This window comes from Pseudomonas sp. MWU15-20650, assembly GCF_023242475.1.
Taxonomy (GTDB): Bacteria; Pseudomonadota; Gammaproteobacteria; order Pseudomonadales; family Pseudomonadaceae; genus Aquipseudomonas.
Map to the genome: position 1 here is coordinate 170,733 of NZ_JALJFG010000003.1, position 57,671 is coordinate 228,403.

The 57,671-nt window shown below is 59.8% G+C and carries 49 protein-coding genes, 1 tRNA gene and 1 pseudogene (2 of these 51 cut by a window edge); 28 read left to right on the forward strand and 23 right to left on the reverse strand.

What is annotated here, in order from left to right:
- Nucleotides 1–618, reverse strand: the 5' portion of a protein-coding gene (locus tag M5B43_RS04245) for a tryptophan--tRNA ligase (RefSeq protein WP_248748925.1). Its footprint begins 738 nt before the window's first position; only the first 618 of its 1,356 coding nucleotides appear in the window; its start codon is at nucleotides 616–618; its stop codon lies beyond the left edge, outside the window.
- Nucleotides 619–642: 24 nt separating this feature from the next.
- Nucleotides 643–1,272, reverse strand: a complete 630-nt coding sequence (locus M5B43_RS04250) for an alpha/beta fold hydrolase (RefSeq protein ID WP_248749076.1) — start codon at nucleotides 1,270–1,272, stop codon at nucleotides 643–645.
- Between the two features lie 147 nt (nucleotides 1,273–1,419).
- On the opposite strand from M5B43_RS04250, the gene M5B43_RS04255 reads away from it, so the two are divergent.
- A complete protein-coding gene (locus tag M5B43_RS04255; protein WP_017138275.1) occupies nucleotides 1,420–1,857 on the forward strand; it encodes a DUF1043 family protein in 438 nt (145 codons plus the stop codon).
- Nucleotides 1,858–2,595: 738 nt separating this feature from the next.
- Here the strand turns inward: M5B43_RS04255 and M5B43_RS04260 are convergent.
- The 3 genes from M5B43_RS04260 to M5B43_RS04270 form a co-directional block, all read right to left on the reverse strand.
- The gene (locus tag M5B43_RS04260; protein ID WP_248748926.1) at nucleotides 2,596–4,320 is read right to left on the reverse strand and encodes an ABC transporter ATP-binding protein/permease; all 1,725 of its coding nucleotides are present in this window, start codon (nucleotides 4,318–4,320) and stop codon (nucleotides 2,596–2,598) included.
- Nucleotides 4,321–4,419: 99 nt separating this feature from the next.
- The gene (locus M5B43_RS04265; protein ID WP_010565532.1) at nucleotides 4,420–4,980 is read right to left on the reverse strand and encodes a response regulator transcription factor; all 561 of its coding nucleotides are present in this window, start codon (nucleotides 4,978–4,980) and stop codon (nucleotides 4,420–4,422) included.
- On the reverse strand, nucleotides 4,973–6,235 hold the full coding sequence (locus M5B43_RS04270) for an ATP-binding protein (RefSeq protein WP_248748927.1): 1,263 nt from the start codon (nucleotides 6,233–6,235) through the stop codon (nucleotides 4,973–4,975). Before M5B43_RS04270 ends, M5B43_RS04265 begins: the two co-directional genes overlap by 8 nt.
- Nucleotides 6,236–6,454: 219 nt before the next feature.
- Here M5B43_RS04270 and M5B43_RS04275 point away from each other — a divergent pair, with 219 nt between their 5' ends.
- From M5B43_RS04275 to M5B43_RS04330, 12 genes and pseudogenes are all read left to right on the forward strand, one after another.
- Complete coding sequence (locus tag M5B43_RS04275) at nucleotides 6,455–7,171, forward strand: SIMPL domain-containing protein (protein ID WP_248748928.1); 717 nt, start codon at nucleotides 6,455–6,457, stop codon at nucleotides 7,169–7,171.
- A gap of 181 nt (nucleotides 7,172–7,352) precedes the next feature.
- Nucleotides 7,353–8,465 (forward strand): hypothetical protein, encoded by a 1,113-nt coding sequence (locus M5B43_RS04280; protein ID WP_248748929.1) that lies wholly within the window; start codon nucleotides 7,353–7,355, stop codon nucleotides 8,463–8,465.
- Between the two features lie 168 nt (nucleotides 8,466–8,633).
- A pseudogene (locus tag M5B43_RS04285) lies at nucleotides 8,634–9,047 on the forward strand (SIMPL domain-containing protein); the annotation flags it as partial.
- A 91-nt stretch (nucleotides 9,048–9,138) separates the two neighbouring features.
- Nucleotides 9,139–10,740 (forward strand): ABC transporter substrate-binding protein, encoded by a 1,602-nt coding sequence (locus M5B43_RS04290; protein ID WP_248748930.1) that lies wholly within the window; start codon nucleotides 9,139–9,141, stop codon nucleotides 10,738–10,740.
- A 258-nt stretch (nucleotides 10,741–10,998) separates the two neighbouring features.
- Complete coding sequence (locus tag M5B43_RS04295) at nucleotides 10,999–12,627, forward strand: ABC transporter substrate-binding protein (RefSeq protein WP_248748931.1); 1,629 nt, start codon at nucleotides 10,999–11,001, stop codon at nucleotides 12,625–12,627.
- 304 nt (nucleotides 12,628–12,931) lie between these two features.
- On the forward strand, nucleotides 12,932–14,536 hold the full coding sequence (locus M5B43_RS04300; RefSeq protein ID WP_248748932.1) for an ABC transporter substrate-binding protein: 1,605 nt from the start codon (nucleotides 12,932–12,934) through the stop codon (nucleotides 14,534–14,536).
- A gap of 172 nt (nucleotides 14,537–14,708) precedes the next feature.
- Nucleotides 14,709–16,106, forward strand: coding sequence for an OprD family outer membrane porin (locus tag M5B43_RS04305; RefSeq protein ID WP_248748933.1), 1,398 nt, complete (start codon nucleotides 14,709–14,711; stop codon nucleotides 16,104–16,106).
- Between the two features lie 80 nt (nucleotides 16,107–16,186).
- Complete coding sequence (locus M5B43_RS04310) at nucleotides 16,187–17,785, forward strand: ABC transporter substrate-binding protein (protein ID WP_248748934.1); 1,599 nt, start codon at nucleotides 16,187–16,189, stop codon at nucleotides 17,783–17,785.
- Nucleotides 17,786–17,860: 75 nt separating this feature from the next.
- On the forward strand, nucleotides 17,861–18,871 hold the full coding sequence (locus tag M5B43_RS04315) for an ABC transporter permease subunit (protein WP_248748935.1): 1,011 nt from the start codon (nucleotides 17,861–17,863) through the stop codon (nucleotides 18,869–18,871).
- Between the two features lie 10 nt (nucleotides 18,872–18,881).
- A complete protein-coding gene (locus M5B43_RS04320; RefSeq protein ID WP_248748936.1) occupies nucleotides 18,882–19,793 on the forward strand; it encodes an ABC transporter permease subunit in 912 nt (303 codons plus the stop codon).
- 10 nt (nucleotides 19,794–19,803) lie between these two features.
- On the forward strand, nucleotides 19,804–20,772 hold the full coding sequence (locus M5B43_RS04325; RefSeq protein WP_248748937.1) for an ABC transporter ATP-binding protein: 969 nt from the start codon (nucleotides 19,804–19,806) through the stop codon (nucleotides 20,770–20,772).
- Complete coding sequence (locus M5B43_RS04330; RefSeq protein WP_025856265.1) at nucleotides 20,772–21,743, forward strand: peptide ABC transporter ATP-binding protein; 972 nt, start codon at nucleotides 20,772–20,774, stop codon at nucleotides 21,741–21,743. Before M5B43_RS04325 ends, M5B43_RS04330 begins: the two co-directional genes overlap by 1 nt.
- A gap of 109 nt (nucleotides 21,744–21,852) precedes the next feature.
- Here the strand turns inward: M5B43_RS04330 and M5B43_RS04335 are convergent, their stop codons facing one another.
- The 3 genes from M5B43_RS04335 to M5B43_RS04345 all read right to left on the reverse strand — a co-directional run bounded on the left by M5B43_RS04335 (nucleotide 21,853) and on the right by M5B43_RS04345 (nucleotide 24,236).
- Nucleotides 21,853–22,116 carry a hypothetical protein gene (locus M5B43_RS04335; protein ID WP_248748938.1) on the reverse strand — a complete coding sequence of 88 codons (264 nt, stop codon included), beginning with the start codon at nucleotides 22,114–22,116 and terminating at the stop codon, nucleotides 21,853–21,855.
- A 97-nt stretch (nucleotides 22,117–22,213) separates the two neighbouring features.
- Nucleotides 22,214–22,459, reverse strand: a complete 246-nt coding sequence (locus tag M5B43_RS04340; RefSeq protein WP_248748939.1) for a hypothetical protein — start codon at nucleotides 22,457–22,459, stop codon at nucleotides 22,214–22,216.
- A 193-nt stretch (nucleotides 22,460–22,652) separates the two neighbouring features.
- Nucleotides 22,653–24,236: a peptide chain release factor 3 gene (locus M5B43_RS04345; RefSeq protein WP_032886221.1), complete on the reverse strand. Its 1,584-nt coding sequence runs from the start codon at nucleotides 24,234–24,236 to the stop codon at nucleotides 22,653–22,655.
- 331 nt (nucleotides 24,237–24,567) lie between these two features.
- Here M5B43_RS04345 and M5B43_RS04350 point away from each other — a divergent pair, with 331 nt between their 5' ends.
- The 5 genes from M5B43_RS04350 to M5B43_RS04370 all read left to right on the forward strand — a co-directional run bounded on the left by M5B43_RS04350 (nucleotide 24,568) and on the right by M5B43_RS04370 (nucleotide 30,480).
- Nucleotides 24,568–25,284 (forward strand): ABC transporter permease, encoded by a 717-nt coding sequence (locus tag M5B43_RS04350; protein ID WP_248748940.1) that lies wholly within the window; start codon nucleotides 24,568–24,570, stop codon nucleotides 25,282–25,284.
- Nucleotides 25,285–25,304: 20 nt separating this feature from the next.
- A complete protein-coding gene (locus M5B43_RS04355) occupies nucleotides 25,305–26,198 on the forward strand; it encodes a glycine betaine ABC transporter substrate-binding protein (protein WP_248748941.1) in 894 nt (297 codons plus the stop codon).
- A gap of 14 nt (nucleotides 26,199–26,212) precedes the next feature.
- Complete coding sequence (locus M5B43_RS04360; protein WP_027604864.1) at nucleotides 26,213–26,866, forward strand: ABC transporter permease; 654 nt, start codon at nucleotides 26,213–26,215, stop codon at nucleotides 26,864–26,866.
- Nucleotides 26,863–28,020: an ABC transporter ATP-binding protein gene (locus M5B43_RS04365; RefSeq protein WP_004372312.1), complete on the forward strand. Its 1,158-nt coding sequence runs from the start codon at nucleotides 26,863–26,865 to the stop codon at nucleotides 28,018–28,020. The genes M5B43_RS04360 and M5B43_RS04365 overlap by 4 nt, the downstream gene beginning before the upstream one ends.
- A gap of 1,296 nt (nucleotides 28,021–29,316) precedes the next feature.
- Nucleotides 29,317–30,480 (forward strand): type III PLP-dependent enzyme, encoded by a 1,164-nt coding sequence (locus M5B43_RS04370; protein WP_017138295.1) that lies wholly within the window; start codon nucleotides 29,317–29,319, stop codon nucleotides 30,478–30,480.
- A 48-nt stretch (nucleotides 30,481–30,528) separates the two neighbouring features.
- On the opposite strand, the gene M5B43_RS04375 is transcribed toward M5B43_RS04370, so the two are convergent.
- Nucleotides 30,529–31,278, reverse strand: a complete 750-nt coding sequence (locus tag M5B43_RS04375; protein ID WP_248748942.1) for a tetratricopeptide repeat protein — start codon at nucleotides 31,276–31,278, stop codon at nucleotides 30,529–30,531.
- A gap of 1 nt (nucleotide 31,279) precedes the next feature.
- A complete protein-coding gene (locus tag M5B43_RS04380) occupies nucleotides 31,280–31,960 on the reverse strand; it encodes a Fe2+-dependent dioxygenase (RefSeq protein ID WP_248748943.1) in 681 nt (226 codons plus the stop codon).
- A gap of 205 nt (nucleotides 31,961–32,165) precedes the next feature.
- Here M5B43_RS04380 and M5B43_RS04385 point away from each other — a divergent pair, with 205 nt between their 5' ends.
- Both M5B43_RS04385 and M5B43_RS04390 read left to right on the forward strand, forming a co-directional pair.
- Nucleotides 32,166–34,460: a TonB-dependent siderophore receptor gene (locus M5B43_RS04385; RefSeq protein WP_248748944.1), complete on the forward strand. Its 2,295-nt coding sequence runs from the start codon at nucleotides 32,166–32,168 to the stop codon at nucleotides 34,458–34,460.
- 124 nt (nucleotides 34,461–34,584) lie between these two features.
- Entirely contained in the window at nucleotides 34,585–37,110 is a 2,526-nt protein-coding gene (locus M5B43_RS04390) for a sulfite reductase flavoprotein subunit alpha (protein ID WP_248748945.1), read from the forward strand.
- Between the two features lie 263 nt (nucleotides 37,111–37,373).
- Here the strand turns inward: M5B43_RS04390 and M5B43_RS04395 are convergent, their stop codons facing one another.
- From M5B43_RS04395 to ptsP, 4 genes are read right to left on the reverse strand one after another with little or no spacing between them, the layout of a single operon-like run.
- A complete protein-coding gene (locus tag M5B43_RS04395) occupies nucleotides 37,374–38,915 on the reverse strand; it encodes an alkaline phosphatase D family protein (protein ID WP_248748946.1) in 1,542 nt (513 codons plus the stop codon).
- A 44-nt stretch (nucleotides 38,916–38,959) separates the two neighbouring features.
- A complete protein-coding gene (locus M5B43_RS04400; RefSeq protein ID WP_248748947.1) occupies nucleotides 38,960–40,675 on the reverse strand; it encodes a PTS fructose-like transporter subunit IIB in 1,716 nt (571 codons plus the stop codon).
- Between the two features lie 11 nt (nucleotides 40,676–40,686).
- A complete protein-coding gene (gene pfkB, locus M5B43_RS04405; protein ID WP_248748948.1) occupies nucleotides 40,687–41,628 on the reverse strand; it encodes a 1-phosphofructokinase in 942 nt (313 codons plus the stop codon).
- Nucleotides 41,629–44,487 carry a phosphoenolpyruvate--protein phosphotransferase gene (gene ptsP / locus M5B43_RS04410; RefSeq protein ID WP_248748949.1) on the reverse strand — a complete coding sequence of 953 codons (2,859 nt, stop codon included), beginning with the start codon at nucleotides 44,485–44,487 and terminating at the stop codon, nucleotides 41,629–41,631. It lies immediately after the preceding gene.
- A gap of 284 nt (nucleotides 44,488–44,771) precedes the next feature.
- Here ptsP and cra point away from each other — a divergent pair, with 284 nt between their 5' ends.
- Together cra and M5B43_RS04420 are read left to right on the forward strand one after the other, a co-directional pair.
- Complete coding sequence (gene cra / locus M5B43_RS04415) at nucleotides 44,772–45,767, forward strand: catabolite repressor/activator (protein WP_248748950.1); 996 nt, start codon at nucleotides 44,772–44,774, stop codon at nucleotides 45,765–45,767.
- Nucleotides 45,768–45,769: 2 nt separating this feature from the next.
- Nucleotides 45,770–46,546: a TatD family hydrolase gene (locus M5B43_RS04420; RefSeq protein ID WP_248748951.1), complete on the forward strand. Its 777-nt coding sequence runs from the start codon at nucleotides 45,770–45,772 to the stop codon at nucleotides 46,544–46,546.
- Here M5B43_RS04420 and M5B43_RS04425 read toward each other — a convergent pair.
- The 4 genes from M5B43_RS04425 to M5B43_RS04440 all read right to left on the reverse strand — a co-directional run bounded on the left by M5B43_RS04425 (nucleotide 46,493) and on the right by M5B43_RS04440 (nucleotide 50,875).
- The gene (locus tag M5B43_RS04425) at nucleotides 46,493–46,921 is read right to left on the reverse strand and encodes a hypothetical protein (RefSeq protein WP_248748952.1); all 429 of its coding nucleotides are present in this window, start codon (nucleotides 46,919–46,921) and stop codon (nucleotides 46,493–46,495) included. The two genes, M5B43_RS04420 and M5B43_RS04425, sit on opposite strands and share 54 nt — an antisense overlap.
- Before the next feature lie 339 nt (nucleotides 46,922–47,260).
- Nucleotides 47,261–48,097: a regulatory signaling modulator protein AmpE gene (ampE, locus tag M5B43_RS04430; RefSeq protein ID WP_248748953.1), complete on the reverse strand. Its 837-nt coding sequence runs from the start codon at nucleotides 48,095–48,097 to the stop codon at nucleotides 47,261–47,263.
- A complete protein-coding gene (gene ampD, locus M5B43_RS04435) occupies nucleotides 48,094–48,657 on the reverse strand; it encodes a 1,6-anhydro-N-acetylmuramyl-L-alanine amidase AmpD (RefSeq protein ID WP_248748954.1) in 564 nt (187 codons plus the stop codon). The genes ampE and ampD overlap by 4 nt, the downstream gene beginning before the upstream one ends.
- A gap of 61 nt (nucleotides 48,658–48,718) precedes the next feature.
- Nucleotides 48,719–50,875 carry a DUF1631 domain-containing protein gene (locus tag M5B43_RS04440; protein ID WP_248748955.1) on the reverse strand — a complete coding sequence of 719 codons (2,157 nt, stop codon included), beginning with the start codon at nucleotides 50,873–50,875 and terminating at the stop codon, nucleotides 48,719–48,721.
- A 247-nt stretch (nucleotides 50,876–51,122) separates the two neighbouring features.
- Between M5B43_RS04440 and nadC the strand changes: the two genes are divergently transcribed.
- On the forward strand, nucleotides 51,123–51,971 hold the full coding sequence (nadC, locus tag M5B43_RS04445; RefSeq protein WP_248748956.1) for a carboxylating nicotinate-nucleotide diphosphorylase: 849 nt from the start codon (nucleotides 51,123–51,125) through the stop codon (nucleotides 51,969–51,971).
- A 43-nt stretch (nucleotides 51,972–52,014) separates the two neighbouring features.
- Here nadC and M5B43_RS04450 read toward each other — a convergent pair whose 3' ends face one another.
- The 3 genes from M5B43_RS04450 to M5B43_RS04460 all read right to left on the reverse strand — a co-directional run bounded on the left by M5B43_RS04450 (nucleotide 52,015) and on the right by M5B43_RS04460 (nucleotide 53,021).
- Nucleotides 52,015–52,320 carry a DUF6388 family protein gene (locus M5B43_RS04450; RefSeq protein WP_248748957.1) on the reverse strand — a complete coding sequence of 102 codons (306 nt, stop codon included), beginning with the start codon at nucleotides 52,318–52,320 and terminating at the stop codon, nucleotides 52,015–52,017.
- 150 nt (nucleotides 52,321–52,470) lie between these two features.
- Nucleotides 52,471–52,543, reverse strand: a tRNA-Thr gene (locus M5B43_RS04455).
- Nucleotides 52,544–52,607: 64 nt separating this feature from the next.
- Nucleotides 52,608–53,021: a pilin gene (locus tag M5B43_RS04460; protein ID WP_283099367.1), complete on the reverse strand. Its 414-nt coding sequence runs from the start codon at nucleotides 53,019–53,021 to the stop codon at nucleotides 52,608–52,610.
- Nucleotides 53,022–53,223: 202 nt separating this feature from the next.
- Here M5B43_RS04460 and M5B43_RS04465 point away from each other — a divergent pair, with 202 nt between their 5' ends.
- Genes M5B43_RS04465 through yacG form a run of 4 tightly spaced genes read left to right on the forward strand, consistent with a single transcriptional unit; the run spans nucleotide 53,224 to nucleotide 56,112 of the window.
- Entirely contained in the window at nucleotides 53,224–54,432 is a 1,209-nt protein-coding gene (locus M5B43_RS04465) for a type II secretion system F family protein (RefSeq protein WP_248748959.1), read from the forward strand.
- A complete protein-coding gene (locus M5B43_RS04470; RefSeq protein ID WP_248748960.1) occupies nucleotides 54,429–55,295 on the forward strand; it encodes an A24 family peptidase in 867 nt (288 codons plus the stop codon). Before M5B43_RS04465 ends, M5B43_RS04470 begins: the two co-directional genes overlap by 4 nt.
- On the forward strand, nucleotides 55,292–55,915 hold the full coding sequence (gene coaE / locus M5B43_RS04475; protein ID WP_248748961.1) for a dephospho-CoA kinase: 624 nt from the start codon (nucleotides 55,292–55,294) through the stop codon (nucleotides 55,913–55,915). The genes M5B43_RS04470 and coaE overlap by 4 nt, the downstream gene beginning before the upstream one ends.
- Nucleotides 55,912–56,112 carry a DNA gyrase inhibitor YacG gene (yacG, locus tag M5B43_RS04480; protein WP_248748962.1) on the forward strand — a complete coding sequence of 67 codons (201 nt, stop codon included), beginning with the start codon at nucleotides 55,912–55,914 and terminating at the stop codon, nucleotides 56,110–56,112. Before coaE ends, yacG begins: the two co-directional genes overlap by 4 nt.
- On the opposite strand, the gene M5B43_RS04485 is transcribed toward yacG, so the two are convergent.
- Entirely contained in the window at nucleotides 56,109–56,324 is a 216-nt protein-coding gene (locus tag M5B43_RS04485; RefSeq protein WP_003171680.1) for a hypothetical protein, read from the reverse strand. The two genes, yacG and M5B43_RS04485, sit on opposite strands and share 4 nt — an antisense overlap.
- Nucleotides 56,325–56,391: 67 nt before the next feature.
- Nucleotides 56,392–57,081 (reverse strand): energy-coupling factor ABC transporter permease, encoded by a 690-nt coding sequence (locus tag M5B43_RS04490; RefSeq protein WP_248748963.1) that lies wholly within the window; start codon nucleotides 57,079–57,081, stop codon nucleotides 56,392–56,394.
- Between the two features lie 129 nt (nucleotides 57,082–57,210).
- Here M5B43_RS04490 and M5B43_RS04495 point away from each other — a divergent pair, with 129 nt between their 5' ends.
- Nucleotides 57,211–57,671, forward strand: partial view of a DUF1780 domain-containing protein gene (locus M5B43_RS04495; protein WP_053254334.1) — the 5' portion only. Its footprint extends 169 nt past the window's final position; 461 of the gene's 630 nt are visible here — the first part of the coding sequence; it begins with the start codon at nucleotides 57,211–57,213; its stop codon lies beyond the right edge, outside the window.

Genomic DNA, 57,671 nt, shown 5'->3' on the forward strand with positions numbered 1-57,671 from the left:
CTTGCGGCCGTCCAGGCCCGGCAAGGTGGCGACGCTTTCTTCGATCAACGCCTCGGGCATGGTGAAGAATTCTTTACCGTTGCCGAACAGGTGGTTGAAACGCTGGCCGATATCACGGGCCATTTCCACGTGCTGGATCTGGTCGCGGCCAACCGGCACCTTGTGCGCGTTGAACATCAGGATGTCTGCTGCCATCAACACCGGGTAGCTGTACAGGCCCATGGTGATGCCCGCATCCGGGTCTTCGCCATTTTCTACGTTCTTGTCTACCGACGCCTTGTAGGCATGCGCTCGGTTGAGCAGGCCCTTGGCGGCGACGCAGGTCAGCAGCCAGGTCAGTTCGGGGATTTGCGGAATGTCGGACTGGCGATAGAAGGTCACCCGGTTCACATCCAGGCCACCGGCCAGCCAGGTCGCGGCAATTTCCATACGCGAGCGCTGGATGCGCTGCGGGTCATCGCACTTGATCAGGGCGTGGTAGTCGGCCAGAAAGTAGAAGGAGTCGGCATTGGCGTCCTGGCTGGCGAGAATCGCCGGGCGGATCGCACCGGCGTAGTTGCCCAGGTGCGGCGTGCCGGTGGTGGTGATGCCGGTGAGGATACGGGTACGAGTCGTCATGGGTAATCGCTTATCAGACTGCTATCAATTCGAGAGACGCGGCAGCACCAGATCCTTGAGATCGGTCAGCTTGCCGTGAAAAAAGTGTCCGCATTCTGCCACTTTCAGCAGCTCATGGGGGCGTTTCAGGGCGGCGGACCAGTCGTAGACGGTCTGCGGGTCGACCACTTCGTCGGTTTCTGGCTGGATCAGGGTCAGTGGGCAACCGTGTGGCAGCACGTCGGTATCACGCAGGCGCATCACCGCAGCGGCAACCATGAACAGGTGCGCAAGCTGCTCACCCTTGGCTTCCAGGCGACCGCCCAGGCTGGCAGCGACATACCCCCCGAAGGAGAACCCCAGCAAGGTGATCGGCAGGTCCGGGTGTTTTTCACGCAGCCAGGTGGCGGCTGCCTCCGCGTCGTCCACTTCCCCGGAGGCCATGTCGTGCGTACCGGCACTGGCGCCAACGCCACGGTAATTGAAGCGCAATGTGATCAAACCCGCATCGCGGGCGGTGCGTTGCAGGGTCGATACGACTTTATTGAGCATGGTCCCACCCTGCACCGGGTTAGGGTGGCAGATCAGCGCCAGGCCACGTGGCTCGGGGTGATCCAGGTACAGGGCTTCCAATTGGCCTACTGGGCCATCGATCAAAACGGGGGTTTCACGCATGAGCAAGGAATGAACTCCGTGACCTCTCAAAGGGTCGACTCGTCTAGCTAAAAGTCTGTGCATGGCATCATTGCGAGCTTAATCGCGGTATACAGCGCAGGTCCGAGCCGTTAACGTAAAGCAAAGCCGTTTATAGAGGAAGGACTCGTGGAACACTCGCTCTTAGTTTGGTTGTTGCCGACTCTTGCCCTGGTTGCCGGTGTCGCCATTGGTTTCCTGGTTGCTCGCTTGCTGCCGAATGCCGCGCCTAACCGCACGCAACGTCAGCTGGATGACATTCAGGAACGTTTTGACAGTTATCAGAACGAGGTTGTTACCCACTTCAATAGCACCGCGACCCTGGTCAAGAAGCTCACCCAGAGCTACCAGGAAGTACAGGATCACCTCGCCGATGGCGCCAACCGCCTGGCCCTCGACGACATCACCCGTCAGCGCCTGCTGGCTGCGCTGCACTCCGATGCACCGCAAGCTCCACGGGAGCGCCTGACCCCACCACGGGAAAACCAGGAGCCACCACGGGACTACGCGCCAAAAACGCCGAACGCCCCAGGCATGCTGGATGAGCATTACGGCTTGAAGAAGTAAGTCGCTTCAAGCAATACAAAAGCCCGGCTGATCGATGATCAGCCGGGCTTTTGTTTTCGAAGGCCATCATCATGAGCGAGTCAGCACCGATCGGTATCGATCCCGCACACCTACTTTGCACCTGCACGGCCAGGATGAATCGGGCCGCAAGGTATTTCGCAAAAAGCGCTCACAGCGCGCAGATGATGCAGTTTTTCGGTAACCACTCTGGCGCGTATCGCTTGGGCGATAGCTACTCACCCTGCGCACCATGAAGCCGGGCCAGGCGTCGTGAACGCCTGACCCGGCCTATACTCGCTGGCGGTCAGTGTGAGGGGCGTTGCCAATCACATCCTGGGCAGCAACTCACTGTTCAACTTTAATGATCGCAACGGTCCCGCTTGCTAAGCAGATTTATCAGCGGAATAGCCACTCGCGCCAAAGAGCCCACGACATTCGCGATAACAGGCCCTGTGCAACCGCTCATGCATCCGCCGTTTTTGTCTTCGGTAGCCATACTGCGTGGCGGCACTGGCTGGAGAGCGACTGAAGTCGTGGGACTGTAGTCCGTTGCTGCATGATTAGGAACGTAAGCCGACGAAAGAGTGCTAATTGGCTGCATAAAAAACCTCTGAATCAGTAAGAAAATATGGGTTCCCCCCCACCTAAGTGAATGGCGCATCCAAAACGGTTCCTTCAAAGGTCTAAAATGGGGCATACCCCTCAAGGCATGACCGCTATCATTGACCGTGTCAGCCGTCACGCCAGGACTTGCTCTTGCAACCGCCCGCCCTCGATCCGCACATGCCGCCCATGGAAGCGCTTGAGGCTGCTGCGATGGCCGACGCTGACAATGCTCAAGCCTGGTAGCTCATCGATCAACGCTTGATACAACGTCGCTTCATCTTCTTCATCCATGGCCGAGGTGGCCTCGTCCATGTACAGCCATTGCGGCGCGAACAACAAGGCGCGGGCAAAGGCCAGGCGCTGCTGCTCACCCGGCGAGAGCATGCGTTGCCAGTGGTTGGCTTCCTCAAGACGGCTGACCAGATGCGGCAAGCGGCAGGTTTCCAGGACCTGTGCATAACGCTCCAGCGGGTAGGCGCTGTCGTCCTGTGGATAACTCAGCACCGCCTTCAAAGTCCCAATCGGCAGGTAAGGCTTCTGCGGCAGGAACAGGTAGCGCTCCGCCGGCAGGCGAATGCTGCCGTGGCCCGCAGGCCACAGGTGGCCCATTGCGCGCAACAGCGTACTTTTGCCACTGCCGGAACGGCCACTGAGCATCACACGCTGGCCGGGTTCTACGGTCATGTCGGCATCGGTGAGCAAATGGCGGCCGTCGGCCAGGTCCATGCCCAACCCCTGCACCACCAGGTGCCTGCCTTCGGGACGCACGTCGATGGCGGGCGCGCGCTGCTCGTTGTCACGCATGGCCTGATGGAAGCTCAGCAGACGATCACTGGTGGCGCGCCAACTGGCCAGCTCCGAGTACGCACTGATAAACCAGCTGAAGTTCTCTTGCACATTGCCGAACGCCGAGTTGATTTGCATCAGCTCACCCAGTTCGATCTTGCCAGTGAAATAGCGCGGTGCAGCCACGATAAACGGGAAGATGATTGCGATCTGGCTGTAGCCCGCCGTGAAGAAGGTCAGGCGCTTGGACACTTTCATAATGTCCCAGAAATTGTGCCAGACCTTGCCAAAGCGCGTGCTCAGGCGTTGTTTTTCATTCGGTTCGCCGTTGTACAGGGCGATGCTTTCGGCATTCTCTCGCACCCGTACCATGGAGAAACGCAGGTCCGCTTCAAAACGTTGTTGTTGGTTGCTCAGGCCGATCAAGCGACGGCCGATCAAATGCGTCAACCAACTGCCCACGGCGGCGTACAGCAGCGCACACCAGAACATATAGCCGGGGATGGTGATGCCAAACACTTCAATGCTGCCCGACACCCCCCACAGGATGATCGAGAACGACACCAGGCTGACCACGTTGCGCAACAGCCCAAGGCCAAGGCTCAACGTGCTGGAGGTGAAGTTGTTGAGGTCTTCGGAAATCCGCTGGTCCGGGTTATCGGTGTAGCCGCCCTGCTCCAGCTGGTAGTAGTTTTTGTCGGCTAACCAGCGTGCAAAGTGCTTCTCGGTCAGCCAGGCACGCCAGCGGATGGTGAGCATTTGGGTCAGGTACAGACGGTATACCGCCCCCAGAATCGCCACGGCGGCGATACCGCCGAAATAGCCGATCAGTTGCCAGAAGGCGGCGGTATCCTTCTTTTCCAGGGCGTTATAGAAATCCTTGTACCAGTGGTTGATCCACACGGAGATCGCCACACTGAACAACGACAGGCCAATCACGGCGGCCAGCAACAACCAAGCCTTACTCTTCTCTTCGCTACGCCAATAGGGCGTGATCATCGCCCAGGTTCGGCGGAAGAATTGCCCACGCACCGCGTCATTGACCGCGCAATACTCAGCGTTCTGATTCATCGTTCAGGCTCTGTAAGAAAATGTGACAGGCGTTTGAACCGATCATAGACGATCGGTTCAGGGCTCCGTGCAGCCTGAAGCGGATTGTTCAGACTTCGTTCAGCGCCGTACCGGGCGTTTCTGCAGCTTTCGTTGCAGGGTGCGGCGATGCATGCCCAAGGCGCGGGCAGTGGCGGAGATGTTGCCTTCGTGTTCGGTCAACACGCGCTGGATGTGCTCCCACTGCAGGCGGTCCACCGACATCGGGTTTTCCGGCACCAGGGTGTCGAGGTCGGCGTGCTCGGAGAGCAAGGCCGCCAGCACGTCGTCGGCATCTGCCGGTTTGCACAGGTAGTTACAGGCACCACGCTTGATCGCCTCGACGGCAGTCGCAATGCTGGAATACCCCGTAAGGATCACCACGCGCATTTCCGGGTCGAGTTCCAGCAACTTGGGCAGCAGCACCAGGCCGGAGTCGCCGTCCATTTTCAGGTCGAGCGCGGCGTAGTCCGGCAGGTCGGCCTGGGCGATGGCCAGGCCCTCTTCGGCAGAACCTGCGGTGCTCACGCGAAAGCCGCGACGGCTCATGGCGCGTGCCATGACGCGGGTAAAGGTGGCGTCGTCATCTACCAGCAACAGGTGCGGCAGTTCTTCGCCTTCGACTTGGATCTCGTCACTCATCGATATCTCCTCGTGCGACACGGGGCAGGCGCAGCTCGGTGAGCGTGCCACCTTCCTCATGACTATAGAGTTTCACTGAGCCGCCTGCGCGAGTCACGCTGGCCTTGCTCAAAAACAGGCCCAGGCCGAAGCCTTTGCCCTTGGTGGTAAAGAAGGGTTTGCCGATCTGCTCGGCAATGGCCAGCGGCACGCCCGCGCCGTGGTCACGAATGCTGATGGTCACGTGTTCCGCATCCCAGTCCAGCTGCACGCCCAAGCCCTCGGGGCAGGCGTCGGCGGCGTTGTTCAGCAGGTTGAGCAATGCCTGGGTCAGGTCCGGTGGGGGCGCCATGCGTGGCACGCTGCCCTGGCCCAGCAGGTTGAAGCGGTAACTGGCTTCGGGGCGCATCAAGTGCCAACGGTTCAGCGCTTCACCGAGCCACTGGGTCACGTCCTGCATCTCGACCGCCAGGCGGCGATTGGCTTCGGCAGCGCGCACCAGTTGCTGCAAGGTCTGCTTGCATTGCTTGACCTGCTCTTGCAGCACGCCGAGGTCATCTTGCAGCGCCGGGTCGTGATGGTCCTGGGTCATTTCATTGAGCAACACGCTCATGGTTGCCAGCGGCGTACCCAACTCATGAGCCGCACCGGCAGCCTGGGTGGCGACGGCCAGTAATTGCTGGTCACGCAGTCCCTCTTCACGGCGAATGGCACGCAGCTCTTCCTGACGACGCAGTTCCTCGGCCATGCGCGCGGCGAAAAAGGTGATCACGGCGGCGGACAAGGCAAAGCTCAACCACATCCCATAGATCTGCAGGTTTTCCCGGGCGATAGGGAATGTCTGCAACGGGTAGAAGCGCGCCAGCAGCAGGGTATAGAGGGTCAATGCAATACCCGACAGCACCACGGAATAGCGCCACGGCAAGGTCACGGCGGCAATGGTCAGTGGCACCAGGTAATAAGATACAAACGGGTTGGTGGAACCACCGGAGAAGTACAGCAACACACTGTGGATGAACAGGTCGCAAGCCAGTTGCAGCGCGTACTCCAGTTCGGTCACCGGCCATGTGGTGCGCAGGCGGATGGCCGTGAACACACACAGCACAATGGAGAAACCGAGGGTCACTGCCAGTTGCAGCCAAGGCAGCGGCAGCAGGTCGAACCAATAGGCGAGCCCGACGGAACCGGCCTGCGCGGCCAATACCAGGGTGCGAATGAACGTCAGGCGCCAGAGGTTCTGGCGGGTGGCGGAAGTCAGTTTTACGGCGGCGAGCATGAGCTCTCCCGGTGAGCGCTGCAGGCGGATCGGCAGGAGTATAAACGAAGCACACCTGCTGGCACGGCGTATGTGGCTCTTTGACGCAGGCCGGGCAAGCGACCGTTCGTCGGTGCCACGACAACTTGTAGCGAATGTGTAAACCCGAAGAACGCAACACCACCGTCTACAGTCATACCGAACACGACTATCCGAACACGACCATCCCAAGGAGTTTTCATGTCTCGTTTCATTCGCAGTGCAGCCGTTATCACGCTCAGCGCCAGCGCCCTGGCCAGCCTTCCGGCCATGGCTGCCGATGCGCTGAACTACAACCAGATTTCCCTGCGCGCCGAGGTCAGCCAGGAGGTTGCCCGCGACAAGATGATCGTCACCCTCTACACCGAATCCCAGAACGCTGACCCGGCCAAGCTCGCCGCCGAAATCACTACCACCATGAACACGGCGCTGGGCCAGGCCCGTGAAGTCAAGGCCGTGACCCTGCGCCAGGGCAGCCGTAACAGCTACCCGATCTACGACAGCAAGAACCAGAAGATTACCGGCTGGCGTGAACGCGCCGAACTGCGCCTGGAAAGCGCAGACTTCCCAGCGCTGTCCAAGCTCACCGGTGAGTTGCTGAACACCCTGAAAATGGAAAACATGGACTTCGCCATCGCAGACGCCACGCGCAAGGCCAGCGAAGATGCGTTGCTCAAGGACGCGGTGGCGGCGTTCAAGGCGCGCGCGCAGTTGGCTACCGATGCGCTCGGCGGCAAGGGCTACAAGATCGTCAATTTGAACTTCAACACCAATGGCTACCCGATGCCCTATGCCCGCAATGGCGGCATGATGATGAAAGCCGCCATGGCCGATTCAGCACCGATACCTGAAGTGGAAGCCGGCACCAGTCAGGTCAACATGAGTGCGGACGGCGTGATTGAAGTTCAAATGCAATGACCTTTTACTGAAGAACTTGAACGGCGGTCACCGAAGGGATCGCCGTTTTTATTTTTTAACATGCACGCCCATCTGAAAAATTTTCTTTTATTTTATCCAGCCTAACTGCCGAACTTTTTTCATAAGATCGCCACACAAGGATGACAACTGTCTAAATACACAAAGTCAATAGGTTGGCATCATGCACATTACAACTGTCACGCAACTACCTCTGCGCCCCGCTCCCGTCACCACCCCGCCATCTAAACAGTCTGAAGCGCCTATAACGGACTCATTCACGGACACACAAACCCCCAACGTTCTGATCCGCAAAAGACGATCACAGGAAATGCCAAAACGGCATATCAACGAGTCCCATGAAAGTTACCAAAACAGACTCGACTCTTGGGCGCCCGATGGTCGAGAGCTAGGCAAACCTGAACCACGCACCGGATGGCAAATTGCCGGAGAAATTTTCCTGGGTATTCTCAGTGGAGGTCCAGGAGTACAGATGGTCAGAGGCCCACGCCCCGGGCTCTCCCCTCGCCTTCCGCCGGCCCGGACGCCACCACCTTCCAGCGCGGCCAACTCCAACGTTTCCGGGCCTGTAGCAAACTCAAGATCCCACGCGCCCAAACCTTCTACCGTAGACCCCGCCAATATCAAGCCCGCAAGTCAACCTGCTCGCGCGCCCATCCAAAACAATGCCAACAATCCTGTCAAAAGCTCACCGCCAGACCCTGTAAGAAGAACATCGGTGGGTTTTTCCGGTGGTGAAGCCCCCACAACAATCAACAACAATATGAGAAATATCAAACAAATCGAAGGAGAGCTTTTTACATTTCAAGACATGCACGAAGGCCACAACCGACTCAATATTTTCGTGCATGGCAAGACGTTGTCGGTTTTCGAACAGCTCACTGGCAAGCCCACTCAAGTCGTCTATAACAATCGTTATCATACACCTCAACAATTATTAGACTCGTTACGAGCGAAAGGCGTGGAACCCAGTAACTTTCACAATGTACGACTCATCTCCTGTCATTCGGCCAACGGCGGTAAAAACTCATTCGCCTCGCAATTCAAAGAGTTGATTGATACTCCGGTGACGGCTTATCAAGGTGTCGTTTCGGCAAAGCCGACAATTCCTAATTTAGAGGCCAATTTCAACCAAGCGAATACTCATGGTCAAGACGGAAGGACCGCACTGCAAAACGCTTACGCTAATAATATTTCATTTGAAACTGTTCCTCGATCCATTGCGGATGATCCTATAGCGTGGGCGGTTAATAGCCATGTGCCGGTCGCTATTTAAAATAATTTAACTGAACGCACCCAGGGATGGGTCACCCTTACCTCCCATACTAAGTCACCCATGAGTTTATAAAGGGCTGTAGACAGTAACGACGAGCCTGGGGGATTCTCCACCTCGACGGCCCCCTTCAGAGTCGCCCTACCCACATTTGTTTGCATTGTGTACACCCAGAACCAGAAGATCACCGGCTGGCGTGAACGCGCCGAGCTGCGCCTGGAAAGCGCGGACTTCCCGGCGCTGTCCAAACTCACCGGCGAGCTGTTGAACACTTTGAAAATGGACAGCATGGACTTCGCCATCGCCGACACCACACGCAAGAACAGCGAAGATGCGCTGCTCAAGGACGCCGTCACCGCGTTCAAGGCGCGTGCGCAACTGGCCACCGACGCGCTGGGCGGCAAGGGTTACAAGATCGTCAACCTGAACTTCAATACCAACGGTTACCCACAACCGTACGCCCGAAATGGCGGGATGATGATGAAAGCCGCCATGATGGATTCAGCGCCGACGCCGGAAGTGGAAGCCGGGACCAGCCAGGTGCACATGAGTGCTGATGGTGTGATCGAAGTGCAGATGCCGTGACCCCTACCTGACGAACCTGAACGGCGGTAACCTCGGTGACCGCCGTTTTCGTTTGGGCGGCGTCTATATGACTGCCATTTAAGGGGTTTCCATGGAAAGAATCGCCGTCAAACCGCTCCTCCTCGCTGTCAGCCTCCTGGCCTTTATGCCATTGGCCCAGGCCGCCACCACCCTGGTCTACTGCTCCGAAGCCAGCCCCGCCGGCTTTGACCCCAGCCAGTACACCAGCGGTACCGATTTCGATGCGTCCGCCGAAACCGTGTTCAACCGCCTCACTCAGTTCAAGCGCGGCGGTACCGAAGTCGAACCCGGCCTGGCAACAAGCTGGGATATCTCCAAAGACGGCCTGACCTACACCTTCCACCTGCGCGATGGCGTCAAGTTTCACACCACCGACTACTTCACCCCGACCCGCGACTTCAACGCCGATGATGTGCTGTTTACCTTCAATCGCCTGCTGGATGCCGACAGCCCGTTCCGCAAAGCCTACCCGTCCGAGTCGCCGTACTTCACCGACATGGGCTTGAACACCACGATCAAGAGCGTCGACAAACTCGATGATCACACCGTGCGTTTCAACCTGAACAACGTCGATGCTTCGTTCGTGCAGAACCTGGCGATGAGCTTCGCCTCGGTGCAATCCGCCGAATACGCCGCCCAGCTATTAAAAGAAGGCAAGGCCGAAGACATCAATCAGAAGCCGGTCGGCACCGGGCCGTTTGTGTTCAAGCGTTACCAGAAAGACTCGCAAATTCGCTATGCCGCCAATAAACAATATTGGAAGCCTGAGGATGTGAAACTCGACAATCTGGTGTTCGCCATCACCCCGGACGCCGCCGCGCGCCTGCAAAAGCTCAAGGCTGGGGAATGCCAGGTCAGCGGCTACCCACGCCCCTCCGACATCGAAATCATGAAGCAGGACCCCAACCTGCGCGTGCTGCAGCAAGCCGGTTTCAACCTCGGCTTTCTGGCGTACAACGTGACCCACCCACCACTGGACCAGCTCAAGGTGCGCCAGGCCCTGGACATGGCCATCGACAAGCCGGCGATCATCAAGGCCGTCTACCAGAGCGCCGGACAATTGGCGCAGAACGCGCTGCCACCGGCACAGTGGTCTTATGACCCACACATCAAGGACGCGCCTTATGATCCGACGAAAGCGCGGTTGCTACTAAAAGAAGCAGGGGTTGCACCAGGTACCACCATCAATTTGTGGGCGATGACCGTACAACGAGCCTCCAATCCGAATGCGCGCATGTCTGCGCAAATGATCCAGCAGGATTGGGCAAAGGTTGGCATCAAGGCCAATATCGTCAGCTATGAGTGGGGCGAGTACATCAAGCGCGCCAAGAATGGCGAGCACGATGCAATGATTTATGGTTGGACTGGGGACAACGGCGACCCGGATAACTGGCTGGGCGTGCTCTACAGTTGTGCTGCGGTCAAGGGCAGCAACTATGCCAAATGGTGTAACCCGGCCTACGACACGCTCGTGCAGCAAGCCAAGGTCAGCAACGATCGCGAGCAGCGCATCAAGTGGTATCAGCAGGCGCAAAAAATCCTTAAGGAACAGGTACCTATAACGCCTATTGCGAACTCGACGGTTTTCCAGCCGCTACGTAAGGACGTGCAAGGCTTCAAGATCAGCCCGTTTGGCCTGACGCCGTTCTATGGTGTCAGTCTAGATAAGTAACAGCAGCGCCCCAACCGAGTGCGCTAGACGCCTCGGCTGGGCCTTTTTGGTGCACCTTTTGCACCGAAAAAACCCTCCAAACATGCGTATTTGTGTCGAAACTTTCATAATTGCGACATTCCTGTACGTTCGTACCACAGTTTGCCCTTTACAACGGTTCAACATCTTGCATTGGGTATGGCGCCTGCATAAGTATCCGCAGGCCGGCTCACGAGGTCGCCCTCACCACCAAAAATGACAACAAATCATGAGGCCAACATGCTTAAACACGCAGTCCTTCCGTTATTAGTGAGCGCTGGCCTTATGGCCGCAGCCCCCGTAGCCCTTGCGGCAACTAACCTGGTGTTCTGCTCCGAAGGGAGCCCGGCCGGTTTTGACCCAGGCCAGTACACCACCGGAACAGACTTCGATGCTTCGGCCGAAACCGTGTTCAACCGTCTGAGCCAGTTCGAACGTGGCGGCACCGCCGTTGTTCCTGGCCTGGCCACCAGCTGGGACGTGTCCCCGGATGGCCTGACCTACACCTTCCACCTGCGTGAAGGCGTCAAGTTCCACACCACCCCGTACTTCAAGCCGACTCGTGAATTCAATGCCGATGACGTGCTCTTCACGTTCAACCGCATGATCAACAAGGACGACCCGTTCCGCAAAGCCTATCCCACCGAGTTCCCGTACTTCTCGGACATGGAGATGGACAAGAACATCAAGAACATCGAAAAGGTCGATGACCACACCGTCAAGTTCACCCTTGGCACCGTGGACGCGGCCTTCATCCAGAACCTGGCGATGAGCTTCGCGTCGATCCAGTCGGCCGAATACGCCGCCCAGCTGTTGAAGGAAGGCAAAGCCAGCGACATCAACCAGAAGCCTATCGGCACTGGCCCGTTCGTGTTCAAGAGCTACCAGAAAGACTCCAACATTCGCTTCACCGGCAACAAGGACTACTGGAAGCCTGAAGACGTCAAGGTCGACAACCTGATCTTCTCGATTTCCACGGACGCCTCGGTGCGTATCCAGAAGCTGAAAAAGAACGAGTGCCAGATCACGGCCTATCCTCGCCCGGCGGACATCAAGCCACTGGAAGCGGACAAGGACATGAAAATGCCGCACCAGGCGGGCTTCAACCTGGGTTATATCGCCTACAACGTGATGCCTGTACTCAAGGGCCAGACCACGCCAAACCCATTAGCAGACCTGCGGGTTCGCCAGGCGCTGGACATGTCGGTGAACAAGCAGCAAATCATCGACTCCGTGTACCAGGGTGCCGGCCAACTGGCGGTCAACGCCATGCCGCCGACCCAATGGTCGTATGACACCACTATCAAGGATGCCAAGTACGATCCGGCCAAAGCCAAGGAACTGCTCAAGGAAGCCGGTATCAAGGAAGGCACCGAGATCACCCTGTGGGCCATGCCGGTTCAGCGTCCGTACAACCCGAACGCCAAGCTGATGGCTGAGATGCTGCAGAGCGACTGGAAACAGATCGGCCTGAAGGTCAACATCGTCAGCTACGAGTGGGGCGAGTACATCAAGCGTTCCAAAGGTGGTGAAAACCAGGCCATGATCATTGGCTGGAGCGGTGACAATGGTGACCCGGACAACTGGTTGGGCACCCTCTTTGCATCCTCGGCATTGAGCGGCAACAACTTCTCCAAGTTCACCAACAAGCAATATGACGATCTGATCAGTCAGGCCAAGTCGACCACGGACGTCGCCAAGCGCACCGAACTGTACAAACAGGCGCAACAACTCCTTAAACACGAACTGCCTTACACACCTATCGCGCACTCGACGGTGTATCAACCCATGCGCACCTCCGTGCAGGACTTCAAGATCAGCCCGTTTGGCTTGAACTCCTTCTACGGCGTTAGCGTCAGCGGCAAGTAAGGATCAATGACGGCGGCGCCTTATAACGTCGCCGTTATTCCATCCGCCAGGGCTATAGGAAACAGACCACATCGCTTTCATTGCCGTCCTACAGCAATGAGCCGCGAGTTGCGGTCCTGTTGCCTACAAGTCCAGTCAGATTTGAAGCATTTACTGCAAGGTCCACGACCCCTAACGTCGTAGGACAGCAGAGGCCTCACTCTGAAGAAGGCACTTGCTGTATGTGGGATCAGTGATGTCTCCCTGGCCATAAGCCAGGGGGATGGCTCACTGATGATAACTACAAACAAGGATCGGGATCGTCATGCGCCATACCGCCGTTCTATCCGCAATTTTTGGCACCAGCCTGCTGGCTGTGGCCACGATGGGCCAAGCCGCCGACAAGAAGAGCCTGGTGTTCTGCTCCGAAGGCAGCCCCGCAGGGTTTGACACTGCGCAATACACCACCGCCACCGACAACGATGCGGCAGAGCCTCTGTACAACCGCTTGGTCGAGTTTGAAAAAGGCGCGACCAGCGTGGTGCCTGGGCTGGCAACCAAGTGGGATATCTCCGAAGACGGCCTGACCTACACCTTCCACCTGCGCGAAGGGGTGAAGTTCCACAGCAACAAGGAATTCAAGCCGACGCGGGACTTCGACGCCGACGACGTGCTGTTCACCTTCAACCGCATGCTTGACCCCGACCATCCGTTTCGCAAGGCCTACCCCACCGAGTTTCCGTACTTCAACGGGATGAGCCTGAACAAGAACATTGCCAAGGTCGAGAAAACCGGCCCCTACACCGTGGTGATGACCCTGAACACGGTCGATGCCGCGTTCATCCAGAACATCGCCATGAGCTTTGCCGCGATCCTGTCGGCCGAATACGCCGAGCAGTTACTCAAGCAAGGCAAGCCCAGCGACATCAACCAGAAGCCCATCGGCACGGGCCCCTTTGTATTCCAGCGCTACCAGAAAGACTCGCAGATCCGCTATGTGGGCAACAAACAGTATTGGGACCCGAGCCGGGTCAAACTGGATCAACTGATCTTCGCCATCAATACCGACGCATCGGTACGCGTGCAGAAGCTCAAGGCCGGCGAATGCCAGATTACCCTACATCCACGCCCGGCCGACGTTGACGCCCTCAAGGCCGACCCGAACCTGCAACTGCTGACCAAGCCCGGTTTCAACCTCGGTTATATCGCCTACAACGTGCGCCACAAGCCCTTCGACCAGCTCGAAGTACGTCAGGCGCTGGACATGGCGGTGAACAAGCAGAGCATTCTCAATGCCGTCTACCAGGGCGCCGGGCAACTGGCGGTCAACGGCATGCCGCCGACGCAGTGGTCCTACGATGACACCATCAAGGACGCTGCCTACAACCCGGAAAAAGCCAAGGAACTGCTCAAGGCCGCCGGCGTCAAGGAAGGCACCGAAATCACCCTGTGGGCCATGCCGGTGCAACGGCCGTACAACCCCAACGCCAAGCTGATGGCTGAAATGTTGCAGAACGACTGGGCCAAGATCGGCCTCAAGGTCAAGATCGTCAGCTACGAGTGGGGCGAATACATCAAGCGCACCAAGAACGGTGAGCACGATATCAGCCTGATCGGCTGGACCGGTGACAACGGTGACCCGGACAACTGGCTGGGCACCCTCTACAGCTGCGACGCCATCGGCGGGAACAACTACTCCATGTGGTGTGACCCGGCGTACGACAAGCTGGTCAAGCAAGCCAAGGTCGTGACCGACCGCGAACAAAGGACTGTTCTGTACAAACAGGCGCAGCAACTGCTTAAAGCACAGGTGCCGATCACGCCAATCGCCCACTCGACGGTCAACCAGCCGTTAAGCGCCAAAGTCGAAGGTTTCAAAGTCAGCCCCTTCGGCCGCAACGTGTTCTCGGGCGTCAGTATCAACCCATAAGAAAATAACCGGATTGCCGGGGAGTGAAGTCGGCTCCCCAGTAAACGTGCAGCCTTTTGTTGGGAATTTTCCTACAGCAAACGTTTGCAAAAGCTTGAACCCGTTACACACCCAATAGCCGGTTCACCTAAAAAGACCGGCATAAAAAAAGAGAACCAAAGGAGCTCCACCCATGAAACTGAGCAGCAAAGCGCTTCTGGCCTTGGCCATCAGCAGCATCACGGCAACCGCCTTCGCTGATCCCCAAAGCCAGGACTTCGTTCCAACCACATTGGCCGGCACCAGCGCCCAAAGCGAGGCCAAGGGCTTTATCGACGGAGCGAGCCTGGGCGGTACCACCCGGAACTGGTTTTCCAATGAAAACAAATTCCGTGGCGGTAAATTCTCCTATGAAAAACATGGTGAAACCCGTACTGACGCCTACCGCACCAACTGGGTACAAGGCACCATCCTCAACGGCACCTCTGGCTTCACCCAGGGCACCATTGGCGTGAGCACCGAAGTAGCCGTCTACAACGCCCTGGTTCTGGATCGCAGCAAGCGCGACATCAAGGGTGGTTCCAACCGTACGCTGGCCGATTCCAACGGCGACGCCGTTGACCAGTGGAGCAAACTGGGCCTGGCCAACGTCAAGTTCCGTGCTTCGAACACCACACTGACCGCCGGTCGCCAGAACTTCAGCAGCGGAATCGTCGACACCATCGGCAACCGTGCGCTGCCTTCGAGCTTTGAAGGTATTTCGATCGACAGCCAGGAATTCAGCAACCTGTCGTTCCAAGGCGGTGTTTTCGATCGCGTGTCGCCACGTACCGAACAAAGCCTGTCGAAGTTCCGTTCCGAATACGGTAACGGCCAGACCACCGACAAGGTGAAAACCCTGGGCTTCAACTACCAGCCTTTCAAGAGCCTGAAAACCAGCGTGTTCGCGGCTAACGTCGAGGACTTCTGGAACCAGTACTACGTCGGCGCCACTCACGAACTGGGCGACAGCAGTGTCCTGGGTCTGACCACCGGCCTGAACTACTATAAAACCACCGACACCGGCAGCAAGAAGATGGGCAAGATCGACAACGACACTTACTCGTTGTCTCTGGGCCTGACTCACCAGGCACACAGCCTGACCTTCGCCTACCAGGCCATCAACGGTGACGAATACTTCGACTACCTGCACGAAACCAACGGCATCTACCTGGCCAACTCCCTGACGTCCGACTTCAACGGACCGAACGAGAAGTCCTTCCAGATCGCCTACGGCCTCAACATGGCTGAATACGGCGTGCCAGGCCTGAAGTTCAATGCCTACTCGGCGCGCGGCTGGGGTATCGACGGTACTCACTACACCGGCACCGCCTACGGTGAATCGGGCGTGCGCCGCAGCGACCTGCGCCTGATGGACGGCGAAACCCACCAGGAATATGGCGTTGGCGCGTCCTACGCGATCCAGAGCGGCTCACTCAAGGCAACCACCATTCGTGGCACCTACGTGACCCACCGCGCCAGTGAAAACCAGGCTGACGGCAACATCCGTGAATTCCGCCTGGTCACCACCATCCCGTTCAATATTCTTTAATTAGCGCCAGGTACACGGCGGGCTCAGGACGAGCCTGCCGTCTACGCTTGTCTGGCTCCATCGATTGCAGAGGGCTCTGAATGAAAATGCTCCCGTTACAAGCTGCCATGGCCGCTGCGCTGTTGAGCGTGGCGATCGGCGTTTCGGCCAAACCGCTGGTGGTCTGCACCGAAGCCAGCCCGGAAGGTTTCGACCCGGTCCTGTACACCACCGCCGTGACCGCCGATGCCGCCGCTGAAACCATGTTCAACCGCCTGGTGGATTTCAAGCCAGGTACCACCGAGGTGGTTCCGGCACTGGCCAAGGCCCTGCCGGAAATCAGCGCCGATGGCCTGACCTACACGTTTCACCTGCGTGACGACATCAAGTTCCACACCACCGACTACTTCAAACCCACGCGCAACCTGAACGCCGACGACGTGCTTTGGAGCTTCCAGCGCCAGCTGGACCCGAATCACCCGTGGCATAACAAGTCCCTCGTGGGCTACCCGTACTTCGAAAGCATGGGCTTCAAGGAACTGCTCAAGCGCGTAGAGAAGACCGACGACCACACCGTCGTCTTTACCCTGACCCGTCCTGAAGCTCCGTTCCTGGCTGATCTGGGCATGGCATTCTCTTCAATCCACTCGAAGGAATACGCCGACCAGTTGCTCAAGTCCGGTAAAACTGAAGACCTCAACGCCAAGCCTATCGGCACTGGCCCATTCGTCTTCAACCGATATCAGAAAGATGCCCAGGCGCGCTTCAGAGCCAACCCGGACTATTTCCGCGGCAAGCCGGCGGTCGACCCGCTGATTCTGGCGGTCACCACCGATAACAACGTGCGGCTGCAGAAGCTCAAGGCCAACGAATGTCAGATCGCGTTGTTCCCCAAGCCGGATGACATTCCAAGCATCAAGAAAGACCCAAACCTGAAGGTCGATGAACTGGCGGCGATGACCACCAGCTACACCGCGATGAACACCACCCACAAGTACATGAGCGACGCGCGGGTACGCCACGCGATCAATATCGCGTTCGACAAGGCCGGTTATACCGAAGCGCTGTTCGGCAAAGGCAATGCGGTCGTGGGCACCGGCCCGTATCCGCCGACCTTGCTGGGTTTCAGTGAAAAGCTGAAAAACCCACCGCGCGACCTGGATAAGGCGCGCGCCCTGCTCAAGGAAGCCGGCGTGCCGGAAGGCACCGAATTCACCCTGTTCACCCGCAACGGCGGCGGCCCGACCAACCCTAACCCGATGCTCGGCGCCCAGCGCATGCAGGCGGATCTGGCCCAGATCGGCCTGAAGATCAATATCAAAGTCATGGAATGGGGCGAGATGCTCAAGCGGGCTAAAAACGGCGAGCACGACATGGTGTCGGCGGGCTGGGTCGGTGATAACGGCGACCCGGATAACTTCCTCACCCCGAACCTGAGTTGCGATGCAGCCAAAAACGGCGAAAACTACGCCCGCTGGTGTAACAAAGAGTTTCAAGACTTGATCGACAAAGCCCGTGCAATCGCGGAACCGGCCAAACGGGCCGCGCTCTATGAACAAGCACAGGATGTCTTCGAAAAGGACCAACCATGGCTTCCCATGGCTTACCCGAAACTGTTCACCGCCATGCGCAAGAACGTAGAAGGCTTCATCCAAAGCCCTCTGGGTACGAATAACTTCGCCACCACCCAGGTGAAGTAATAAGAAAAACGCTCGGTGCCGTCGACATCGACGGTGCCGAACCTGCCTAACCGGCTGATTGAGGTACACAACAAGATGTTTAGTTTTATTGCCCGCCGATTGGGGTTATTGATCCCCACGTTTTTCGGCATCACGTTGCTCACCTTTGCGTTGATTCGCATGATCCCCGGCGACCCCGTCGAAGTCATGATGGGCGAACGACGAGTCGACCCCGAGATGCACGCACAGGCAATGGAACGCCTTGGTCTTAACAAGCCGTTGTATGCACAATACCTGGACTACGTCGGCAAACTCGCCCACGGCGACCTGGGTGAATCCCTGCGTACGCGCACCAGCGTGTGGACCGAGTTCACCGCCCTCTTCCCCGCGACCCTGGAACTGTCCATGGCCGCCCTGTTGTTCGCCGGCGTCCTGGGCCTGTTGGCCGGGGTGATCGCGGCCTTGAAGCGAGGATCCCTGTTCGACCATGGGGTGATGGGCATCTCCCTGGCGGGATATTCGATGCCGATCTTCTGGTGGGGCCTGATCCTGATCATGTTCTTCTCGGTGAGCCTGGGCTGGACCCCGGTTTCCGGGCGTATCGACCTGCTCTACGACATTGAGCCGCGCACCGGTTTCATGCTGATCGACACCCTGCTGGCTGACGAGCCGGACGCGTTCTGGGACGCACTGCACCACCTGATCCTGCCGGCCATCGTGCTCGGCACCATCCCACTGGCGGTGATTGCGCGGATGACCCGTTCATCCATGCTCGAAGTGCTGCGCGAAGACTACATCCGTACCGCCAAGGCCAAGGGCCTGTCACCGGCCCGCGTGGTATTCGTGCACGGCCTGCGCAACGCGCTGATCCCGGTGCTCACCGTGGTCGGCCTGCAAGTCGGCACCCTGCTGGCCGGTGCGGTACTGACCGAAACCATCTTCTCGTGGCCCGGCATCGGCAAATGGCTGATCGAAGCCATTGGCGCGCGGGACTATCCGGTGGTGCAAAACGGCATCCTGTTGATCGCCTGCCTGGTGATCGTGGTGAACTTCGTGGTGGATATCCTCTACGGCTTCGCCAACCCACGCATCCGTCACCAGCGCTGAGATCATGACCATGAGCACACCTACGCAAGCGGTAGCAGTCGATCAAAGCCTGCTGTATCCGTCCCCTTACAAAGAATTCTGGCAAGCGTTCTCCAAGAACAAAGGCGCGGTTGCCGGCCTGCTATTCATGTTGCTGATCGTGTTCTGCGCGATCTTCGCCCCCTGGGTTGTACCGCATAACCCCAGCGAACAATACCGCGACTTCCTGCTGACCCCGCCGGCCTGGCTGGAAGGCGGGCAGATGCAGTTCCTGCTCGGCACCGACGAACTGGGCCGTGACCTGCTCTCGCGCCTGATCCAGGGCTCGCGCCTGTCGCTGCTCATCGGCTTGTCGTCAGTAGTGATGTCGCTGATCCCCGGCATCCTGCTGGGCCTGTTCGCCGGGTTCTTCCCACGCCTGCTCGGCCCGACCATCATGCGTCTGATGGACATCATGCTGGCCCTGCCGTCACTGCTGCTGGCCGTTGCCATTGTCGCGATCCTCGGCCCTGGCCTGATCAACACCGTGATCGCCATCGCCATCGTGTCCCTGCCGTCCTATGTCCGTCTGACCCGCGCCGCGGTGATGGGCGAACTGAACCGCGACTACGTGACCGCCGCTCGCCTTGCCGGCGCCGGCTTGCCACGCCTGATGTTCGTCACCGTGCTGCCTAACTGCATGGCACCGCTGATCGTCCAGGCCACCCTGAGCTTCTCTTCGGCGATCCTCGATGCCGCCGCCCTGGGTTTCCTGGGCCTTGGCGTCCAGCCGCCAACCCCAGAGTGGGGCACCATGCTGGCTTCGGCCCGTGACTACATCGAACGCGCCTGGTGGGTGGTAAGCCTGCCGGGTCTGACCATTTTGCTCAGCGTGCTGGCAATCAACTTGATGGGTGACGGCCTGCGCGATGCGCTGGACCCGAAACTCAAGAACGCCGCCTGAGGAGATTCCCATGTCACTGTTAGAAATCAAGAATCTCAACGTCCGCTTCGGCGACAGCACCGCCGTGCCGGTGGTCGATGGCCTCGACATTAGTGTCGACAAAGGCGAGGTCCTGGCGATCGTTGGCGAGTCGGGCTCGGGTAAATCCGTGACCATGATGGCGCTGATGGGCCTGATCGAGCATCCGGGGATTGTCACCGCCGACGCCCTCAACTTCGACGGCAAGGACATGCTCAAACTGAGCAACCGCCAGCGTCGGCAGATTGTCGGCAAAGACCTGGCCATGGTCTTCCAGGACCCGATGACTGCACTGAACCCCAGCTACACCGTGGGTTTCCAGATCGAAGAAGTGCTGCGCCTGCATTTGAAAATGTCCGGCAAGCAAGCACGCAAGCGCGCCATCGAACTGCTCGAAAAAGTCGAAATCCCAGGCGCTGCCAGCCGAATGGATGCCTACCCGCACCAACTGTCCGGCGGGATGAGTCAACGCGTGGCCATCGCCATGGCGATCGCCGGCGAGCCGAAACTGCTGATCGCCGATGAACCCACCACCGCGCTGGACGTAACCATCCAGGCGCAGATCATGGACCTGCTGCTGGCCCTGCAGAAAGAGCAGAACATGGGCCTGGTACTGATCACTCACGATCTCGCGGTGGTGGCAGAAACCGCCCAGCGCGTGTGCGTGATGTACGCAGGCCAAGCGGTAGAAGTCGGCCAGGTACCGCAACTGTTCGACATTCCGGCGCATCCTTACAGCGAAGCGCTGCTCAAGGCGATTCCCGAGCACAGCCTCGGCGCCACCCGCCTGGCCACGCTGCCCGGCATCGTGCCCGGCCGCTATGACCGTCCTCAGGGTTGCCTGCTGTCGCCACGTTGCCCGTACGTGCAGGAAAACTGCCGCACCCAACGCCCTGGCCTTGATCCGAAAACCAACAGCCTTGCGCGCTGCTTCTACCCCTTGAACCAGGAGGTGGCGTAATGGCCGTCGTTCTTACCGCCCGCGACCTCACCCGTCACTACGAAGTGTCCCGTGGCCTGTTCAAGGGCCATGCCACTGTGCGGGCCCTTAATGGCGTGTCCTTTGAGCTGGAAGCCGGCAAGACCCTCGCCGTGGTCGGCGAGTCGGGATGCGGCAAATCCACCCTGGCCCGTGCGCTGACGCTGATTGAGGAGCCGTCTTCGGGCTCCCTGAAGATTGCCGGCCAGGAAGTCGCCGGCGCCGACAAGGCCCAGCGCAAGCAATTGCGCAAAGACGTGCAGATGGTGTTCCAAAGCCCGTATGCCTCATTGAACCCGCGCCAGAAGGTCGGCGATCAACTCGGCGAACCCCTGCTGATCAACACCAACCTGTCCGCCGCCGAACGCCGCGAAAAAGTGCAGGCCATGATGAAGCAGGTGGGCTTGCGCCCCGAGCATTACCAGCGCTACCCGCACATGTTCTCCGGTGGCCAGCGCCAACGGATTGCACTGGCGCGCGCGATGATGCTGCAACCCAAAGTGCTGGTGGCGGATGAGCCGACCTCGGCGCTGGACGTGTCGATCCAGGCCCAGGTGCTCAACCTGTTCATGGATCTGCAGCAGGAGTTCAACACCGCCTACGTGTTCATCTCCCACAACCTGGCCGTGGTGCAACACGTTGCCGATGACGTGATGGTGATGTACCTCGGCCGTCCGGTGGAAGTGGGCCCCAAGGAAGACATCTACGCACGCCCCCTGCACCCGTACACCCAGGCGCTGCTGTCGGCCACCCCGACCATTCATCCGGACCCGAACAAGCCCAAGATCAAGATCGTCGGTGAACTGCCCAACCCGCTGAACCCACCGCCTGGCTGTGCTTTCCACAAGCGCTGCCCGTATGCAACGGCGCGGTGCAGCACCGAGGAGCCGCAATTGCGCGCCTTGGATAATCGCCAGGTGGCTTGCCACTACGCTGAGCAGTTTGTGGCCTGAGCGGCAAAAAAATACCCTGGGGATAACCCCAGGGTATGACTCGAGTTCTACCGCCCCACCCGTCGGATTGCGCATCAGTCCGGCAGGCGGGGCTTTTTTTCACAGTGACTTATGTATCGCTGTCACTGTCACTGGTGTCATCGTCGTCTGGGGGCACTTGCTGGTCGTCGTCACCCTTGGAGCCGCCCTGGTCTTCATCACCGGCCTCTGACTCGCTCTTAGCCAGTTGCAAGCCACTCGCCTGCACCGACTTCGCCGCCATAAACCCCGGCGCCTGGCCCTGCACAGCCGTATTGGCCCATGCAGACGAGATGCCCAGCGATAACATCACCAGCACTTTTAGCAACAGCACTAAACGTTGAAAGATAGTCATGGTCGATTTCCGTCCAGTCAGTGAGTCACGTGCGTCGGCGTTCGACCGTCGCTGTGAATTAAGCTAGTTCCAATCCTGGGTTTGCGCCACTTGCGCCTCAGGTATCCCCATCATCATAGGTTTCGCTGGCTTCTCCGTCGTTGTACGGGTTTTCAGTATCTTCCTTGGGGGCGGGCTGAGCCTGCGGTTGCCAACCACCGGAGTTGACTTCGTGCTGCTTTTTCTTGGTGACCGGACCGGTGTCCTTCCACTGTGGCGCTCCTGCGTCCGCCAGTGCCGGAAGGGCCGTCAGCCCCAGGGCGGCCAGCAACACCAAGGGAAGGACGCGTTGAGCATTTCGCACGGAGGTCTCCTTTGTAGTCGGTGGTTAAACGCTAGACCCAATGCCGGATTCTCGCCAATTCATAGCGTTATGGAGACCCAAATGTGGAAAGGGGCTTGCCCCCGATGGCGGAGTGTCAGTACCCAATGTACTGGCTGACACACTGCTATCGGGGGCAAGCCCCTCCCACATTTTGTTTTGCGGCGCTCAGACCTTAATGGTGTTCGCGGGTCGCACGGAATTTCACGTCCGGCCAGCGCTCTTCCATCAACGCCAGGTTGACCCGGGTCGGGGCCAGGTAGGTCAGGTGACCACCGCCGTCGACCGCGAGGTTTTCCACAGCCTTGTTGGAGAACTCTTCCAGCTTCTTCTTATCGCTGCAGTCGATCCAGCGCGCGGAGTACACGGTGATCGGCTCGTAGGAGCATTCGACCTTGTATTCCTCTTTCAAGCGGCTGGCGACCACATCGAACTGCAACACACCCACGGCGCCGAGGATGATGTCGTTGCTGCGCTCCGGGAAGAACACCTGGGTGGCGCCCTCTTCCGCCAACTGCTGCAAGCCCTGGCGCAGTTGTTTGGACTTGAGCGGGTCGCGCAGGCGCACGCGACGGAACAGTTCCGGGGCGAAGTGCGGGATACCGGTGAAACCCAGCGCTTCGCCTTCGGTGAAGGTGTCGCCGATCTGGATGGTGCCGTGGTTGTGCAGGCCGATGATGTCGCCGGCATAGGCTTCTTCGAGCTGTTCACGCTCGGAGGAGAAGAACGTCAGGGCGTCGCCGATGCGCACGTCCTTGCCGGTACGCACGTGGCGCATCTTCATGCCTTTTTCGTATTTGCCGGAGCAGATGCGCATGAAGGCGATACGGTCGCGGTGCTTGGGGTCCATGTTCGCCTGGATCTTGAACACGAAGCCGGTGAATTTCTCTTCGACCGGTTCCACGGTGCGCTCGTTGGCCACGCGAGCCAGAGGCTTGGGTGCCCAATCCACTACGGCGTCGAGTACGTGGTCAACGCCGAAGTTGCCCAATGCCGTCCCGAAGAACACCGGGGTCAGTTGGCCGTCGAGGAATTCCTGCTGGTTGAACTCATGGCAGGCACCCTGCACCAGTTCCAGTTGATCGACAAAACGGTCGTATTCATCACCCAGGTGGGCGCGGGCTTCGTCCGAATCAAGCTTCTCGATGATCTTGGTTTCGGTGCGCTCGTGACCGTGGCCGGCGGTGTAGACAATGATGTAGTCGTCAGCCAGGTGGTAAACGCCCTTGAAGTCGCGGTAGCAACCGATCGGCCAGGTGATCGGCGCGGCCTTGATCTTCAGGACCGCTTCGATTTCGTCGAGCAGCTCGATGGGGTCGCGGATATCACGGTCGAGTTTGTTGATGAAACTGACGATCGGTGTGTCACGCAGACGGCAAACGTCCATCAGCGCGATGGTGCGTGGTTCAACGCCTTTACCGCCGTCGAGGACCATCAACGCCGAGTCCACCGCGGTGAGGGTGCGGTAGGTGTCTTCGGAGAAGTCTTCGTGGCCCGGGGTGTCGAGCAGGTTGACCATGTGATCGCGATAGGGGAACTGCATGACCGACGTGGTAATGGAAATACCCCGTTGTTTTTCCATTTCCATCCAGTCGGAGGTGGCATGGCGGTCGGATTTGCGGGATTTCACCGTGCCGGCCACAGCGATTGCCTTGCCCATCAGCAACAGCTTCTCGGTGATGGTGGTTTTACCGGCATCGGGGTGGGAAATAATGGCGAAAGTGCGGCGTTTCGCGACTTCGGCGGCCTGGTGGGTCATGGGAAATCGCCTGGCAGGTGAGTCAAAAAAGGGCGGCGAGTATAGCGCAAACCGAGGGTTACAGACCACCGCTCACCCCATTTGGGGTGGCTAAATGCTTCCAAGTGTGGAACCTTTTAAAAGGTAGAGACGTCCACTCCCCTGCTACCGCACTCGTGACAGGGGCTGAAAAATCAGCAAGTTAGTCTGACGAGGCTGCGCTCATGGCTCGATCGCATACCGCGTTGCCGGTATCGGCGAGCTGCTTTTCGCGAACTCATTCGAAGGCAGCCAGACCTGGCATTGCCGCTCGGAGATGTGTTCGCCGACAGAAGAAAAAAGGAGTCCGCCTGTGGCTATTCGCTATGGCAAAGGGCTGATAGGAGGAGCGGTTGTCGTCGCTCTCCTGGCCCTGCTGGTCCACTGGATCGGCATCAACACGATCGAACTGTACCGCGACGATTTGTTGTTTTACCTGCAAGCACACCTGATCCTCGTTCTTGTCTCCATGCTGGCAGCCCTCGTTGTAGGGATCCCCGCCGGTATCCTGCTCAGTCGACCGAACATGGTCGGGCGTGCAGAACGCTTCATGCAGATCTTCAACATCGGCAACACCGTCCCTCCCCTGGCCGTCCTGGCCATCGCCCTCGGCGTCCTCGGCATCGGCAGCGGCCCGGCCATCTTCGCGCTGTTCCTCGCGTCCTTGCTGCCCATCGTACGTAACACCTATGAAGGCTTGAAAAACGTACAGGGTTCCTTGAAAGAAGCCGCCACCGGCATCGGCATGACGCCGCGCCAGGTGTTGTTTCGCGTGGAATTGCCCAACGCCGTGCCGATCATCATCGGTGGCGTGCGCGTGGCCCTGGCGATCAACGTCGGTACCGCACCGCTGGCCTTCCTGATCGGTGCCAATAGCCTGGGCAGCCTGATCTTCCCCGGCATCGCCTTGAACAACCAGCCACAACTGCTGCTCGGCGCCGCGTGCACCGCGCTGCTGGCGTTGTTGCTCGACGGTCTGGTGACCCTGGCCAGCCGCCTCTGGCTGGAACGCGGGCTACGTCCGTCTTAAGGCTTGGCAAAGGAATTCACATGAAAAAACTGACATTGATATTGAGCTGCGTCCTGCTGTTGGCAGGGTTTGCGCAAGCCGCTGAAAAACCGCTCATCCGCATCGGCGCCCGGGTCTTCACTGAACAGACCCTACTCGCCGAAATCACCTCCCAGTACCTGCGCACCAAGGGCTACGACACCCGCGTGACCGGCGGACTGGGCAGCAACCTGGCGCGCAGTGCCCAGGAAAGCGGGCAACTGGACCTGATCTGGGAATACACCGGCGTGTCGCTGGTGGCCTATAACCACGTCGATGAGAAACTCGACAGCGAACAGTCCTACGCCCGGGTGAAAGAACTCGACGCGAAAAAAGGCTTGGTCTGGCTCTCCCCATCGAAATTCAGCAACACCTACGCCCTGGCCCTGCCAGAGAACGTGGCCAAGGCATTCCCGCAGATCAACAGCATCAGCGACCTGACCACCGCCCTGGCCGAGAAGCCCCGTGAAAACCGCCTGGTGGCCCTCGACACCGAGTTCGCCAACCGCTCCGACGGCATGGGTGGCATGGTCAAGCTGTATGACATGAACCTCACGCGTAAAAACACCCGGCAGATGGACGCCGGCCTGGTCTACACCGCGCTGCGCAATGGCCAGGTGTTTGCCGGTTTGGTCTACACCACCGACGGTCGCCTCAACGCGTTCAAATTGAAGCTGCTGGAAGACGACAAGCACTACTTCCCGGACTACACCGCCGCGCCGGTGGTGCGTCAGGTTTATCTCGACGCGCACCCTGAATTGGCCGCAGACCTGAAGCCACTGGCCGCGCTGTTCGACGATGAAACCATGCGCCAGCTGAACGCGCGGGTTGACGTCGACCATGAAAGCCCGTCCGCCGTGGCCGCAGACTTCCTGCGCCAACATCCAATCAACTGATAAGAGGAGAAGACATGGAATTCCTGAACGCCTTTTCCCATCTTGATTGGGCCCAAGTCCTGCACCTGACCTGGCAGCACATCACCCTGGTTGGCATTGCAGTGATCCTGGCAATCGTCGTGGGGGTACCCCTGGGCGTGCTGATGACCCGCTTCCCGACGCTCGCCGGTCCGTTGCAAGCCAGCGCCACGGTGCTGCTGACTGTGCCGTCCATCGCCCTGTTCGGCCTGCTGCTGCCGTTCTACTCCAAATTCGGCCAGGGCCTTGGGCCGATGCCGGCGATTACCGCTGTGTTCCTCTACTCCCTGCTACCGATCATGCGTAACACCTACCTCGCCCTCACCGGCGTGGAACCGGGTATCCGTGAAGCCGCCAAAGGCATCGGCATGACGTTCGGCCAGCGCCTGCGCATGGTCGAGTTGCCCATCGCCGTGCCGGTGATCCTTGCCGGCGTGCGTACCGCCGTGGTGATGAACATTGGTGTGATGACCATCGCCGCCACCATCGGCGCCGGTGGCCTGGGTGTGCTTATTCTGGCTTCCATCAGCCGCAGCGACATGTCGATGCTGATTGTCGGCGCCGTGCTGGTCAGTCTCCTGGCCATCTTCGCCGACCTGCTTCTGCAATGGCTGCAACGCTCGCTGACTCCAAAAGGACTGCTCAAATGATCGAACTTCAAAACCTGACCAAGACTTTTCAAAGCAACGGCAAGACCGTCTCCGCCGTGAACGACGTAAGCCTGACCGTCAACGAAGGCGAGATTTGTGTATTTCTCGGCCCTTCGGGCTGCGGCAAGAGCACCACGCTGAAAATGATCAACCGCCTGATCAAGCCGACCTCGGGCAAGATCCTGATCAACGGTGAAGACACCACCGACCTCGACGAAGTGACCCTGCGCCGCAATATCGGCTACGTGATCCAGCAGATCGGCCTGTTCCCCAACATGACCATCGAGGAAAACATCGTGGTGGTGCCCAAGCTGCTGGGCTGGGACAAGCAGAAATGCCACGACCGTGCCCGTGAATTGATGAGCATGATCAAGCTGGAACCCAAGCAGTACCTGCACCGCTACCCGCGTGAACTGTCCGGTGGCCAGCAACAGCGGATCGGCGTGATCCGTGCCTTGGCGGCGGATGCGCCGTTGCTGCTGATGGATGAACCGTTCGGCGCGGTGGACCCGATCAACCGCGAGATGATCCAGAACGAGTTCTTCGAGATGCAACGCGCGCTGAACAAGACCGTGATCATGGTCAGCCACGACATCGACGAAGCCATCAAGCTGGGTGACAAGATCGCCATCTTCCGCGCCGGCAAGCTGCTGCAGATCGACCACCCGGACACCCTGTTGGCGCACCCGGCTGATGAGTTCGTCAGCAACTTCGTGGGCCAGGACAGTACCCTCAAGCGCCTGCTCCTGGTCAAAGCCGAAGACGCGGCGGATAACGCCCCATCGGTGAGCCCCGAAACCCCGGTGGCCGATGCCCTGGAGCTGATGGATGAACACGACCGTCGCTACGTGGTGGTCACCTGTGCCGAGAATAAAGCGCTGGGTTATGTGCGACGTCGTGACCTGCACCGTCAGGCCGGCACCTGTGGCCAGTACCTGCGCGAGTTCAACGCCACGGCGGCGTATGACGAGCATTTGCGCATCCTGCTGTCGCGCATGTACGAGTTCAACCGCTCGTGGTTGCCGGTGATGGACGCGGAACGGGTGTTTCTGGGTGAAGTGACTCAGGAGTCGATTGCCGAGTACCTGAGCTCCGGTAAGTCGCGTGGGGGCAAGACCAGTATCGTTTCCCCAGCCGAGACCGCCCTGGCCTGACACACTGCGGTAAAAAATGTGGGAGGGGGCTTGCTCCCGATGGCAGTGGGTCAGCTGAGAATAAGCTGACTGATCCACCACTATCGGGAGCAAGCCCCCTCCCACACTTGGATCTGCTGTGTGTCTGTTATTGAAGGTGCTGGCTTTGCCGGCGGCGGTTGCTATTTCAGGCAGTTTGTCCTGACACAGCATGGGAGGGGGCTTGCTCCCGATGACGGTGGGCCAGCTGAGGATAAGCTGACTGATCCACCACTATCGGGAGCAAGCCCCCTCCCACACTTTGATCTGCTGTATGTCTGTTATTGAAGGTGCTGGCTTTGCCGGCGGCGGTTGCTATTGCAGGCAGTTTGTCCTGACACAGCACCGTAAAAAGGTGGGAGGGGGCTTGCTCCCGATGGCGGTGGGTCAGCTGAGGATAAGCTGACTGATCCACCACTATCGGGAGCAAGCCCCCTCCCACACTTGGATCTGCTGTGTGTCTGTTATTAAAGGTGCTGGCTTTGCCGGCGGCGGTTGCTATTGCAGGCAGTTTGTCCTGACACAGCACCGTAAAAAGGTGGGAGGGGGCTTGCTCCCGATGACGGAGGGTCAGCTGAGGATAAGCTGACTGATCCCCCACTATCGGGAGCAAGCCCCCTCCCACACTTGGATCTGCTGTATGTCTGTTATTGAAGGTGCTGGCTTTGCCGGCGGCGATTGCTATTTCAGGCAGTTTGTACTGACACAGCACCGTAAAAAGGTGGGAGGGGGCTTGCTCCCGATGACGGTGGGTCAGCTGAGGATAAGCTGACTGATCCACCGCTATCGGGAGCAAGCCCCCTCCCACACTTGGTTCTGCTGTGTGTCTGTTATTGAAGGTGTTGGCTTTGCCGGCGGCGGTTATTATTTCAGGCAGTTTGTACTGGCTGTTCACCCAATTGTCCTCCCACATTTGCTCTGTGGTGTGTCAGGAAAATCTCATCGATTTGCCCCATTCGGGGAACATCAATCCGTCACACCGGTCGGTTACATAAGTAGCTGCACCGGGTCTCGCGACGAACGCGTGCAAAAACGCGACATTTTTAGTTGATCTATAGCCCCTCACGTCCTAAAGTTCGCGCCGAACGTCCATGCTGGAAACGATCCATCCGGCTCAAGTACTGACGACGAGACAGCAAGGCCAAGGGCAGCGTTTATTCCCATGGCCTTTTTGCTTTCGGCGACATGCCTTGGGAAGTAGGCGAACCAAAGTGGGGATACGGAGGACGTTCATTTGCACCCATTGATCAAATTAGTTTGCCCTTAGGAGTTCCCAGCATGTCGATCAACGTCGAAGACTATTTCGCGCGCGCCACTTTTGACAAAATGAAGGCATTCGCCGACAAGCAAGAAACCCCGTTCGTGGTGATCGACACCGCGATGATCAGCCAGGCCTACGATGACCTGCGCGCCGGTTTCGAATTCGCCAAGGTGTATTACGCCGTCAAGGCCAACCCGGCCGTCGAAATCATCGACCTGTTGAAAGACAAAGGTTCGAGCTTCGATATCGCCTCGATCTACGAGCTGGACAAGGTCATGGACCGTGGCGTCAGCCCGGACCGTATCAGCTACGGCAACACCATCAAGAAATCCAAGGACATCCGCTACTTCTTTGATAAGGGCGTGCGCCTGTTCTCCACCGACTCCGAAGCCGACCTGCGCAACATCGCCAAGGCCGCGCCGGGCTCGAAAGTGTATGTGCGCATCCTCACCGAAGGCTCGACCACGGCTGACTGGCCGCTGTCGCGCAAGTTCGGCTGCCAGACCGACATGGCCATGGACCTGCTGATCCTCGCCCGAGACCTGGGCCTGGTGCCGTACGGCATCTCGTTCCACGTGGGTTCGCAACAGCGCGACATCAGCGTGTGGGACGCGGCCATCGCCAAGGTCAAAGTGATCTTCGAACGCCTGAAAGAAGAAGACGGCATCCACCTGAAACTGATCAACATGGGCGGCGGCTTCCCAGCCAACTACATCACCCGTACCAACAGCCTGGAAACCTACGCCGAAGAAATCATCCGTTTCCTCAAGGAAGATTTCGGTGATGACCTGCCGGAAATCATCCTGGAGCCTGGCCGTTCGTTGATCGCCAACGCCGGTATCCTGGTCAGTGAAGTGGTCTTGGTTGCGCGCAAATCGCGCACCGCCGTCGAGCGTTGGGTATACACGGATGTGGGCAAGTTCTCCGGCCTGATCGAAACCATGGACGAAGCCATCAAGTTCCCGATCTGGACCGAGAAGAAAGGCGAGATGGAAGAAGTGGTCATCGCCGGCCCAACCTGTGACAGCGCCGATATCATGTACGAAAACTACAAGTACGGCCTGCCACTGAACCTGGCGATTGGTGACCGTTTGTACTGGCTGTCGACCGGTGCCTACACCACCAGCTACAGCGCGGTTGAGTTCAATGGTTTTCCACCGTTGAAGTCTTACTACGTGTAAGAATGCCGCACACAAAAAACCCATGACGTGTCATGGGTTTTTTTTGGCTCAGGAAAATGTCGCGGCGCGTTGCTGGTAGGCCACCGCCATTGCGCGAATCTGCGGGTCATTCGCCGCCGCCAGTGCCTTGTGCGCCGTGCGCAGGAATTTGAGGTTGCCGCCTGCCAGCGCCTTGTGCAACCACGCCAGCGCTTCGGCGATTTGGCCTCTATCGGCCAGCACCGCCGCATAGCTGAACTGCCCGCGAAAATCCCCGCCTTCGGCTGAGCGTCGATACCATTGGACAGCGGCATCCAAGTCCCTGGCACACCACTGGCCAGACTCCAGATAGCGCCCCACCAGGTTCATCGACTTGGCGTGGCCCTGCTCTGCCGCCTGGCGATAAAAGCGCAGCGCTTGCGATTGCTCTTGCACGACGCCGCGGCCGGTGGCCAGCAAGTTGGCGTAGTTGTACTGCCCCCAATCCAACCCTGCCTCTGCCGCCAAGCGATACGCACGCGCCGCCGCCGCTTCATCCACGGGGCAACCCCAGCCATGCTCCAGGCAGCGACCGACCATATTGCGTGCCATCAGGTGGCCACCCTGCGCCGCGATCTGGAACCAACGCAACGCCAATGCTTGATCACGTTCAATACCACGTCCGTCCAGCAGGATCTGCCCGAGCAGCGCCTGGGCATCGACCACGCCTTGCTTGGCCGCCATCAGAATCGCCTGGGCGGCGCGTACTGGAGAATCGTCGAGCATGGATTGCAACTGCTCGACGCTGAGCACTTCTTGGCGACGTAATAAAAACCCCATTTCAGACCTCGACCCAACGGCGCAGCAGGTTGTGATACGTGCCGGTGAGTTGGATCAGCGCCGGGTGGTCGGGTACATCACGGGTCAATTGCTGGATCGCACCGTCCATCTCGAACAGCAGCGTGCGCTGGCTGTCTTCACGCACCAGGCTTTGGGTCCAGAAAAACGAGGCGTAGCGCGTGCCACGGGTCACGGCGTTGACCTTGTGCAGGCTGGAACCGGGGTACAGCACCATATCGCCTGCCGGCAGTTTTACCCGTTGCAGGCCGAAGGTGTCCTGGATCTCCAGCTCACCACCGTCGTACTCCTGCGGGTCACTGAAGAACAGCGTGGAGGACAGATCGGTGCGCACCCGATCAAAGCTGCCCTTGGCTTGACGTACTGCGTTATCGATATGGAAGTCGAAACTACCACCGGCGGTGTAGCAGTTGAGCAGCGGCGGGAAGACTTTGTGCGGCAACGCCGCAGACATAAACAGCGGGTTTTTCCACAAACGCTCCAACATTGCCGCGCCGATTTCCTTGGCCAAGGGGTGGCCTTCAGGCAACTGCAGGTTGTGTTTGGCTTTGGCGGACTGATGCCCGGCAGTGATTTTACCGTCAGCCCAGTCGGTGTTTTCCAGGGCTTGGCGAATGCGCAACACCTCCTCACGAGAGAACAGGCCGGGAATGTGCAGCAACATGGGGCGATACCTGAAACCGGAGAGGCGCCAATGGTATTGATTCTTATCCACTCTGTAAAACACGAGGACGAACGAGATCGTAAAAACCGTAAGCAAAAAGTGTAAAGAATGTAAATTCGGCGTTAATAGCAATGTATCGCAATTGATAGAAAGTCTTGTTCAGCCTATATTCCGCGACCTCACATCCTTGGGGAAAGGACACGTCATGTCGCGCACTTCTATAAAAATACCTGCCAGTTCACCACGCATGCTGGCCTCGGCCATCGGCGTTGCACTCAGTGCCAGCTCTGCCGCCCATCTGGCGCAAGCGGCTGAAGACACCGAACAAAAAGGCGAGCGCAACACGATCTCCCTCGGTGCTACCAACATCACCGGCCAGGAGCAGGACAACACGTCCTATCAGGTAGAAAAAGCTTCCTCGCAGAAATACACCGCACCGTTGGTGGACACACCGCGTTCGGTCACCGTAGTCCCGCAACAAGTTCTCAAGGACACCGCCGCCACCTCGCTGCAGGATGCCTTGCGCACCGTACCGGGCATTACCTTCGGCGCCGGTGAAGGTGGCAATCCCCAGGGCGACCGTCCGTTCATCCGTGGCTTTGACGCACAGGGCGACACCTACCTCGACGGCGTACGCGACACCGGAGGCCAGAGCCGCGAGATCTTCGACATTGAGTCCATCGAAGTCAGCAAAGGCCCGAACTCCTCGTTCGGCGGTCGCGGTTCGGCCGGTGGCAGCCTCAATCTGGTGAGCAAGACCCCACAAGCGCGGGACTTCACCAACGGCGGCTTCACCTATGGTTCCGACCAGACGCGCCGCTACGTGCTCGACGTGAACCGCCAGTTCCTCGACACCGCCGCGTTCCGCTTGAACCTGATGAGCCACGAACAGAATGTCGCCGGTCGCGACGCCGTCAACTACGACCGCTGGGGCGTGGCGCCATCGCTGACCTTCGGCCTGGGCACCCCGACCCGCGTCAACCTCAGCTACTACCACATGGAAAGCGACGACCTGCCGGATTCGGGCATGCCTTATGGCTACAGCAACAGCGGCGCCAAGGCCGTCCATGTACATGACAAGCCAACCGACGGCGGCGACAGCAACAACTTCTACGGTTTGAAAGACCGCGACTTCCGCAAGACCCGCGCCGACATCAGCACGTTCTCCATCGAGCACGACCTGAACGACAACATGACGCTGAAAAACACCCTGCGTCATGGCAGCACCGGCCAGGACTATATCCTGACGCAACCTGACGACAGCCAGCACAACGTTAACCAGTTCGGTACCGTGTGGCGTCGTGCCAACACACGGGTGTCGACCACCGAAACCACCACTAACCAGACCGACCTGTTTGGCAATTTCCAGTTGGCGGGCATGAAGCATTCGTACTCCACCGGCCTGGAGTTCACCGGTGAAGAAACCCGCGTCAGCGGCTACACCGTCACGCCAAACAGCAACCCTACCGGTGGTTGCACACCGGGCAAGGTCGGCAACAGCGGTGGCAGTTGCACGTCCTTGGGTAACCCGAACCCGGACGACGCCTGGACCGGCAGCGTGGCCCGCAACTACATGGGTACCAACACCAAGGCCACCAGCCGCGCCGCTTACGTGTTCGACACCATCGAGCTGGACCCGAAATGGCTGCTGAACGCCGGCCTGCGCTACGACACCTTTGACACGGTGGCCAACACCAATGCCACGACCGGCCGCACTAAAATCAAGAATGACAGCCAGTTCTTCAACTGGCAGGCGGGCCTGGTGTGGAAACCGCTGGATAACGGCAGCATCTATACCTCCTACGCCACATCGGCATCGCCACCGGGCGGCCTGGTCGGCGAAGGCGCCGACGGCAACCCGCTCTCTGCCGGCGCCGCGACCAGCGACCTGCAACCGGAAGAAACCGTCAACTACGAGCTGGGCACCAAGTGGGACCTGTTCCACAACCGCCTGTCCCTGACCGCTGCGGTCTTCCGCACCGAGAAGAAAAACACGCGCATCCTGGTCGATTCGATGACCTACCAGAACGCCGGCGAGTCCCGCGTCGATGGCCTGGAATTGTCCGCCAGCGGCAAGCTCACCGATCAGTGGCAGGTATTCGCCGGCTACAGCTACCTGAAAAGCGAACTGGTGGATGCCGGCCTCAACGGCCGTAACGGCGCCGTCACCGCCGGCTCCAACAAAGGCAATGAAATGCCCAACACGCCGAAGAACACCTTCAGCCTGTGGACCACGTATGACCTCACGCCAAAGCTGACCATCGGCGGCGGCGCGTTCTACGTCGATCAGGTTTACGGCGACGCGGCCAACACAGTGTACGTGCCCTCTTACACTCGCTACGACGCCATGGCCAGCTACAAGCTGACCAAAAACATCGACCTGCAATTGAACGTGCAGAACCTGACCGACAAGACCTACTACGACAAAGCCTACGCGGCGCACTTCGCCAACCAGGCGGCCGGTCGTACGGCCTTGTTGACCACCAGCTTCCACTTCTAAACGCGGTCAACGTTCGACCAGAAGCCCCACGCATCGGATGCGTGGGGCTTTTGCGTGTAAAACGACAACTCACGGCATAATGCGCGCCGTAGCATACAAACCCAGATGAGCGAGGCAGTCCGACGTGTTGAAGAAAACCCTGTTCCAGTTGCACTGGTTCTTCGGCATAACCGCCGGGCTGGTGCTGGCCTTGATGGGGGTTACCGGGGCGGCGGTCTCGTTTCAGGATGAAATCCTGCGGGCACTCAACCCGAAGGTACTGAGCGTCGAGAAGCGCGAGGCCGGTGTGCTGCCGCCCGCCGAGCTGGTGCGCAAACTGGAAGCCACCGAAGGCAAGACCGTATCAATGCTGTGGGTGGAAAGTGAAAGCGGCAACGCCGCGCGCGTGTTCTTCACCCCGCCACCGGGCGAGCGGCGCGGCCAGATGCGCTACTTCGATCCCTACACCGGCGACTACAGGGGCGATGCCGTCGGCCAGGACGTGTTCGGCTTTATCCTGCAGTTGCACCGATTCCTGGCCATGGGTGAAAACGGCCGGCAAATCACCGCCGCCTGCACGCTGATCCTGCTGTTCTTCTGCCTCTCCGGCCTGTACTTGCGCTGGCCGCGCCAGGCGTCGAACTGGCGCGCCTGGTTGACGCTGGACTGGCGCAAAAAAGGTCGTAGCTTCAACTGGGACCTGCACTCGGTGTTCGGCACCTGGTGCCTGCTGTTTTATCTGTTGGCGGCACTGACCGGGCTGTATTGGTCCTACGACTGGTACAACCAGGGCGTGACCAAACTGCTGTCCGACGCCCCGCACAATGAGCGCATGCGCAAGCGCGGCCCACCGCCCCAAGGCCCTGCGCCCGTGGCCAACTACGACGCCATCTGGAGCAGCATCTACAGCAACGCCGGCCCTGGCTTGAGCGCCTACAACATCCGTATGCCGGCCGTCGCCGGGCAGCCGGCCATCGTCTATTACCTGCTCAAATCATCGCCCCATGACCGCGCGTTGAACCAGATCAACCTGGACCCGGCCACCGGCGAGGTCAAATCCCACGACCGCTACGCCAGCAAGACACTCAAGTCCCAATTACTGACCAGTGTCTACGCGCTGCACACCGGCAGCTACTTCGGCCTGGTGGGGCGGATTATCCTCACCGTCAGCGCGCTGTGCATGCCACTGTTCTTTATCACCGGCTGGCTGCTGTACCTTGACCGTCGTCGCAAAAAGCGCCAGGTGCAGGAGGCGCGCAAGAGCCTCAGCCCCCCTCATGGCGACGCGCCGGCCTGGCTGATCGGCTTTGCCAGCCAGAGCGGTTTTGCCGAACAACTGGCCTGGCAGACCGCGGGGCAATTGCAGGCCGCAGGCCTGACAGTGACGGTACAACCCCTGGGCAGCGTCAGCCGCGAAGACCTGAGCCAATCGGACAATGCGCTGTTCGTGGTCAGTACCTTCGGCGACGGCGAAGCGCCCGACAGCGCTCGTGGCTTTGAGCGCAGCGTGCTCGGCCAGAACATGCCTCTCAAAGGCTTGAGCTACGCCGTGCTGGCCTTGGGTGATCGCCAGTATGAACACTTCTGCGGCTTTGCCCGGCGCCTGCATTTCTGGTTGACCCACCAGGGCGGCAACCCGTTGTTTGCGCCGGTGGAAGTCGACAGCGGCGACCCCACCGCCCTGCTGCAATGGCAACAACAGCTTGGCCAACTGACCGGCCACGCACCTGCGGCGGCCTGGCAGGCGGCCCAGTATGAAACCTGGACCTTACGCCAGCGCACCCTGCTCAACCGTGGCAGTGTCGGCGCGGACGTCTACCTGCTGGGCCTCACGCCACCCGTGCCACACAGTTGGTTGGCCGGAGACTTGGTGGAAATCCTGCCGCGCAACTGCCCGTGGGCCATCGAGCACTTTCTCGATGGCCTGGGCCTGGCCGGCAGCGACGGCGTGCTGATCGATGGTCTGCCGCAATCCCTCAACCAAGCCTTGGCCACTCGCCAATTGCCGGACAACCGCACTCATCTGGTCGGCCTGCATGCACAAGCACTGGTGAACGCACTGGTGCCCCTGGGCCTGCGCGAGTACTCCATCGCCTCGATTGCCAGCGATGGCGTGCTGGAGCTGATCGTGCGCCAGGAACGCCACCCCGACGGCAGCCTGGGGCTTGCCTCTGGTTGGCTGACTGAACACGCAGCCATCGGCTCGGGCATCAGCCTGCGCCTGCGCCGCAACAGCGGTTTCCATCTGCCGGACGCACCGGTGCCACTGATCCTGCTGGGCAACGGCACGGGCCTCGCGGGCCTGCGCAGCTTGCTCAAGGCGCGCATTGCCGAGGGTCAACAGCGCAACTGGCTGCTGTTTGGCGAGCGTAATATCGCCCACGACTACTTGTGCCAGGACGAACTGCAAGGTTGGTTGGCCAGTGGAGACCTGGTACTGCTGGACCTGGCGTTTTCCCGCGACCAGGAGGAGAAAATCTACGTACAGGATCGCCTGCGCGAATCGGCAGATGTGCTGCGTAAATGGCTGGCGGAGGGCGCCGCGATTTATCTGTGCGGCAGCTTGCAGGGCATGGCGACGGGCGTGGATGAAGCGCTTGTGGATATCCTGGGGAGAGAGGCAGTGGAGCGGTTGATCGAACAGGGCCGCTATCGCCGGGATGTCTACTGAGGCCCTGACGAACACAAATCAAACTGTGAGAGGGGGCTTGCCCTAATGCCAGTCAGTTAAGAAGGAGCACTATCACTGTGGCGAGCGGGCTTGTCGAATCGTCGCACCGCCCGCGTTGGGCTGCGCAGCAGCCCCAGTAAAGGCACTGAAATTCTTCCTGAAAGAACTCTGCACCAGATTTTGCGTGTAGATACCTATGCCCCGATAGCGGTACACCACCATCGGAGGCAAGCCACCTCCCACCGTTTTAACCGCATGCCAAGTCAGGCCGGTTGCAGCTTTTGCTCAAACACCGACACCCCATCCAAGTCCCGCAGAATCACGGTCAATTCTGCCGTCTGCCCATCAATTTGCACCTCGCCAAAAAACTGAAAGCCGGCCAACGGTGAGGTGTTTTGCGCAGGGGGTGCCTTCTCGAACACCACCTCCGGGCCAAAGGTTTTATCCAGCGGGTTCGGCCCGAAGCTGCCGGCATTCAACGGCCCGGCCACAAACTCCCAGAACGGCTCAAAATCCTGGAACGCCGCCCGCTCCGGGTGATAGTGATGCGCCGCGCAATAGTGCACATCGGCGGTAAGCCACACGTGGTTGCGCACTTTCTGCGCGCGCAAGAACCCGAGCAACTCGGCGATCTCCAGCTCACGGCCTTGCGCCGGGCCGGGATCGCCATTGGCGATGGCTTCCCAGCGTGGCACGCCCGGGCTGACTTCACCGTCGGGCACACCGAGGCCGATGGGCATGTCGGCGGCCACCACCTTCCATTGCGCCTGGGACGCCTTGAGTTCGCGCTTGAGCCAGTCCAGTTGTTCACGGCCGAGGAAGGGTTTTTCAGCGCCCAGGTTGTCATCGTTAGGGCCGCGATAGCTGCGCATATCCAGTACAAACACATCCAGCAGCGGCCCGTAGCTGAGCTTGCGATAAATCCGCCCGCCGCCATCGGCGCTTTGCCGGCGCATCGGTGAATACTCCAGCCAGGCTTGGCGTGCCCGACCGACCAGCGTGCTGATGTCCTTGGTCTGGTAGCGCTCATCCAATTGCTTGCTGGGCGACCAATTGTTCACCACCTCATGGTCATCCCACTGCCAGATCTGCGGCACCTCGGCGTTGAAGCGGCGCACGTTTTCATCCAGCAGGTTGTAGCGGTAATTGCCGCGATACTCGTCAAGGGTTTCAGCCACTTTGCTCTTGGCTTCGGTGGTGATGTTGCGCCAGATTCGCCCGTCTTCGACGGTCAATTGCGCCGGCACCGGGCCGTCGGCGTAGATGGTGTCGCCACTGTGGATAAAGAAGTCCGGCAGGCGCAAGCGCATGGCTTCGTAGATGCGCATGCCGCCAATGTCGGGGTTGATGCCAAAGCCTTGGCCGACGGTATCGCCGCTCCACACAAAGCGAATGTCGCGACGTTGTTGCGGCACGCTGCGCAGGTGGCCGAACCACGGTTCGCTGGCCACACCGGTCTGCGCATCTTCGAAGTGCACGCGATAGAAAATCGCCTGGTCGACCGGCAGCCCGGTGAGCTCCACACGGGCGGTGAAGTCAGTGCGGCTGTCGGCCAGGGGCGAGATGAATTTGCGCGGGTTGCTGAACACACTGCGGGTGTCCCACTCCACCACCATCTTTGCCGGGCGATCACTGCGGCTCCAGATCATCGCGCGGTCGCCCAGCAAGTCGCCGGACTGCACACCATCAGTGAGTTGCGGCCGGTCCTTCACTGAAGCGATCACCGCCGGCGCCAGGCCCGGCAACAACAGGCCAGCGCCCACGGCTTGCATCACGCGGCGGCGGCCGAGATCGAAGTGGCTCATGCAGGTGCCCTCTTGAGTATCAAAAGGGCCACTAAAGCATGTGGTTATGACACCGTTGCGACAGCCAGCTCAGCAGCTTCCGGACGTTTGATCAGCGCGTACACCAAACCGGTCAACAGGCTGCCGGCAACAATTGCCAGCAAATACAGCAGCGCATGGTTCATCGCATTCGGGATCACCAGCACAAACAGGCCGCCGTGGGGCGCCGCCAGTTTGCAGCCGAAGTACATCGACAAAGCGCCGGTCAACGCGCCACCGGCAATGCTGGCCGGGATCACGCGCAGCGGGTCTTTGGCGGCAAACGGGATCGCGCCCTCAGAGATAAAGCACAAGCCCAGGATCATCGCCGCCTTGCCGGCTTCGCGTTCGGTCTGGGCGAACTTGCGCCGCGCCAGGAGCGTGGCGATGCCCATGCCAATCGGCGGCACCATGCCGGCGGCCATGGTCGCCGCCATCGGTGCACCGCTCGACGCCGCCAGCAGGCCGACGGAAAACGCATAGGCCGCCTTGTTGATCGGCCCGCCCAAATCGACGCACATCATGCCGCCCAACAGGATGCCCAGCAGCACCGCGTTGGTGGTGCCCATGGTGCTGAGAAAATCCGTCAAGCCCGTGAGCAGCCGCGCCACGGGCGGACCGACCAGGTAGATCATGGCCAGGCCGGTGAACAAGCTCGCCAGCAGCGGGATGATCAGGATCGGCTTGAGCGCCTCCAGGCTCTGCGGCAATTGCACCAGGCGGGTGATCAGCTTGACGCAGTAACCGGCCAGGAAACCGGCGAGGATGCCGCCAATAAAGCCGGCGCCCAGCGTCCCCGCCAGCAGCCCCCCGATCATCCCCGGCGCCAGGCCGGGACGGTCGGCAATCGAGTAGGCGATATAGCCCGCCAGCAACGGCACCATCAGCATGAACGCCTGGTCACCCACGGTCTTGAGGGCGGCCGCCAACGTGCCTTTTTCTTCAAAGGCGTGGATACCGAACACAAATGACAAAGCGATCAGCAAACCGCCGGCCACCACCATCGGCAACATGAACGAAACGCCGGTGAGCAGGTGTTTGTAGACACCGGTTTTTTCCGACTTGGCCGGCGCACCGCTGGCCGCGCTTTCCACTGCCCCTTCGGCCAGGGCCTTGTTGAGGGTCGCCTCGGATTGCTTGAGGGCAATGCCGGTACCGCAACGGTAGATCTTCTTGCCGGCGAAGCGCTCGGTGGCGACTTCAATATCGGCCGCCAGCAACACCACGTCGGCCTTGGCGATGGCCTCTGCGCTCAGCGGCGTACGTGCACCAACCGAGCCCTGGGTCTCGACCTGCAAGTCGTAGCCCAGACGTTTGGCGGTCTGCTGCAACGCTTCGGCGGCCATGAACGTGTGGGCCACACCGGTGGGGCACGCTGTGATCGCAACGATTCGCGGCGCGGTTTTGGCGGTGTCTGTCGGTTCAGCCGCCACATAGACCTGCGCGTCCTCAGCCCCTCGACGCAGGACCGCTTCGACATCCGCCAGCGCCTGGGCCGGCGTGCTCTGGAACACACGCTTGCCGATAAACCGCTGCATCTCCACGGGCGTACTGCTGACCAGCAGCACCCACTCGGCATCGTCGATGATCGCCTGGGACAACTGGCGTTCGGGGCGCGCAACGTCCACCACTTCGACGCTGGTGCTCCAGCCCTGGCGCTGCGCGGCGGCATCCAGCAAGCGGGCGCACAGCACGCTGGTGACCATGCCGTTCGGGCAGGCGGTAACAATGGCTAACTTCATCACAAACCCTCTTATTGTTCTGTCAGCGCGCGCACATGGACGCCGCTTTCGAGGCGCGCCAACTGCGCGTCATCGCTGATGCCAAAACCAATCTGCGTGACCGCCATCGCGGCAATTGCCGTGGCACGACGCAGGGTCGTCTCGGGCAGATCTGCACTGAGCAAGCCATGGAGCATTCCGGCCAGCAGCGAGTCGCCGGCCCCCACGGTGCTGGCGACACTGACCTTGGGCGGCGTGGCATGCAGCGCGGTGCCCGGGCTGAACCAGTTCACACCGTCGGCGCCATGGGAGACCACCACATGCTCGACACCTTGAGCGTGCAATCGCTCGGCGGCTTGGGCCTGCTGCGCGATAGAGTCCACCGCGCAATCCAGCGCATCGGCGAGCTCTGCCGTGTTGGGCTTGATCAACCACGGGCCCGCCTGCAAGCCCGCACGCAACGCTTCACCGCTGGTGTCGAGGGCAACGTTCAACCCCAGGTTTTTCAGATGCACCAATAACCCTTGAAACCATTGTGGGCTGACACCACGTGGCAAGCTGCCGGCGACCACCACGGCAGCGTGTCCCGGCGCAATCCGTGTCAGTTGATCCAGCAACGCCTGCTGCGCCTGCTCTGTGACCTGCGGCCCCGGTGCGTTGACATCGGTGACCCGGCCATCCTGCTCGGCGATCTTGATATTGCTGCGGGTTTCACCGGGCACGCGGATGAATGCATCGATAAACCCACGTTGGGCAATCAATGCTTCGAAGGCTTGCGGGTTGTCTTCGCCGAGAAAGCCACCCACGGTCACTTGATGGCCCAGGTCGGCCAACACCTGGGCGACATTCACACCCTTGCCGGCAGCATGGGTGAGCATTGCTTCGCTGCGGTTGACTTCACCCGGCTCCAGGCGCGCCAGGCGTATCGTGAGGTCCAACGCCGGGTTCAGCGTCAGGGTCAGAATCTTCGCCATTTACACGGCCTCCACAAGGGCACGCACTTCGGCGGGCGAGCCCAGCACCAGTGCTTGTTGCGCCAGGCGCTGGGCCTCGCTCAGACTGAATTCACGTACCCGCGCCTTCACTTCAGGAATGCTGCGGGCCGACACGCTCAACTCATCCACACCCAGGCCAATCAGTACCGGCACCGCCAATGGGTCCGCCGCCAACTCGCCACAGACGCCGACCCATTTGCCATGGGCATGGGCGGCGCGCACGGTGATGTCGATCAGTTGCAAGACCGCCGGGTGCAAGCCATCGGCCTGGGCTGACAAGGTCGGGTGGCCGCGGTCGATGGCCAGGGTGTACTGGGTCAGGTCATTGGTGCCGACGCTGAAAAAGTCGACTTCCTTGGCCAGTACCGGTGCCAGCAGTGCGGCCGACGGCACCTCGATCATGATCCCCAGTTGCAGGTCCGCCACGGGAATTTCCAGGCGCAGGCGCTCGGTCATCTCGCGGGCCGCGCGCCATTCATCCACGCTGCCGACCATCGGGAACATGATGCGCAGCGGACGGTTGTCCGCTGAACGCAGCAGCGCACGCAACTGGGCTTCCATGACCTGCGGGCGCTGCAGGGTGAGACGAATGCCACGTACGCCGAGGAAGGGGTTTTCTTCCTTGGCGATCGGCCAATACGGCAGCGGTTTGTCACCGCCCACATCAAGGGTGCGCACCACCAGCGGACGACCGCCGAGGCCATCGAGCACACGGCGGTATTCAGCTTCCTGGGTGGTTTCATCCGGGGCTTGCGGGTGGGCCATGAAAATCAGTTCGGTGCGCAGCAGGCCAATACCTTCGGCGCCGTGCTCCACCGCACTGGCCACGCCAGCGCTTTCGCCAATATTGGCGAACACTTCCACCGCGTGACCGTCGCGGGTCAGCGCAGGTTCGTGACGTTGCGCCGAAGCGGCTAGCAGGCGTTGCTCGCGGGTGTCGCGCTCGACAGTGGCGCGTTGCAAGGTGGTGGCGTCGGGGTCGACATGCAGGCGACCACGCTGCCCATCAAGCAGCAATGGCGTGCCGGCGCTCAGCAGCAACACGGCCGGCCCTGCCCCCACCAGCGCTGGAATACCCAGGGCACGCGCGACGATAGCGCTGTGCGCAGTGGCCCCGCCCCGGGCGGTAAGGATACCGGCGACACGGACCGGGTCCAGCCGCGCAACGTCAGAGGGGCCGACTTCGTCCATCACCAGAATGTAGGGTTCACTCGGCTCCTGTACGGTTTCGACACCGCACAGTTGCGCCAGCACACGGCGGCCGATGTCACGCAGGTCGGCGGCGCGCTCGGCCAGCAAGGCGTCTTGCAACGACTCCTGCTGCTTGGCGGCGGCTTCAATCACGCTCATCCAGGCGGCTTCAGCGCTTTCGCCTTGCTTGAGGCGGGTGTCGACTTCGTCGGTCAGTTCCGGGTCGTCGAGCATTTCCTGGTGAGTGATGAAAATTTCACGGATGGCCTTGGCTTGGCTGCGTTCGATCAGGCCCTGGATATCACCACGAACTTCGGCCAGCGCGCTCTGCAGGCGCTGGCGTTCAATCGCAGAAGACTCGCCACGCAGTGGGTAATCGAATGTTTGCTGAATCTGGATATGCGCAGGGCCGATGGCGATGCCCGGCGCCGCGGCGATCGCCTGGATCTGGCTAGCGCTCGGCGGCGCGCTGAGCGCCGGTTCAAGCTGGACAGGTTCAGGCTGGGTACTCACGGCCGGCAAGGGCTCTACATCTTCCCCAAGGCCGTCGGCCACAGCCGCCAACAGCGCAGGCAGTGCATCACCGGCAATGGTCGGTTCGGCAACAAATTCCAGCACCTGGCCGCGACGTGCACCGAGGCTCAGCAACTTACTCAGGCTTTTGACCGATACGGCACCCACCGGGCCATCGACGATGCGCACGCGGATATCGCCGTCAAAACTTTTCGCCAACTGCGCGAGGATCTTTGCCGGCCGTGCGTGCAGGCCGTGGGCGTTGGCCAGGGTGATGCGGGCGCTCGGCCAGTCAGGCGGCAATTCGCCACCGAGGACTTCAAGCACTGCGCGGCTGCTGGTGGCGCGGCCTAGCTCATGGCCGCGGCCTTCAATCAGTAACGCGCACAGGCGTTCCAACAAGGTCTGATGCGCTTCACCCAGGCTGGCCAGGCAGAACAGGCCGTTGAGCGGTTGGCCAAGGTAACGCATGGGTTTGTCCGGAGTGACGAAAGCCAGGCCCGGGCGCTTCACCGTCTGCTCGCTGTGCAGCCACCACAGGCCATCGCCCAAGGGCAGCGCGTCGACCTGTTGTAACACCGCCGCAAAGCCGTTGCTCACACAGTCAGCCTGGCGCAGCAGGCGCGCACCTCGCCACACCAACTCTTCAAAATCATCGGCAGATACCCCGAGGCTGATCATCTGCGCATCCAGCGCCAGCTCCTGCGGCGCACCTTGCAACAGCTTCAGCAAGGCTTCGGCGGAACCGGCACGGCGCAACGCCTGGCCCAGGTCGGTTTCCCCGAGGGCGCGGGTCAGCAGTTGCAGCAGACGCAAGTGCTCATCGGATTTGGCGGCAATGCCAATCGCCAGGTAGACGATCTGGCCGTCGCCCCAGTCCACCCCTTCGGGGAACTGCAGCAAGCGCACACCGGTGGAAAAGACTTGGTCGCGGGTTTCCGGGGTGCCGTGGGGGATAGCGATACCTTGGCCAAGAAAAGTGGAGCCTTGAGCTTCACGGGCTTGTAGACCGCTGAGGTAGCCCTCGGCAACCAGGCCGTCGGCCACCAATTTGTCAGCGAGCAGGTGCAAGGCAGCAGATTTATCCACAGCCAGCTGGCCCATGGATATCTGCTCTACAGTGAGCTCAAGCATGCCGTTCTCCTAGTTAGTGCGGGGTGCGCACTAGGTATTGTTTTATATAAACAGGTTCAAAAATAACTGACTGAGTGGTCAATTGGCAGTAGTTACTCAGTGGCGAATATCGTAAAAATACGCGTGCTGAAACGTTTAATCTAGAATTTATGGCAGATTACGCGTTAATTGCGCAAGCTTGAAGGGCCACTTGGCGCTTGAGCCAAGACATGGGTCGTGTGCAGGAATCGGTTACGATTGGACAAAATGTCGGGGCAAGCTCTAAAAAACAAGGAAATCCCGGTTTGAAACTCAGTGATATCGCTCGTCTGGCCGGTGTGTCCGTTACCACCGCCAGCTATGTCATCAATGGCAAGGCCGAACAGCAACGCATCAGCAGCGCCACCGTTGAACGGGTGCGCGCCGTGGTCGAAGCCCATGGCTTTACCCCTAACCCTCAAGCCGCCGGGCTACGCAGCCGGCATACGCGCACCTTGGGGTTCATCCTGCCGGACCTGGAAAACCCCAGTTACGCACGGATTGCCAAGTTGCTGGAGCAAGGCGCGCGCGCGCGCGGCTATCAGTTACTGATCGCCAGCTCCGACGATGAGGCCGACAGCGAACGCCAACTGCTGCAACTGTTCCGAGCGCGGCGTTGCGATGCGCTGTTTGTCGCCAGCTGCCTGCCGGCCAACGATGACAGCTATCGCGAGCTGCAAGCCAAAGGCCTGCCGGTTATTGCCATCGATCGGGTCATGGAGGCGAGCCAATTCTGCTCGGTGGTCAGCGATGATCGCCAAGCCTGCCAACAGCTCACCAGTAGCCTGCTGCAACCGCTGCCCAAACAGATTGTGCTGATCGGCGCACGCCCCGAACTGAGCATCAGCCAGGAACGTACCGCCGGTTTCCGTGAAGCGTTGCAAGGCTTCACCGGTGACGTGATCGTCGAACAGGGCGACGCCTTCAGCCGCGACTGTGGACGACAGATGATGGAGCAACTGCTCCATCAATTGGGGCATTTGCCTGACGCACTGGTGACTACGTCCTACGTGCTGCTGCAGGGCGTGTTTGACGCACTGCATGATTTCCCCCTCAGGTCTCGCCCCCTGCGCCTGGGCACGTTCGGTGATACCCAGTTGCTGGATTTCCTGCCACTGCCGGTCAACGCCATGGCCCAGCAACATCAACTGATTGCCGACACCGCCCTGCGCCTGGCCCTGGCCGCCATTGAAGAAGAACACTACCAGCCTGGCGTGCACGCTATCGGCCGGACCTTCAAGCAACGTATTCATGGGGCCTGACGGTGGAGCTGATCGACACCCACACCCATCTGGACTTCCCGGATTTCGACAGAGATCGCCGGGACGTCCTCGCCCACAGTCGCCAACGCGGGGTACGGCGCATGGTGGTGTTGGGGGTGTATCAGAACAATTGGCAGCGCCTATGGGACATGGTGCTGGAGGATGAAGGCTTGTTTGCCGCCTTCGGCCTGCATCCGGTGTATCTCGATGAGCACAGCCCTGCCGACTTGACGCAATTGGGTGACTGGCTGACCCGGCTGCGCGGCCACCGACAACTGTGCGCCGTAGGTGAAATCGGCCTGGACTACTTCCTTGAGCACCTGGACCGTGAACGCCAACAAAGCCTGTTTGAAGCCCAACTGAAACTCGCGGTCGATTTCCAACTGCCCGCCTTGCTGCACGTACGCCGCAGCCACGCAGCCGTGATTGCTACCCTCAAGCGCATCCGCCTGCCACGCGGCGGCATCATCCATGCGTTCGCCGGCAGCGTTGAGGAGGCCCGCGAGTACATCAAGCTGGGCTTCAAACTGGGCCTGGGCGGAGCGGCAACCTGGCCCCAGGCCCTGCGCATGCACAAAGTCCTTGCTCAACTACCCCTTCAAGCCGTGGTACTGGAAACCGACTCGCCAGACATGGCTCCCGCCATGCACCCAGGCCAACGCAACAGCCCGCAATACCTGCCGGACATCTGCACCGACTTGGCCGAACGGATGGGCATCAGCCCTTCATTGCTGGCCGAGGCGAGTACACGCAACGCGTGCGAGTTGTTCAATTGGTAGCGGGCTGACGGCCTGCAAATTCAAGGTCATCTTTTGCCGATGACGGGCATATCGCAACACCAGAAAATGGGCCAGCACCGCAATCAGTGAAACGTTGAGCTGCCCGATCACACTGAGCAACCCCACCCACTCCGCGACCAGTGCCATCAGCAGGGTCGCGCACGTCAAAATGATCATGCCCGGCCGCACCAGCGCCCATTGGTCCAGGGCTCGAAATTGACGCAACTGCTTGTGGCAACACAACTGCAAGCACGAGTGGCAATACGTACAGCCAAAGGGCTCGTCAATGGCAATGGCGTTCAGTTGCCAAGGCTTGAGCTCAAAGGTCATGTCACAGTGGGCGCAATGCCCTCTGATGCCAATTACAGCGGTCATCGCCGTACCTCTTCGAGACCGTTATTAGGTGAATCAAATTTTCGCCTATTCGCGCTGCAATAAAAGGCTGACACGTAAATCAGGAAAGGTACTACATCAACAAAACCGAACTCCTGCATAGAGCGCCTACACAGCGCTCCACACAAAATGCGTCAACTCAATGACCTGGCAGCGGACCGTATCGATCTCACCGCAGCCCCCCATCGAAGCATAGGTATCTACATAACTTTTGAAAACAGTCATATTCCCCTGTGGCGAGCGGGCTCGCCACGACAGCCGGTTGGTCACAGATTTTGCGTTCGACGGTAATTGTGTAGATACCGATGCTCATCGAAGGGTTCAGGGCAACACGGTCCAGATGGCAAACCCGGCATACCACAGCACGGCCGCTCGTAGTAGCAGTTCCCACAGGCGATCCAGGCTGTTGATGCCGTCGGCACCCACCACGGGTGGCGGGATGTCTGCGGCTGCCAAGCCGACTTTGTCCACCAGCTGTGCAGCGCTGATCTCCCAGCTCAGCAGTTCGTGGAGCATCACACGGCTGACCCCAACGAAATTGCCCACCAGGGCAAAGCTCGCCGCCAGCAAGCGTACCGGCAACCAGTCAAAGGCATGGCGCAGTTGCGTGGCTCGCTCGGCCACCAGCGGGTTCTGGCTATGTTCGCTGGCCAACGCCAGCAGGCGATAGGCCAAAGCAGCCACCGGGCCTAACAGGAAGTACCAGAAAATCACGGCGAAAAAGCTTTGATATGCCTGCCACAACAGATGGCCTTGAACACGTTCCAGCAATTGCTCGCCACTGTCGGCGCCAACCTTCATGTCGCGCTCGGCCACATGTTCGGCCGCTTGCAGGTCACCGCGCCGCCACGCATCGCGAAACGGCCCCAGCCCTGCCAACAGATCGCCACGACCCAGGCTGTAGATCACCACCAGCAAATGCACCGGCAACGCCAACAAACCATAAGCTACGGGTTCCAACACCAGCAACAGCAGCGCCAGCAACGCCACGGGCAGCAATACCAGCAACAGCAGAATCAGCCAGGGCCGCTTGCCCATGCGCGGGCTCGACTCCAGCCTGGCCAGCTCACGCAGCCATCCGCCGTCGCGCTGTAACCGCTGGCGCAAGGCCGAGAACTTCTCGATCCAGACCGCCAACACCAACACCAGGAAACTCATCGTTCGTGTCCTCCATCCTGCAGGGCGCTGCGAAAGCGCGTCCAATCAAAAGCGGGGCCCGGGTCAGTCTTGCGGCCCGGGGCGATATCGCTGTGACCACAAATGCGCTGGCGGGTTATATCGGGGTAAGCTGCCAGCAACTGGCGTGTCAAATCGATCAGCGCCGTATATTGGGCATCGGTAAATGGCAACTCGTCGGTGCCTTCCAACTCGATCCCAAGGGAAAAGTCGTTGCACACCTCACGCCCCTCGAAGCTGGAAATGCCTGCATGCCAGGCTCGGTCCAGGCACGACACAAATTGCGTCACCCTGCCGTCGCGCTCAATCAGAAAATGTGCAGACACCCGTAAGTCGCAAATCCCTTCAAAGTAGGGATGTTCCGTGACATCAAGGCGATTCTGGAAAAACTCCTGCACTTTACCCGTAGCGAACTGTGCCGGTGGCAAGCTGATGTTATGCACGACCAACAGCGAGACTTCGCCTTGAGGGCGCTCGTTGAAGTTGGGCGACGGGCAGTGAAGAACGCCCTGGCACCAACCGCTGGCGGGGTCCAACAGCATACTGGCTCCTTGAATATGACGAGGTGTTACCAGTATGCCGCGTTCAGCCCCATGGTTGCGATCACTTGCCGCGATTGAGTTGACGCAGGCTGCCAATCACCGAAGCCAGCGCACGGTCGAACAGCAAGCCATCATCCAAGGTGCGCAACACGCCCCGCTTGAAGGCCATAGCCAATTGGGCGGCGCTGTTCTCCAGGACCTTGAGCCCCGTGCGGTTAACGAAGATATACGTACTGGCCGGGGGCATGATCGCCGTCAGTTTGCAACGCAGCGTGGTTGCGTCGTCTTGCTGGCACTCTACCCAACTGCCAACCCGCAACTGGTGAGCCTTGAGCAGGTCTGGGTCATCATTGGGCAGGTTTTCAACGGGTTCCGGCAGCCCGCAGTTGAGGACAAAGGGCTCCCGAACTTCGATCAGCGCGTCGATGGCCACCCCTTCGAACGCTTGGATGTGCATGGCCTGCAAGCGCACGAAGAACTCACGGGTACTGAAAGGATCGAACGCCGCACGGGTCAACCCGTCGCGCAATGCCTTGAGCAACCCGGGCAACTGCTCCAGCAAATGCCGGCCCGCCTCGGTGTCTTCCGGCAGGCCAACGCTCCAGATCAACTCATCCATGGTGCGCACCCCTGCCTGCCACTGCACCGATTGTTCGCCGTGCTTGAGACAGGCCAGTAACAGCACCTGGCTCCACGCTTGTTGCAAGAATTGCACAACGACCTGTGGCAGGACTTTGCCCAACAGCCGTCGATTGAGCACTTCTGCCACACGCTGCCGGGCAGCCTCGGTACGCAGGCGCCCCGCTTCGGCGTCCCGGGTGTGCTGTTCCACCAAGTCGCTGCGCCGCCGCTCATCTGCGCTAAACGCGCTGAATTGCGTCAGTAACTGGGAAAAAATCGTCGGGTCTTCGACGAACTCATTCAGCAAGCGCTGCACAATCTGGTCGATACGCAGGTACAAGCTGTCACGCTGGCAGTCATCCTGTGAGCTCCAGCCCATGGCGGCGCTGGCGATTTCATTGAGCAGCCGCCGTGCCGGATGGCCTGCGCGACTGAACAGGCTCTTGTCCATCACGGCAACCTTCAGCATCGGGATCTGCAAGCGGGCGATCAGGGCCTTGAACGCATCGGGTACAGTGCGGTCATTGAGGATGAACTCGAACAGCAGGGCGACCAGGTTGATCACATCTTCGTCGGCATCCTCTACGACCCGGGACTTGCCACTCTTGACACTGACCCGCGTCAGTAGCTGTTCGAGCTGGTTACGCAGGTCAAAATCGTCCTCGGCCTCGGGCTCCGGTACGTATTGTTGCAAATGGGAGAGCAGACGCAGCAGGTCGCGGGTCGTAATAGGGTACGGTTCGGCACTGGCTTCGAGGGTTGGCGCCACGCTGCCACGCACAACCGCCAGCAACGCCTGCAAGGCCGCGAAGGCTGACTGGCCGCTTTCATCGAAGGGTGGGTCGACGGCTGGCTCGCTGGCTGGGTGCTGCAACTCGCGAGCAGCACGCTCGCCAGGGCGACGGGACGGAATCGCCTTGAGCTCAGGCAAGACGCCGGTGGCGACCAACAATTGATTAGCTTCGCCATACAACTGGTCCGCGTCGCTGAGGACGTATTTTTCAAAGAGCTTGAGCATGATCAGCTTGACGCGGATCTCCACCCCCAGGCTGCGTCCCGCCTGCAGGAAAAATGTGCAAAGCAGCGCCGGGCCAAGAGGGTTATCACGATCGTCCAAGTGCCGGCCCAGCAATTCACTCAAGCGCGCACTCAACTGCCCCAGGGCCAAGCCATCTCGGTGTCGCACCCGCCCCAGCATCGCCTCGAGCGCGACGGCCTTTTCCAGAGCGTCACCGCAGGTGCCGGACGCCGCTTCGTACGACACCACCGGCACAAGATGCAACTCACCGCGCCCGGCGTGCCCCAGATTGACGAAGGCAGCAAATAGCTGCTCCATGAACACGCGCTCAAAATTCTTGCGCTTGAGGCGCAGGTCGCGCATCGCTTCAAAGAAAATATGATGGTCAATATTGCTACGGGCCTTGTCGGCCATTTCGAACAAGGTGTCGTCGGCGTTATCGAACAGCTCCTGCAACCCCTGTTGCAACTGTTGCGCCGCCTTGTCACGCACCTGCAGCAACACCACGGGCAGGCGCGCGAGCGGCGATGGCGTGGGCTGTGCCTTGCTGATAGGCACCACCTTTCCGTCGTTGTGCATCCTGGCCTCCTGAAACGGCGGTATTGAGAGGGGGGGCAAGAACGGGAGCAGGCCTGGGGAGCGCTGCAAATACCCGGTCACCACCAGGACGTCAAAGCTATGACGCCAATTGCAAGGCGCGAGATTATCTTGCAAATGAGGGTAGTTGCGCCAGCACACTCTGTCATTGCGCGGTAAATGAGTGGCGAGCCTGGGTTCAAACGCGCACTGCCCCTATAATCGAGGCACTTTGTTTGTGGAGCCTGTTATGCCGAACCTCCGTCTTGCCGACCTCACCGCCGAAATCGAAGCCAACGTGCGCCGCGCGCTGCTGGAAGACATCGGCAGTGGTGACATCACCGCGCAGTTGATCCCGGCCGAACGGCTGGCCAAGGCCACGATCATTACCCGTGACGACGCCGTTATCGCCGGCACTGCCTGGGTGGATGCCGTGTTCCGCCAACTGGACCCACGGGTCGCCGTGCATTGGCAGGTGGCCGACGGTGAACGGGTCAGGCCCAACCAGGCGCTGTTCCACCTCGAAGGTCCGGCACGCTCACTGCTCAGCGGCGAACGCTGCGCGCTGAACTTCCTGCAGTTGCTGTCAGGGGTAGCGACGCGCGCCCAGTCCCTGGCGGACTTTGTCGCCAGTACCCAGGTCAAGCTGCTGGACACTCGCAAGACATTGCCGGGCCTGCGCATGGCACAGAAGTACGCCGTCACCTGTGGCGGTTGCCACAATCACCGCATCGGGTTGTATGACGCGTTCCTGATCAAGGAAAACCATATTGCCGCCTGCGGGGGCATTGCCCAGGCGATCACAGCGGCCCACAAGATCGCCCCGGGCAAGCCGGTGGAAATCGAAGTGGAAAGCCTGGAGGAATTGCGCGAGGCACTGGCAGCGGGTGCCGACATCGTCATGCTGGACGAGCTGAGCCTGGAAGACATGCGCGAAGCCGTACGCCTGAACGCGGGCAAGGCCAAGCTGGAGGCCAGTGGCGGGATCAACGAAAGCACCTTGCTGCCTATCGCTGAAACCGGAGTGGACTACATCTCCATCGGCGCGATGACCAAGGATGTGAAAGCGGTGGATCTATCGATGCGCCTCAGTATCTGAATGTAGGCAAAGGAGCGAGTGTGCTCGCTCCTTCTGTCACGCCTCAGATCGCGAGATTATTCATCCCGCAATACTCGTTCCAGTCGACACCCAGCACCGCGGCGGCCTCTTTGTGCAACGCAAGACGCGCCGTCTCGAACTCTTCCGGGGTCGAGGTGTACTTCAGGGTCAATTCCCACGGCTGCAAGCCCTGGGCTTCTGCCTCATCTTCAAACGACCATTGGATCTGGTCTTTTTGATCGTCGGGGCTCAGGTCCTTGATCTCATCCAGCAGTTCCGGCGACTCCGCGACGTACTTTTTGAGGGCTGCTTCGTGTCGCGCTTCCTGGGTCACTTCTTGTGTGGTCATGTTGTTCTCTTAGATCGAGGAATGGGGATGCATCTGGGTCATCAAGGTTGCGCAGATACGAAAGAGCGAGCATGAATGCCGGCTCGTCTGGCCTTCAGAACCATTCTGGGATCATCTGAAAACATTGCCTTTGAAACAGTGGTGCCTTTTTGCCCGAGACAGGAATCGAACCTGCGACCTTCGCGTTACGAGTGCGCTGCTCTACCAGCTGAGCTACACGGGCGGTGGGCTAAAGCTAGCACCGCATTGGCGATGCAGCAACTGACTCACCTACCGCCCAGCGTCAGTTACGCCCCATCGACGCCGCAACCCTTGGCAACGTATTGCGCCTCAGCCGTGGTTGCACATGCCCAGCCCGTGGTGGCACTGCGCGTCAATGTGATGGTCTTGCCCAGCACGGGCGCAGGCGCATCGAGTATTTCGCAACGGATGGAGCCGGCACCGGTGGCTACATCCCCCGCTACGTCGATCTTGCAATTGGCGGTAGGGCTGGTCCCACCGATCAGGGCCAGCGTCGGCACGGTACCCTGGTTGATAACGTCCTCGTACCCGGCCTTCAGCGCGGTGATTTCAGCCAACCCCGCCGTGAACTTGGTCTTGGCCTGGTGCTTGGTATACATGGGCAAACCGATGGTGGCCAAAATGCCGATGATTGCCACGACGATCAACAACTCGATCAAGGTAAAGCCTTTCTGACGCATCACATTCACTCTCCAGAATAGAAACCCAAACAAGGCGCGTCCTGCGCCCCGCATTGTGCAGCGGCGCCAGTGTACTCATCCGTGAGCAGCCAAACGCACGCAAGAAGCACATTCTGACATTTTATCGCCCACCTACGACCTGTTCGAGTCCGTCACCTGACTAAGCTATAAAGCTTCGACGACCTGTGTGCGGAAACGTGACATGAATGACGCTTCAACGATCTACGCCTGGGAAGGCATCAACCGCAAAGGGCGCAGGGTGTCTGGGCAAACTACTGGCCAAAGCCTGTCGCTGATCAAGGCTCAACTGCGCCAGCAAGGAATCTGCCCCGGCCGTGTGCGCAAAAAAGCCTCGCACCTGCCAAGCCTTGTTCCACCGATAAAACCCGCCGACATCGCCCTGTTCACCCGCCAGTTGGCAACACTTCTGAAAGCGGGCATACCCCTGTTGCAAGCCTTCGACATCATTTGCGAAGGCTTCGAAAGCCGGCAGATGCGTGAGCTTATAAAGGGCCTGAAACAGGAGATCGCCGCCGGTAACAACCTGGCGGCAGCGCTGCGCAAACACCCGCGCTACTTCGATGAGTTGTATTGCCACCTGGTCATCGCCGGTGAACAGGCCGGGGCCCTGGAAACCCTGCTGGAGCGGCTGGCGGTGCACCAGGAAAAAAGCCAACGGCTCAAGGTGCGAATCAGGAAAGCCATGACTTACCCCATCGCCGTCATCGTGATTGCCTGCCTGGTCAGCACATTCCTGCTGATCCACGTGGTGCCACAGTTTCAGAACCTGTTTGCCGGGGTCGATGGCCAACTGCCAGGCTTTACCTTGGGCGTGATTGCCTTGTCCGAATTCCTGCAACAGGCCTGGTGGATGGTAGCGCTGGGCCTGGGGGCAGCCATGGCAGGGTTGCGCCAGGCTTATGGCGCCTCATCTGGTTTTCGTTACTGGGTGGATACCGGTTTGTTGAACCTGCCGCTGGCAGGCACGCTGCTGAAAAAATCAGCCGTCGCCCGCTACGCGCGTACACTTTCAACCACCTTTGCAGCGGGTGTGCCCTTGCTGCAGGCGCTGGACTCCGTGGCGGGTGCGACGGACAATGGATTGTTCAAACAGGCGATCAAACATATGCGTCACGATGTCTCCACGGGCATGCCGTTAAACCAGTCCATGGCCGTCAGCGGCTTGTTTCCTGGCATGGCGATACAGATGACAGCAATCGGCGAAGAGTCCGGCATGCTCGATCGCATGCTGGAAAAGGTCGCGAACCACTATGAGGCGGACGTAGACACCCTGGTCGACAACCTCACCAGCTTGATGGAACCGCTGATCATGGTTGTATTGGGCGGTATTGTCGGCGCGCTGGTGATTGCGATGTACCTGCCGGTCTTTGAACTGGGTACGGCATTTTGAGCTTGCTGCTGAGTGAACACCCCTGGGTATTTGTCGGTATGGCGCTGGTGCTGGGCCTGATCGTCGGTAGCTTTCTCAATGTGCTGGTGTGGCGCCTGCCGAAAATGCTCGAGCGGGAGTGGCGAGCCCAGGCCCATGAGATCCTCGGCTTGCCCGCCGAGCCTGCGGGGCCGGCCTACAACCTGATGCGCCCCAATTCCTGCTGCCCGCATTGTGACCACCCGATTCGCCCCTGGGAAAATATCCCCGTACTCAGCTACCTGATACTCAGGGGGCGTTGCGCCCATTGCAGGGAACCTATCAGCCCCCGTTACCCCTTCACCGAACTGGCGTGCGCGCTGATCTGCGCCACGGTTGCCTGGCACTTCGGTTTTGGCTGGCAAGCCGGCGCGGTGATGGTGTTGAGCTGGGGGTTACTGGCCATGAGCCTGATCGACGCGGACCATCAACTGCTGCCCGATGTGCTGGTGCTGCCGTTGCTGTGGCTGGGGCTCATCCTTAACAGCGCAGACATGCTGGCGACACTGCCCTCTGCGCTGTGGGGCGCGGTCATTGGATACATGAGCCTATGGAGCGTGTTCTGGCTGTTCAAGCTGGTCACCGGCAAGGATGGCATGGGCCATGGCGACTTCAAGTTGTTGGCACTGCTCGGTGCCTGGGGTGGCTGGCAGATTCTGCCGATGACACTGCTGATGGCCTCACTGTTCGGCGTGTTTGCCGGGCTGCTCCTGATGCGCTTGCGCAAGGCCCAGGCGTCGACACCCATGCCGTTTGGACCTTATCTGGCGATTGCCGGCTGGATTGCATTGCTCTGGGGTGGTCAAATAACCGACTTCTATTTGCAGTCTGTCGGTTTCAGATGACCATTCCTGTTGCAACACCCTGGATCCTTGGCCTCACGGGCGGCATCGGCAGCGGTAAAAGCGCTGCTGCCGAGCACTTTACCCGCCTGGGCGTCGACCTGGTCGATGCCGACCATGCCGCCCGCTGGGTCGTTGAGCCTGGCCGGCCGGCACTGGCGCGTATTGCCGAGCATTTCGGCAGTCACGTGCTGCAGCCTGACGGCCAGCTGGACCGCGCCGCGTTGCGCAAACTGATATTTGAAGTACCCGAGGAACGTCGCTGGCTTGAAGCCTTGCTACACCCGTTGATTGGCGAAGAGATCCGCAGCCACTTGGCGCGTGCACGGTCGCCTTACGCGATCCTGGTGTCACCCCTGCTGATCGAGTCAGGCCAATACAGCCTGACCCAGCGCATCCTGGTGATCGACGTGCCGCAATCGCTGCAGATTCAGCGTACCCTGCAGCGCGACGGCATCAGCGAACACCAGGTGCAGGCAATTCTCAAGGCCCAGTCCAGCCGCGAAGACCGCCTGAACCATGCCGATGACGTACTGGTCAATGACCAGGACCTTGCCTGGCTGCACAGCGAGGTCGAGCGACTGCACCACTTTTACCTTACTTTGCGTGGAGGCCGATCATGAGCCAACCCTTGACCGTCGAATGCCCAACCTGCGGCGCACCCGTGGAATGGAAAGCGGCCAACCTCAACCGGCCGTTCTGTTCGGACCGTTGCAAACTCATCGACCTGGGTGCCTGGGCCGCTGAAGAACACAAGATCCCCGTGGCCCCGGATGCCGAAGACGAACTGTTTTCCGAAGACCTGCCACAGCGCCACTAAGGTCGCATAAAGGCATATTCCTGCTGGTCGTCGAGGTTTTCTGCCAGGTATTGCAGCTCGTCGGCCAGGTCTTCAAAACTGCGCACGCCCTTGCTCTGTTGCACCACCGCACTGAGCATGGCGCGCAAGGTCAAGCCTGGGTCAAAACCGATTTCCTGCGCCGCGTCCTGGCTTCTGCGCAACTCCTGCCGTGCCCATTCATACACACTCATGATGATCCGTGCTCCTGGAAGTTTTGCAGAGCATGGGCCTGCACAGTTGCATGGGGTTTGATCTGGATCAACGCTGCGAATCGTCATCCTTCCACGGCGCCGAGAGGTAGCGGGTGCGGTTGAACGTCTCCAGCCATTCCGGGCAGAACACCACCAAGGCACTGATGACCATGCCGTTGATAAAGGCTTCAGGGAAGATGATCAGCCACAAGTAGCCAACAAAGTCTTCCAACCATTCAGGCATCGCAAATCGGCCATCGAACCACAACAAACCCAGGCCAACCAACAAGCAGAGTAACGCCGACAGTGCTGCGGCAAAAAAACCGGAACAGAAGATGTACACAAAGGGGTTTCGCGGTTGTGCCCGCTCCACCAACAACGCACAACCCTCAGTGACCAATACCGGCAACACAATCAGCAGCAGGCCGTTGACGCCGAGCGCAGCCAGGTCTTGGCGCCCCAACAGCATCAAGCCCAGTTGGGCAGCAAACCCACCGACAATTGCCAGCGGCCAATCCAGCAGCAGGGTCACTGCCGTCATGCCAATAAAGTGGTAGGAAACCCCGGTATCGAAATCCCGTCGCACCAGCCACAGCATAAATAGCGCAAACACTGTACCGAACAGCAAATGCTGGCGCCGTCGGTCGGCAAATAACTCAACCCATGGCGAACGCAAAATGGCCCACATCACCACCGGCGCGTACAACAACCCGCCGATGCCGAGGGTAAGCGGCGCCAGAACCGCTGCACTGATCACAGGTGCAATACCTTCATCAAAAGCCTCACCGCACACCTCATCCCTGGGCTTGCTGCCAAGAGACCAGTCTACACCGACGTTTTAAAGCAAGACTTCCTGTGGTCATCATTTGAACGCTAAGCTGCAAATATGGATGACTCAGATTATTTGCGCCTGCTCACCGTAGCAGCCGAACAAGCCAACGCGTTCCTGTCCAATGCCCGCAAATGGGAGCGCGAGCGTTGGGTCTGCCAGCGCCTGCTGCAAGGCTTGAATGTGCCTTATCGTGCCGAAGAGTTTCACCCCGCAGGCCAAGAGCCGCCGGACGTGTTATTTCGCGACGCCAGCTTCGAGGTGTTTTTCGTCCTGGATGAAGGCCGCCGCCTGAACGACGAATGGCGCGACGAGTTGTTGCGGCGACGCAGCGCTTTCTCCTTGAGCCAACTGGTACGACGCGAAGCCAAGCCACGGCGCATACCCGCCCATGAGTTCCTGCTGCGCCTGGCACCGACACTGCGTAAAAAAGCCCACAACTACAAAGAGCGCGGGATGGACCTGGGGGAACTGGACCTCATCGCGTTCACCAGCCTCAAGCGCGAAGTGCTGGACCT

Excerpts from the sequence above, each read along its gene's own strand:
- M5B43_RS04465 (WP_248748959.1), top strand. The coding sequence starts at position 53,224 with ATGAATGACGCTTCAACGATCTACGCCTGGGAAGGCATCAACCGCAAA.
- M5B43_RS04330 (WP_025856265.1), top strand. The coding sequence starts at position 20,772 with ATGGCCGTCGTTCTTACCGCCCGCGACCTCACCCGTCACTACGAAGTG.
- M5B43_RS04325 (WP_248748937.1), top strand. The coding sequence starts at position 19,804 with ATGTCACTGTTAGAAATCAAGAATCTCAACGTCCGCTTCGGCGACAGC.
- M5B43_RS04250 (WP_248749076.1), bottom strand. The coding sequence starts at position 1,272 with ATGCGTGAAACCCCCGTTTTGATCGATGGCCCAGTAGGCCAATTGGAA.
- M5B43_RS04460 (WP_283099367.1), bottom strand. The coding sequence starts at position 53,021 with ATGCGTCAGAAAGGCTTTACCTTGATCGAGTTGTTGATCGTCGTGGCA.
- M5B43_RS04360 (WP_027604864.1), top strand. The coding sequence starts at position 26,213 with ATGGAATTCCTGAACGCCTTTTCCCATCTTGATTGGGCCCAAGTCCTG.
- M5B43_RS04395 (WP_248748946.1), bottom strand. The coding sequence starts at position 38,915 with ATGAGCCACTTCGATCTCGGCCGCCGCCGCGTGATGCAAGCCGTGGGC.
- M5B43_RS04300 (WP_248748932.1), top strand. The coding sequence starts at position 12,932 with ATGCGCCATACCGCCGTTCTATCCGCAATTTTTGGCACCAGCCTGCTG.
- M5B43_RS04440 (WP_248748955.1), bottom strand. The coding sequence starts at position 50,875 with ATGCACAACGACGGAAAGGTGGTGCCTATCAGCAAGGCACAGCCCACG.
- M5B43_RS04355 (WP_248748941.1), top strand. The coding sequence starts at position 25,305 with ATGAAAAAACTGACATTGATATTGAGCTGCGTCCTGCTGTTGGCAGGG.
- pfkB (WP_248748948.1), bottom strand. The coding sequence starts at position 41,628 with ATGGCGAAGATTCTGACCCTGACGCTGAACCCGGCGTTGGACCTCACG.
- M5B43_RS04345 (WP_032886221.1), bottom strand. The coding sequence starts at position 24,236 with ATGACCCACCAGGCCGCCGAAGTCGCGAAACGCCGCACTTTCGCCATT.
- M5B43_RS04280 (WP_248748929.1), top strand. The coding sequence starts at position 7,353 with ATGCACATTACAACTGTCACGCAACTACCTCTGCGCCCCGCTCCCGTC.
- yacG (WP_248748962.1), top strand. The coding sequence starts at position 55,912 with ATGAGCCAACCCTTGACCGTCGAATGCCCAACCTGCGGCGCACCCGTG.
- M5B43_RS04270 (WP_248748927.1), bottom strand. The coding sequence starts at position 6,235 with ATGCTCGCCGCCGTAAAACTGACTTCCGCCACCCGCCAGAACCTCTGG.
- M5B43_RS04295 (WP_248748931.1), top strand. The coding sequence starts at position 10,999 with ATGCTTAAACACGCAGTCCTTCCGTTATTAGTGAGCGCTGGCCTTATG.
- M5B43_RS04275 (WP_248748928.1), top strand. The coding sequence starts at position 6,455 with ATGTCTCGTTTCATTCGCAGTGCAGCCGTTATCACGCTCAGCGCCAGC.
- M5B43_RS04260 (WP_248748926.1), bottom strand. The coding sequence starts at position 4,320 with ATGAATCAGAACGCTGAGTATTGCGCGGTCAATGACGCGGTGCGTGGG.
- M5B43_RS04305 (WP_248748933.1), top strand. The coding sequence starts at position 14,709 with ATGAAACTGAGCAGCAAAGCGCTTCTGGCCTTGGCCATCAGCAGCATC.
- M5B43_RS04365 (WP_004372312.1), top strand. The coding sequence starts at position 26,863 with ATGATCGAACTTCAAAACCTGACCAAGACTTTTCAAAGCAACGGCAAG.
- M5B43_RS04315 (WP_248748935.1), top strand. The coding sequence starts at position 17,861 with ATGTTTAGTTTTATTGCCCGCCGATTGGGGTTATTGATCCCCACGTTT.
- M5B43_RS04380 (WP_248748943.1), bottom strand. The coding sequence starts at position 31,960 with ATGTTGCTGCACATTCCCGGCCTGTTCTCTCGTGAGGAGGTGTTGCGC.
- M5B43_RS04370 (WP_017138295.1), top strand. The coding sequence starts at position 29,317 with ATGTCGATCAACGTCGAAGACTATTTCGCGCGCGCCACTTTTGACAAA.
- M5B43_RS04265 (WP_010565532.1), bottom strand. The coding sequence starts at position 4,980 with ATGAGTGACGAGATCCAAGTCGAAGGCGAAGAACTGCCGCACCTGTTG.
- ampD (WP_248748954.1), bottom strand. The coding sequence starts at position 48,657 with ATGCTGTTGGACCCCGCCAGCGGTTGGTGCCAGGGCGTTCTTCACTGC.
- M5B43_RS04450 (WP_248748957.1), bottom strand. The coding sequence starts at position 52,320 with ATGACCACACAAGAAGTGACCCAGGAAGCGCGACACGAAGCAGCCCTC.
- M5B43_RS04290 (WP_248748930.1), top strand. The coding sequence starts at position 9,139 with ATGGAAAGAATCGCCGTCAAACCGCTCCTCCTCGCTGTCAGCCTCCTG.
- M5B43_RS04385 (WP_248748944.1), top strand. The coding sequence starts at position 32,166 with ATGTCGCGCACTTCTATAAAAATACCTGCCAGTTCACCACGCATGCTG.
- M5B43_RS04310 (WP_248748934.1), top strand. The coding sequence starts at position 16,187 with ATGAAAATGCTCCCGTTACAAGCTGCCATGGCCGCTGCGCTGTTGAGC.
- ampE (WP_248748953.1), bottom strand. The coding sequence starts at position 48,097 with ATGAGTTTCCTGGTGTTGGTGTTGGCGGTCTGGATCGAGAAGTTCTCG.
- M5B43_RS04485 (WP_003171680.1), bottom strand. The coding sequence starts at position 56,324 with ATGAGTGTGTATGAATGGGCACGGCAGGAGTTGCGCAGAAGCCAGGAC.
- M5B43_RS04375 (WP_248748942.1), bottom strand. The coding sequence starts at position 31,278 with ATGGGGTTTTTATTACGTCGCCAAGAAGTGCTCAGCGTCGAGCAGTTG.
- nadC (WP_248748956.1), top strand. The coding sequence starts at position 51,123 with ATGCCGAACCTCCGTCTTGCCGACCTCACCGCCGAAATCGAAGCCAAC.
- M5B43_RS04425 (WP_248748952.1), bottom strand. The coding sequence starts at position 46,921 with ATGACCGCTGTAATTGGCATCAGAGGGCATTGCGCCCACTGTGACATG.
- M5B43_RS04320 (WP_248748936.1), top strand. The coding sequence starts at position 18,882 with ATGAGCACACCTACGCAAGCGGTAGCAGTCGATCAAAGCCTGCTGTAT.
- M5B43_RS04400 (WP_248748947.1), bottom strand. The coding sequence starts at position 40,675 with ATGAAGTTAGCCATTGTTACCGCCTGCCCGAACGGCATGGTCACCAGC.
- ptsP (WP_248748949.1), bottom strand. The coding sequence starts at position 44,487 with ATGCTTGAGCTCACTGTAGAGCAGATATCCATGGGCCAGCTGGCTGTG.
- coaE (WP_248748961.1), top strand. The coding sequence starts at position 55,292 with ATGACCATTCCTGTTGCAACACCCTGGATCCTTGGCCTCACGGGCGGC.
- M5B43_RS04335 (WP_248748938.1), bottom strand. The coding sequence starts at position 22,116 with ATGACTATCTTTCAACGTTTAGTGCTGTTGCTAAAAGTGCTGGTGATG.